This is a genomic window from Pseudomonas cannabina, from assembly GCF_900100365.1.
Taxonomy (GTDB): domain Bacteria; phylum Pseudomonadota; class Gammaproteobacteria; order Pseudomonadales; family Pseudomonadaceae; genus Aquipseudomonas; species Aquipseudomonas cannabina.
On the sequence record NZ_FNKU01000004.1, the window covers coordinates 1 to 46,393 of the forward strand.

General features: G+C 55.1%; 50 protein-coding genes, 8 pseudogenes and 1 other annotated feature. Of the genes and pseudogenes, 12 read left to right on the forward strand and 46 right to left on the reverse strand.

Translation table 11 applies throughout. The annotated features are described in order from the left end of the window. Positions 1–15: 15 nt before the first annotated feature. From lhgO to BLT55_RS29235, 4 genes and pseudogenes are all read right to left on the reverse strand, one after another. Positions 16–1,186, reverse strand: a pseudogene (gene lhgO / locus BLT55_RS29220) (L-2-hydroxyglutarate oxidase). A 75-nt stretch (positions 1,187–1,261) separates the two neighbouring features. Beyond that, a complete protein-coding gene (locus BLT55_RS29225) occupies positions 1,262–1,963 on the reverse strand; it encodes a FadR/GntR family transcriptional regulator (protein ID WP_032704446.1) in 702 nt (233 codons plus the stop codon). A 487-nt stretch (positions 1,964–2,450) separates the two neighbouring features. Next, positions 2,451–2,741, reverse strand: coding sequence for a hypothetical protein (locus BLT55_RS29230; protein WP_003344250.1), 291 nt, complete (start codon positions 2,739–2,741; stop codon positions 2,451–2,453). Positions 2,742–2,821: 80 nt separating this feature from the next. Beyond that, positions 2,822–3,472, reverse strand: a complete 651-nt coding sequence (locus tag BLT55_RS29235) for a ParA family protein (RefSeq protein WP_003344252.1) — start codon at positions 3,470–3,472, stop codon at positions 2,822–2,824. Positions 3,473–4,054: 582 nt separating this feature from the next. Here BLT55_RS29235 and BLT55_RS29240 point away from each other — a divergent pair. The 6 genes and pseudogenes from BLT55_RS29240 to BLT55_RS34605 form a co-directional block, all read left to right on the forward strand. Beyond that, entirely contained in the window at positions 4,055–4,312 is a 258-nt protein-coding gene (locus BLT55_RS29240; protein ID WP_003381346.1) for a FitA-like ribbon-helix-helix domain-containing protein, read from the forward strand. After that, positions 4,309–4,728, forward strand: coding sequence for a type II toxin-antitoxin system VapC family toxin (locus tag BLT55_RS29245; RefSeq protein WP_005769733.1), 420 nt, complete (start codon positions 4,309–4,311; stop codon positions 4,726–4,728). Before BLT55_RS29240 ends, BLT55_RS29245 begins: the two co-directional genes overlap by 4 nt. 40 nt (positions 4,729–4,768) lie before the next feature. After that, positions 4,769–5,401 (forward strand): recombinase family protein, encoded by a 633-nt coding sequence (locus BLT55_RS29250; protein WP_044394008.1) that lies wholly within the window; start codon positions 4,769–4,771, stop codon positions 5,399–5,401. 390 nt (positions 5,402–5,791) lie between these two features. Beyond that, positions 5,792–6,769 carry an IS5 family transposase gene (locus tag BLT55_RS29255; protein WP_007247761.1) on the forward strand — a complete coding sequence of 326 codons (978 nt, stop codon included), beginning with the start codon at positions 5,792–5,794 and terminating at the stop codon, positions 6,767–6,769. A 326-nt stretch (positions 6,770–7,095) separates the two neighbouring features. Further along, complete coding sequence (locus tag BLT55_RS29260) at positions 7,096–8,031, forward strand: AvrD family protein (protein ID WP_055000308.1); 936 nt, start codon at positions 7,096–7,098, stop codon at positions 8,029–8,031. A gap of 237 nt (positions 8,032–8,268) precedes the next feature. Beyond that, positions 8,269–8,382 (forward strand): annotated as a pseudogene (locus BLT55_RS34605) (histidine phosphatase family protein); the annotation flags it as partial. On the opposite strand, the pseudogene BLT55_RS31295 reads toward BLT55_RS34605, so the two are convergent. Then, a pseudogene (locus tag BLT55_RS31295) lies at positions 8,381–8,916 on the reverse strand (transposase); the annotation flags it as partial. The pseudogenes BLT55_RS34605 and BLT55_RS31295 sit on opposite strands and share 2 nt — an antisense overlap. Further along, positions 8,522–8,638: a sequence feature (AL1L pseudoknot), on the reverse strand. Its footprint overlaps the pseudogene before it by 117 nt. Positions 8,917–9,548: 632 nt before the next feature. On the opposite strand from BLT55_RS31295, the gene BLT55_RS33140 reads away from it, so the two are divergent. Both BLT55_RS33140 and BLT55_RS29285 read left to right on the forward strand, forming a co-directional pair. Further along, positions 9,549–9,830 carry a hypothetical protein gene (locus tag BLT55_RS33140; RefSeq protein WP_057424767.1) on the forward strand — a complete coding sequence of 94 codons (282 nt, stop codon included), beginning with the start codon at positions 9,549–9,551 and terminating at the stop codon, positions 9,828–9,830. Next, entirely contained in the window at positions 9,811–11,040 is a 1,230-nt protein-coding gene (locus tag BLT55_RS29285; RefSeq protein ID WP_074801844.1) for an IS91 family transposase, read from the forward strand. Before BLT55_RS33140 ends, BLT55_RS29285 begins: the two co-directional genes overlap by 20 nt. Positions 11,041–11,319: 279 nt before the next feature. Here the strand turns inward: BLT55_RS29285 and BLT55_RS29290 are convergent. From BLT55_RS29290 to BLT55_RS34270, 7 genes and pseudogenes are all read right to left on the reverse strand, one after another. After that, a pseudogene (locus BLT55_RS29290) lies at positions 11,320–12,632 on the reverse strand (replication initiation protein). Between the two features lie 398 nt (positions 12,633–13,030). Beyond that, positions 13,031–13,258 carry a hypothetical protein gene (locus BLT55_RS29295; RefSeq protein WP_004667228.1) on the reverse strand — a complete coding sequence of 76 codons (228 nt, stop codon included), beginning with the start codon at positions 13,256–13,258 and terminating at the stop codon, positions 13,031–13,033. Positions 13,259–13,315: 57 nt separating this feature from the next. Next, positions 13,316–13,765 (reverse strand): GntR family transcriptional regulator, encoded by a 450-nt coding sequence (locus tag BLT55_RS29300; RefSeq protein WP_074801847.1) that lies wholly within the window; start codon positions 13,763–13,765, stop codon positions 13,316–13,318. Positions 13,766–13,896: 131 nt separating this feature from the next. Further along, positions 13,897–14,034 carry a hypothetical protein gene (locus BLT55_RS33655; RefSeq protein ID WP_167359990.1) on the reverse strand — a complete coding sequence of 46 codons (138 nt, stop codon included), beginning with the start codon at positions 14,032–14,034 and terminating at the stop codon, positions 13,897–13,899. 76 nt (positions 14,035–14,110) lie between these two features. Beyond that, on the reverse strand, positions 14,111–14,305 hold the full coding sequence (locus BLT55_RS29305) for a hypothetical protein (RefSeq protein WP_139206529.1): 195 nt from the start codon (positions 14,303–14,305) through the stop codon (positions 14,111–14,113). Between the two features lie 109 nt (positions 14,306–14,414). Beyond that, a complete protein-coding gene (locus BLT55_RS34265) occupies positions 14,415–16,484 on the reverse strand; it encodes an LPD7 domain-containing protein (protein WP_341845503.1) in 2,070 nt (689 codons plus the stop codon). A 287-nt stretch (positions 16,485–16,771) separates the two neighbouring features. Next, positions 16,772–17,191, reverse strand: coding sequence for a hypothetical protein (locus tag BLT55_RS34270; RefSeq protein WP_054097448.1), 420 nt, complete (start codon positions 17,189–17,191; stop codon positions 16,772–16,774). 322 nt (positions 17,192–17,513) lie between these two features. Here BLT55_RS34270 and BLT55_RS35060 point away from each other — a divergent pair, with 322 nt between their 5' ends. Then, entirely contained in the window at positions 17,514–17,786 is a 273-nt protein-coding gene (locus BLT55_RS35060; protein ID WP_397389534.1) for a hypothetical protein, read from the forward strand. 24 nt (positions 17,787–17,810) lie between these two features. Continuing rightward, the gene (locus BLT55_RS35065) at positions 17,811–18,125 is read left to right on the forward strand and encodes a hypothetical protein (RefSeq protein WP_397389535.1); all 315 of its coding nucleotides are present in this window, start codon (positions 17,811–17,813) and stop codon (positions 18,123–18,125) included. Positions 18,126–18,177: 52 nt separating this feature from the next. Here the strand turns inward: BLT55_RS35065 and BLT55_RS29315 are convergent, their stop codons facing one another. Beyond that, a complete protein-coding gene (locus BLT55_RS29315) occupies positions 18,178–18,903 on the reverse strand; it encodes a plasmid mobilization protein (protein WP_074801853.1) in 726 nt (241 codons plus the stop codon). A gap of 395 nt (positions 18,904–19,298) precedes the next feature. On the opposite strand from BLT55_RS29315, the gene BLT55_RS29320 reads away from it, so the two are divergent. Then, positions 19,299–19,706, forward strand: coding sequence for a hypothetical protein (locus tag BLT55_RS29320; protein WP_055001171.1), 408 nt, complete (start codon positions 19,299–19,301; stop codon positions 19,704–19,706). A gap of 17 nt (positions 19,707–19,723) precedes the next feature. Here the strand turns inward: BLT55_RS29320 and BLT55_RS29325 are convergent, their stop codons facing one another. From BLT55_RS29325 to BLT55_RS29470, 30 genes and pseudogenes are all read right to left on the reverse strand, one after another. After that, positions 19,724–20,362: a hypothetical protein gene (locus tag BLT55_RS29325; protein WP_074801856.1), complete on the reverse strand. Its 639-nt coding sequence runs from the start codon at positions 20,360–20,362 to the stop codon at positions 19,724–19,726. Further along, positions 20,355–21,224, reverse strand: a complete 870-nt coding sequence (locus tag BLT55_RS29330; protein ID WP_004662055.1) for a nucleotide-binding protein — start codon at positions 21,222–21,224, stop codon at positions 20,355–20,357. The genes BLT55_RS29325 and BLT55_RS29330 overlap by 8 nt, the downstream gene beginning before the upstream one ends. 193 nt (positions 21,225–21,417) lie before the next feature. After that, positions 21,418–22,023, reverse strand: coding sequence for a single-stranded DNA-binding protein (locus tag BLT55_RS29335; protein WP_004667938.1), 606 nt, complete (start codon positions 22,021–22,023; stop codon positions 21,418–21,420). 27 nt (positions 22,024–22,050) lie between these two features. Then, a complete protein-coding gene (locus BLT55_RS29340) occupies positions 22,051–22,335 on the reverse strand; it encodes a hypothetical protein (RefSeq protein ID WP_054078325.1) in 285 nt (94 codons plus the stop codon). Between the two features lie 26 nt (positions 22,336–22,361). Next, positions 22,362–24,527 carry a type IA DNA topoisomerase gene (locus BLT55_RS29345; protein ID WP_054999202.1) on the reverse strand — a complete coding sequence of 722 codons (2,166 nt, stop codon included), beginning with the start codon at positions 24,525–24,527 and terminating at the stop codon, positions 22,362–22,364. 36 nt (positions 24,528–24,563) lie between these two features. Further along, entirely contained in the window at positions 24,564–24,926 is a 363-nt protein-coding gene (locus BLT55_RS29350) for a TrbM/KikA/MpfK family conjugal transfer protein (protein ID WP_054999201.1), read from the reverse strand. 40 nt (positions 24,927–24,966) lie between these two features. Beyond that, positions 24,967–26,649 carry a type IV secretory system conjugative DNA transfer family protein gene (locus BLT55_RS29355; RefSeq protein WP_054999200.1) on the reverse strand — a complete coding sequence of 561 codons (1,683 nt, stop codon included), beginning with the start codon at positions 26,647–26,649 and terminating at the stop codon, positions 24,967–24,969. Beyond that, positions 26,649–26,882: a hypothetical protein gene (locus BLT55_RS29360; protein ID WP_054999199.1), complete on the reverse strand. Its 234-nt coding sequence runs from the start codon at positions 26,880–26,882 to the stop codon at positions 26,649–26,651. Before BLT55_RS29360 ends, BLT55_RS29355 begins: the two co-directional genes overlap by 1 nt. Before the next feature lie 115 nt (positions 26,883–26,997). Next, positions 26,998–27,291 carry a hypothetical protein gene (locus BLT55_RS29365; RefSeq protein WP_060406909.1) on the reverse strand — a complete coding sequence of 98 codons (294 nt, stop codon included), beginning with the start codon at positions 27,289–27,291 and terminating at the stop codon, positions 26,998–27,000. 127 nt (positions 27,292–27,418) lie between these two features. Beyond that, complete coding sequence (locus BLT55_RS29370) at positions 27,419–28,435, reverse strand: hypothetical protein (protein WP_074801859.1); 1,017 nt, start codon at positions 28,433–28,435, stop codon at positions 27,419–27,421. A 62-nt stretch (positions 28,436–28,497) separates the two neighbouring features. Next, positions 28,498–28,671: pseudogene (locus BLT55_RS29375) on the reverse strand (type IV secretory system conjugative DNA transfer family protein); the annotation flags it as partial. Further along, complete coding sequence (locus BLT55_RS29380) at positions 28,671–28,904, reverse strand: hypothetical protein (RefSeq protein WP_055001579.1); 234 nt, start codon at positions 28,902–28,904, stop codon at positions 28,671–28,673. The gene BLT55_RS29380 and the pseudogene BLT55_RS29375, both read right to left, overlap by 1 nt. A 112-nt stretch (positions 28,905–29,016) precedes the next feature. Continuing rightward, positions 29,017–31,431: an ATP-binding protein gene (locus tag BLT55_RS29385; protein WP_074801862.1), complete on the reverse strand. Its 2,415-nt coding sequence runs from the start codon at positions 31,429–31,431 to the stop codon at positions 29,017–29,019. A gap of 124 nt (positions 31,432–31,555) precedes the next feature. Further along, the gene (locus BLT55_RS29390) at positions 31,556–31,822 is read right to left on the reverse strand and encodes a hypothetical protein (RefSeq protein ID WP_055001028.1); all 267 of its coding nucleotides are present in this window, start codon (positions 31,820–31,822) and stop codon (positions 31,556–31,558) included. Between the two features lie 46 nt (positions 31,823–31,868). Continuing rightward, complete coding sequence (locus BLT55_RS29395; protein ID WP_004667995.1) at positions 31,869–32,234, reverse strand: hypothetical protein; 366 nt, start codon at positions 32,232–32,234, stop codon at positions 31,869–31,871. After that, complete coding sequence (locus BLT55_RS29400) at positions 32,219–32,479, reverse strand: hypothetical protein (protein ID WP_244159033.1); 261 nt, start codon at positions 32,477–32,479, stop codon at positions 32,219–32,221. The genes BLT55_RS29395 and BLT55_RS29400 overlap by 16 nt, the downstream gene beginning before the upstream one ends. 139 nt (positions 32,480–32,618) lie before the next feature. Continuing rightward, positions 32,619–33,674, reverse strand: coding sequence for a P-type DNA transfer ATPase VirB11 (gene virB11, locus BLT55_RS29405; protein ID WP_054999220.1), 1,056 nt, complete (start codon positions 33,672–33,674; stop codon positions 32,619–32,621). Between the two features lie 9 nt (positions 33,675–33,683). Beyond that, positions 33,684–35,032: pseudogene (locus BLT55_RS29410) on the reverse strand (TrbI/VirB10 family protein). Beyond that, positions 35,019–35,828 (reverse strand): TrbG/VirB9 family P-type conjugative transfer protein, encoded by an 810-nt coding sequence (locus BLT55_RS29415; RefSeq protein WP_054999218.1) that lies wholly within the window; start codon positions 35,826–35,828, stop codon positions 35,019–35,021. Before BLT55_RS29415 ends, BLT55_RS29410 begins: the two are co-directional and overlap by 14 nt. After that, entirely contained in the window at positions 35,818–36,606 is a 789-nt protein-coding gene (locus BLT55_RS29420; RefSeq protein ID WP_074801868.1) for a VirB8 family type IV secretion system protein, read from the reverse strand. The genes BLT55_RS29415 and BLT55_RS29420 overlap by 11 nt, the downstream gene beginning before the upstream one ends. Positions 36,607–36,642: 36 nt before the next feature. After that, on the reverse strand, positions 36,643–36,957 hold the full coding sequence (locus BLT55_RS29425) for a conjugal transfer protein (protein ID WP_074801871.1): 315 nt from the start codon (positions 36,955–36,957) through the stop codon (positions 36,643–36,645). A gap of 73 nt (positions 36,958–37,030) precedes the next feature. Beyond that, positions 37,031–37,963, reverse strand: a complete 933-nt coding sequence (locus BLT55_RS29430; RefSeq protein ID WP_055001142.1) for a TrbL/VirB6 family protein — start codon at positions 37,961–37,963, stop codon at positions 37,031–37,033. Between the two features lie 10 nt (positions 37,964–37,973). Then, on the reverse strand, positions 37,974–38,327 hold the full coding sequence (locus BLT55_RS29435) for a hypothetical protein (protein ID WP_055001143.1): 354 nt from the start codon (positions 38,325–38,327) through the stop codon (positions 37,974–37,976). 32 nt (positions 38,328–38,359) lie between these two features. Further along, positions 38,360–39,046 carry a P-type DNA transfer protein VirB5 gene (virB5, locus tag BLT55_RS29440; RefSeq protein WP_055001144.1) on the reverse strand — a complete coding sequence of 229 codons (687 nt, stop codon included), beginning with the start codon at positions 39,044–39,046 and terminating at the stop codon, positions 38,360–38,362. Continuing rightward, positions 39,043–41,541, reverse strand: coding sequence for a VirB4 family type IV secretion system protein (locus BLT55_RS29445; RefSeq protein ID WP_223862799.1), 2,499 nt, complete (start codon positions 41,539–41,541; stop codon positions 39,043–39,045). Before BLT55_RS29445 ends, virB5 begins: the two co-directional genes overlap by 4 nt. Then, positions 41,444–41,932: a VirB3 family type IV secretion system protein gene (locus BLT55_RS29450; protein WP_055001844.1), complete on the reverse strand. Its 489-nt coding sequence runs from the start codon at positions 41,930–41,932 to the stop codon at positions 41,444–41,446. Before BLT55_RS29450 ends, BLT55_RS29445 begins: the two co-directional genes overlap by 98 nt. A gap of 12 nt (positions 41,933–41,944) precedes the next feature. Then, positions 41,945–42,280 carry a hypothetical protein gene (locus BLT55_RS29455; RefSeq protein ID WP_055001846.1) on the reverse strand — a complete coding sequence of 112 codons (336 nt, stop codon included), beginning with the start codon at positions 42,278–42,280 and terminating at the stop codon, positions 41,945–41,947. Continuing rightward, complete coding sequence (locus BLT55_RS29460; protein WP_055001843.1) at positions 42,280–42,987, reverse strand: lytic transglycosylase domain-containing protein; 708 nt, start codon at positions 42,985–42,987, stop codon at positions 42,280–42,282. Before BLT55_RS29460 ends, BLT55_RS29455 begins: the two co-directional genes overlap by 1 nt. Positions 42,988–42,999: 12 nt before the next feature. Next, positions 43,000–43,242, reverse strand: coding sequence for a hypothetical protein (locus BLT55_RS29465; RefSeq protein ID WP_055001842.1), 243 nt, complete (start codon positions 43,240–43,242; stop codon positions 43,000–43,002). Between the two features lie 88 nt (positions 43,243–43,330). Next, complete coding sequence (locus tag BLT55_RS29470; protein WP_055001841.1) at positions 43,331–43,864, reverse strand: transcription termination/antitermination NusG family protein; 534 nt, start codon at positions 43,862–43,864, stop codon at positions 43,331–43,333. Between the two features lie 254 nt (positions 43,865–44,118). On the opposite strand from BLT55_RS29470, the gene BLT55_RS29475 reads away from it, so the two are divergent. Further along, positions 44,119–44,448, forward strand: a complete 330-nt coding sequence (locus BLT55_RS29475) for a helix-turn-helix domain-containing protein (protein WP_055001845.1) — start codon at positions 44,119–44,121, stop codon at positions 44,446–44,448. A gap of 2 nt (positions 44,449–44,450) precedes the next feature. Here BLT55_RS29475 and BLT55_RS33160 read toward each other — a convergent pair whose 3' ends face one another. From BLT55_RS33160 to BLT55_RS29490, 3 genes and pseudogenes are all read right to left on the reverse strand, one after another. Beyond that, the gene (locus BLT55_RS33160) at positions 44,451–44,858 is read right to left on the reverse strand and encodes a hypothetical protein (protein WP_074801880.1); all 408 of its coding nucleotides are present in this window, start codon (positions 44,856–44,858) and stop codon (positions 44,451–44,453) included. 57 nt (positions 44,859–44,915) lie between these two features. Next, positions 44,916–45,745, reverse strand: a pseudogene (locus BLT55_RS29485) (MFS transporter); the annotation flags it as partial. A gap of 103 nt (positions 45,746–45,848) precedes the next feature. After that, positions 45,849–46,368, reverse strand: a pseudogene (locus tag BLT55_RS29490) (MFS transporter); the annotation flags it as partial. Positions 46,369–46,393 lie beyond the last annotated feature (25 nt).

The following is a 46,393-nucleotide window of genomic DNA, read 5'->3' on the forward strand; positions in this document are numbered from 1 at the left end:
TACGAGCAGCCCTAATTAAACTACAGAGCCTTCTAGTTTTGCCACTATCATTTCGGCTATTGGAATAGCCGAAGTAGCTGCAGGTGATGGCGCATTACACACGTGCAGCATTCTGGATGTTTGTACAAACAGAAAATCTTGTACAAATCCTCCTTTGTTTGTGACGGCCTGTGCGCGTATGCCTGCGTCCGAAGATTTTAAGTCTTCAAGGTTGAGAGAGGGATAATACTGTCGGCATTGCTCTAGGTAGCTTTTCTTGCAGGCCGAGTTTCTAATTTCGCTGACACCCGAGCGTAAGTTTTTTCCCAGAAGCTTCCAAAAACCTGGATACAAACTATATTCCAAAACATCGCGCGCATTAAATGCAAGTTTTTTGTAGCCTTCGCGCGAAAGCCCAAGCACAGCATTGGGCCCAACCGTAACCCCTCCATCAATCATGCGAGTTAAATGGATCCCGAGAAATGGAAGCCCTGCTTCTGGTACTGGGTAAATCAGGTGATTGATGCTATTATTTTTTTCTGGCGGTAAACGAAAGTATTCACCACGAAAAGGTATGATCTGAAAATCGACATTCAGCCCAGCCATTGCAGCTAGACGATCAGACTGTAAACCCGCGCAAACTACAATTTTTTTAGACTTCCAGGATAACGCTTCTGATGACACCGATACGTGGCTCTCATGCTCCTGAATTGCAGCTATCGTTTGACCTAAGGAGGCGCTGATTTATTCGATTTTTCGTCCCTGCAACGCTCTGGAGGCCTTGATTTATCTGGGGGCAACAGCTGGGTTTTAGAATAAATCAGCGTCTCCTTAGCGCCTGAGCGTCAAGTCGTTCAACGTTGAGCCCATTCTTTCTGGCTCGCTCCTCAAGATTGCTGAGCAAGGCAAGCTGCCGAGGATTAGATGCAACAAGCATTTTCCCGCAAACTTCAAATGGGATCTTGTGTTCGGTACAGAATGCTTTGCTCAGTTCTGCCCCGCGCTTGCACAGTCGGGCCTTCAAACTGCCAGGCTCGTAATAGACCCCAGCATGGATGACCCCGCTGTTGTGGCCAGTTTGGTGCTTTGCTATCGCGGCCTCTTTTTCCACGAGCACCAACGACGCGCCTGGATGAGCCTTAAGCAGTTGCATGGCTGTGGCCAGCCCCACAATCCCACCCCCAATCACACAAAAATCGTAAATCATGAAAGTCCTTTTTATATCTGGTTGTCTGACAACCAAAATGAACGGCGACAGGTACCGGTGTCCTCACGGATACCGCTACTCCATCACATCTATATTGAGGCGTAGAGCGGCAGAATTCAGATGCAAGCGTGCGCAGTTAGCGGCTTCAACCGGGTTGCCACTTTTGATCGCATCGTAAATTTCACGGTGCTCGCGGTTGGCACCGCTTGGACCTACCGCAAGCTTTGACGAGTTTTCCCACGCCATGAAACGAGCCCGGATGAGCTGGCTTTCTAGAAAGTCATGGAATGCAGCCAGGTATTCGTTTTTGCAGGCAGCTACGATGGCCCTATGAAATTCCACATCCGCCTTTGAAGATGCTTCAAAATTGCCGGCATTACCTTCCATCAGTGAGATGGCGTCAGACAGCCGCTCCAAATCTTTCGTCGTGTGCCGTTGCGCAGCCAGTGACGCCGCTTGTATTTCAATGCACGAGCGCAATTCAAACAGCTTAGCGAGATCCGCTGTATGGCTCTCGCTGCTTGGCAGCCTAAAAACCGTTCCAGAGGGATTTTGAGAAACAAAAGAGCCGTTGCCCCGACGAATAACTAGCACGCCATCGGCTTTCAGCTGTGAAATGGCCTCGCGCACGACCGAGCGGCTGACGCCGAACTGATCAGCCAGCTCATGTTCTGTTGGCATCTTCGAGTCGGCTGGGAGCCCCCCACTCGCTATTTCTTTGCGTATCGTTGACACGACACCTTCAACAAGGGATTGAGGTCGTGAGAAGCTGAGCATAATGTTTTTGTCCTGTTGTCTGACAATAAGGCTAAGAAATATAGGATCCAAATTCCACTTTTCCCGACGAATGGCTGTGGGTGAGATTATGTTGATTCTCGCTTAGCGCGCACCGGCAGCAAGCGCGGAGCTGGGCAGCCCACAGCCACAGCATTGAATTGATGCTGTTGCGTCTTCATTTTCATGGACACTAAAAAGATGCCGCAGCCCAGAACGGGCTGGGCTGGGCGTGGACGATACAGGGATATTTTCACTAACTGTCTATGCAGTTCACCGACTCAGGCGCGCTATCAAAATCGCTTCGCTAACCAATGGGCGGCATTGCTTGAGAAACTCGATCAACTGCCGGGCTGGAATGTTGCATAGCTCGACTACGGGCGTGCGGCGAATAATGTTATATTCTTGACCTGACATTTCGTACACCTTTTGCGGGGTTTCGGTTTGTCACGAGTGCCAAGGTGGTAGAAGCCCTTGGCACTCGACTTTCTTACTCGCTGGATTGCCAGCCCTTCTTTTTCATGTAGTCCTTCATTGCCTCCTTGAACGCACCTACCTGCGATATATCATTGCTCGCGCAGAATGTGCGGAACTCACGCCTGAATGCTTGATCGAGCTTAAAGCCTAAGTCCACCAGTTTGTCGTCTGCCGCTACCTTAGTATTGTTGCCAACTGCTGCCGTGTCGGCGGCTGATTTTGGTGGCTCACCCAAATCGCGACGTGGTGGTTTGGGCACCTTGACGACAGGGGCTTCGCCGGGCTTGGAAGTCTTGGTAGACATAGCGTTGAGTCCTAAATTAGCGGTGACCTCATAATAACACATCATTAGCTAATTCGCGCTTTAGCTAATTAGCTTTTATGCTATTTAGTGAGTCGGCTGAAGTGATCGACAGCTGATTGGATGACTTCCATTGCCTTGGCGCGTGGGCTCCGAAATGAGGTTTCGGTTACAGAGCGGCCCTTGTTCATTGCGTCTGCATAGCAATCTTGGTGCTGGATTGAACCAGCGAGTGTGGCGAAGCGCGTTTTTCCCAGGTACTCGCGTGCGGCATCAGTTGCCGCATCGCGTTTTGTAGCCTTGCATAGGGCAAACACTATGCGGTCTACCGGCACGCCGTGCAGATCGGCCAAGGTGTTGGCAAGCGCAATTTGTGGGTCGAGGTCGTCTAAAGTTAGGCCCGTTGGCAGTATCAGCAAGTTGCTGGCCTTGGCGATCTTCACAGTTTCTTCGGTGGCGTTCGCCGGGCCGTCGAAAATGTATAGATCGGCATCTCCGGCGCGACTGACTGCGGTGGCCACATTGCCAAAGAGCTGTACCGGAATAGCGGGTTCGATGTTAGCCAGCAGACGGCGCTGCTGCCAGTTGGTAGCTGTAGCTTGTTTTGTGTCGAGGTCGATAATCTTAGTTTCCCAACCTGCTGCCGTGTAGGTGGTAGCAAGTGCGCGCGCGATTGTAGATTTCCAAGCGCCGCCTTTTTGAGAGATGCAGCCGATAGCAAGAGGGGGTAGCATTTGCGGGGCTTCCTTTTTATCGAATTAGCTAATTAGCTAAGATTAAGCAAAGTATAGCCATGATCTGGATGAGTGCAAGCAGATTATTGATTTAGCTAAATAGCTAAATAGCTAAATAGCTAAAGGCATTAACCCACTTAGCTATGCCGATAACAGCAATTGGCCATTCATCTTATGGTCGGTTGGTTGCTCCATTGCAGCCTCGGCCGCCAGCGCTACGTAACGCTCCTACGGCTCTTAATGTTGTGGCCTTGGACTGGCGCAAGGCCATGCCCGGCTCGACCAAGTAGACGCCTTTCTCAGAGTCGCGATTGTGCTAATTAGCTAATTAGCACAATCGCGAAATGACCTATTCCTGTGCTTAGCGCCGAAAGGACACAAAGGTGTAGCGGTGCAAAATGATACGGCTCAAATGGGTAGCTCTTTTCTACATGGCTCTTTAGGATTGCTTTCTGGAGAAATGAGCCACCCCTGATAGACTCTGTCCCTTTGGGTATACCTAAATGGACCAATCAAGCATTCTTGATTTATGGTATCAAAAGCATATAGTGATACCACTGATGAAAAACTGGTAACTACCAAGTGGCAAACGTGAACGTAAGAAATCTACCCGATGAAGTGCATCGGGCAATCCGCATCCAAGCTGCCCTGCACGGGCGCAGCACCGAGGCCGAAATACGCGACATCTTGGAGCGGGCGGCGAGACCCGAGGGACGTGTGAAACTTGGCTCGTTCTTGGCGTCTATTGCCCGCGAGGTTGGTGGTCTGACCGATAAAGAACACACCTTGTTTGAGAACACGCGCATCACGTCTCCGGCCCGTGCGGTGAGCTTTGAATGATCCTGCTCGATACGAACGTAATTTCAGAACCGCAGCGCCGAGAGCCCAATGCCCACGTCCTTGACTGGATCGACGCACAAGCGCTGGAAACGCTTTATCTGTCCACCATCACGGTAGCCGAGTTGCGTGCTGGTATCGCGCTGATGCCTGTCGGAAAACGCCAGGATAGCTTGCGTGAAAACCTGGAAAAGCACCTGCTGCCGATGTTCGCCAATAGGGTGCTGTCGTTCGATATGACTTGTACGAAGGCTTATGCCGAGCTGCTGGCCAAGTCCCGCGCAGCCGGGTTGGCGGTCGAAACGGCAGATGCCTTCATTGCAGCCATCGCCCTCGCCAACGGCTTCACCGTCGCCACCCGTGACACTGGCCCTTTTGAGGCTGCCGGGTTGAACGTCATTAACCCCTGGGAAGCGTAAACGTAGTGTTGAATCAGGAACGTATCTAAAGGATTACAGTATGACGACTCTCAACGTTGCGCGGGTGTACCTGCGTGTCAGTTCCGAAGACCAGGACTTGCAGCGCCAAGAAGCGATTATTGGCAATGCTCGAGAGTCAGGCTACTACGTAGCTGCGGTCTATCGCGAGAAGGCCTCGGGCGCTCGATCCGACCGTCCCGAGCTGTTGCGCATGATTGAGGACCTGCAACCGGGTGAAGTCGTCATTGCGGAAAAGATCGACCGAATCAGCCGTCTTCCTCTGGTCGAAGCAGAAAAACTTGTGGACGCGATCAGGGCTAAGGGCGCACGCCTGGCAGTGCCTGGAATCGTCGATCTATCGCAATTGACCGAGGCGTCCCGTGGTGTCGCCAAGGTGGTGTTGCAAGGCGTACAAGACATGCTGTTGCGTGTGGCCTTGCAAATAGCGCGTGACGACTTCGAGGACCGGCGAGAGCGACAGCGCCAAGGCATCGACTTGGCCAAGGGCGCCGGTCGATACGCTGGGCGTAAACCGGATACCAAAATGCATGAACGGGTCATCGCTCTTAAAAGCGGTGGATGTAGCATTGCGGAAACTGCAAGGCTGGCCGGGGTCAGTGTCAGCCAGGTAAAGCGTGTCTGGGCACAGAACCAGGCTAAAGTTAAGGTCTGAATGTAGCAAGAAACCTCGTTTTCACGCACGGTCTCCCGGGCGTCGCGCGTTTGATGTTTCGTTGCTCCCTGACGTGCCCCAACCGATCGCCGTTTAAGGAAGGTCTGAAAAAGCCTTTTCTTCAAAAGTCGAAGCCAGTAAATACAGGCGCTCCAGCCCGGTTCCTCTCCAAAAAAATGGGCTTTTTCAGAGGATACTTAAGGAGCCGCTGATTTATTCGATTTTTCGTCCCTGCAAGGCTCTGGAGGCCTTGATTTATCTGGGGGCAACAGCTGGGTTTTAGAATAAATCAGCGTCTCCCTAGGGAGGCGCTGCAAAAATAGCCAACTGTCCCCACCCTTGGCACACTAAGTTCCTTCAACAGCCTCCCTCTCCGTGAGCGTTACGCGCGTGCAGAAGACCTTCTCCGAACTCGAATATACCGGCAAGAAAAAGCAGACTCGCCGAGATCGCTTCCTGGCTGACCTTGAACAGTTGGTGCCCTGGGCCCTGCTGGAGGCGCAAGTGGCGCCGTTTTATAGCAACACCGCAGGCAAGCGCGGACGCCCTGCGATAGGGGTGTCGCGCATGTTGCGCATGTACGTCGTGCAGCAGTGTTTCGGTTTCTCCGATGAAGGTTGCGAAGATGCCGTCTACGACAGCCAGGCCATCCGCGGTTTTATGGGTATCGACCTGGGTCGCGAGTCTGCACCGGATGCCACCACCTTGCTGCGTTTTCGCCGCTTGCTGGAAGTCCATCAGCTAACCCGGCTGCTGTTTGAAACGATTAACCAGCATCTGGCCAGCCGGGGGCTGCTGCTCAAGGAAGGCACTATCGTCGACGCTACTCTGATCGCCGCGCCGCCCTCGGTCAAGAACCGAGAAGGCAAGCGTGATCCTGAGATGCATCAGGCCAGGAAAGGCAATCAATGGCACTTTGGGATGAAGGCCCACATTGGTGTAGACGCCACGTCGGGGCTGGTGCACAGCGTAGTAGGGACGGCCGCTAACGTGGCGGATGTCACCCAGGTTGGCCAGTTGCTTCACGGTGACGAAACCTATGTTTCGGGTGACGCTGGATACACCGGTGCGGCCAAGCGACCGGAGCATGCTGAACGGGACGTTATCTGGTCGATTGCAGAACGGCCAAGCAGTTACAAGCAGCACGGCGAAGGCAGCGTGCTGTATCGGGTCAAGCGCAAAATTGAATATGCCAAGGCGCAACTGCGTGCCAAGGTCGAGCACCCCTTCCAGGTAATCAAGGTGCGCTTCAATCATCGCAAGGTTCGCTACCGTGGGCTGGAAAAGAATACAGCGCAGTTGTTCAGTTTGTTTGGGTTGGCCAATCTGATGCTGGCCAAGCGGTATTTACAACAGACGGCAGGATAAATCCGTCTGAAAGGCGGGACTGGCCCGCCTTTCAGCAAAATGAGGGCAGAAATCTGCTCGAGAAACGTAAAATAAGGTCGGCAGGTTGAAAAAAACCGGCTTGGAAATGGGGACGGTGCGAACGGGTTAATTGTTCAGCGTCTCCTTAAGAACGCTTTGGCCAGCTGCGCCAAATAAAGCTTTGGCGTTGACCTACGTTTGCATGGAACCAAATCCGTCCCAAAGGCCACACAGAGCCACCATTTTTATAAAAATTGGTAGCTGTATAGCTTCCGCAGTCGAAAAACTTCAAAAGCAGCAAAGAATGGTTTATAAGGAATGTATCCATGCAAGACCTTAGTTTTAGCAATATAGAAAATCATTTGGGACCCGCTAAAGATCGTTTCTTTGGCGATGGTTTCAAACATGTGGAGTATAGTGCTAGACATGTTAACCTCACCGAAAGTGCAGTGGACGCAAATATAACTATTAGCTACCCAGCCAATTGGTCAAAAAAGAACGGTAGTAGTGAACTAGTACCGCACTTAAGCACCATTGACGCGTTGACAATTTCAACTAATTTAATCCAGGATATTCTACTGAATAGCTTCAAAAGCATTGATCACTGCTGGGTGAAAAGAATATCTATCAAGGCCGGAAATAAACCTGAAGAAGATCTACGTAATATCAATGCGAAAATAACTAAAGAAAGCCAAGGATTGGACTCCCAAGGCGATGCGTATTTAATTTTCGGTGGCAACGTTGGCACGATGAAAGTTCAGTTGGAGGTCATCATGGCAGCCGCTCACGAAATCGAAACCGTTAAGGATAGTGCCGAAAAAAGTTGTTATTCTCTACATTTTAAAAATCGCACTCAACTCATCGACGATATTATTTTTTACTCGCCACTCAACGCCATATCAACACTTTTTGTCGCTTATGATAAAGAGCGCCATTTTTCACCTAGCGGAATCGAGGCTAATTACCCTAACATTATGAACCCCGTAGATGCACTTGTCAGTCACGCACAAATAGCGCAAGCACTTCTTTATAAACTCGATGGTTTGACTCGTGGTGAATCAAACACCTTATTGATGAGGAGCTTTAATATTATCGCCGAGAATCCCGCAAAGCGCATAGCGGCGACTCGATTACTAGTAACCGAACTAAAGCGTGCTAATATTGTTTCAGTAAAGGATAAAAGCTGGCGAGTAGCGGAAGTGGCTGGATATATGAATGGTATCACCCTTTCTGGTTCAGTTGCGCATCTATTACCCCTTTAGTATATTTCGGAAAAACAGCTGCTGATTCCCGAAAAAATTAAACTTTATCAGTAGCTTATTCTATACATCATAGGTAGATTATTTCGCGAATAGTACACAGGGGTGCAACATGAACATTCGTATTGCCGCCTTGGGAAACGCTCTGTCGTCTTTTGAGGTCACAAATGAAGGCTTTGATAACTGCGCGTCATATAGAAGTTCTGTGCATCTAATAATAATGCTAAGTGACGACGCTCGATGATCATTGTCATTATCCGACATGGTGAAACGCCACAAAATTTGCTTGGCGTTTTTCAGGGACAGTCTGATCCTGAGCTGGATAACGTAGGGATAGATCGGTTCAAGGAAACCAGACCTTGCGCATGCCATATACATGGAAGTGCTCATCCCAGACTCGCTGGATGTGCTCACCCAGTTCCTGGTCACGCTGCGCACGCGCTGACTGCTGGCTGGGGTCAGCCTGCTGAGCAGCGTACCGGTAGTACGTCGACGGGGCGATTGGCAACACCTTGCAAATCGGCACGACCCCGTAAGACTGGCGGTTTTCATCAATAAACGTCTTCATCGTTTGAATGGGCGGTCGAGCTCCGCCTGGGCAAAATAGGCTGAGGCCTTACGCAATATCTCGTTAGCTTGACGCAACTGACGGTTCTCACGCTCCAACAGCTTGACTCGCTCACGTTCGACTGTGCTCAGCCCATCACGCTGGCCGCTGTTGCGCTCAGATTGGCGAACCCACAGCCGTAATGTCTCGGGCGTGCAGCCGATCTTGGGGGCAATGGCACTGAGGGTGGCCCACTGCGACTCGTACTCAGGAAGGTGTTCGAAAACCATCCTGATGGCCCGCTCACGGACCTCTGGGGAGTACTTCGGTAGTTTTTTCATCGCTCCATCCTCTCAAAGGTTGGAGTCTCCGAGAAACCCGGGGCGGTTCAATACCTTGGGCCAGCAACTCTCCACCCTTATGGGCAAGGAGTAATACAAGCCATGGGAGTACAGCAGACGGATGGCTGCGGTTCAGCTGCGATCGTGTCTCCTTGGTTTTGAGAGCCAGCCATATTATTAGCGCCATCGTCGGCATGAACAAGGGGTGCTTGCAGAGAAATGACAGTAAGACCGGCTAAGGCCGCAAACTTGATTTTAGAGAAAGTGCAATTAAGTTTCATAGTATCCATCTTGTCTGATCAGAAAGTTTGAAAAAATTGGAAATCTTCCATTAGGGAAGGTCTGAAAAAGCCTTTTCTTCAAAAGTCGAAGCCAGTAAATACAGGCGCTCCAGCCCGGTTCCTCTCCAAAAAAATGGGATTTTTCAGAGTATACATTAGTGGTAAGTTAAGTACAACAGTTCCGTGCATAGGAGAATCCCGGCCAGGCACACCAACCCCTCAACTCGGCGTCAGGCCGCTCACCAGCACCCTGTCAGAGAACTGGGCAGCCTGCGGCTGCAAATTGTGGGATTTTGAAATCGGTTATCATAGCCGAAATCGAGTCGATCCCTCCTCAGCACAGGCTTACACATGGCGTCAGAGACCAAAAAACGTAAACGGGCGAGCCGGGCAAAAGCCAAGGCAAAGCAGACCCGTCTCCAACGCGCCGGGCATACCACCTTCGTTCCCGATACCGACTTTTTCTTCGATATCGATCCTTTGGGTGATGTCGATCTTTGTAGTTGCTGCCAGACAACGTATCTGAACGACATGTTTCCCGACGCTTCTTGCGTAAGCGTTTCGATGAGAGAAGGGCCAGGCGGATTCGCCATCACCGCCGTCATTCACCACGATGAGGAGCCGCCCTGCTGACGTGGCCTCTGCACCGCCTGCTTACAAACCTCGACCGCTCAAAAACCTCTTCACGGCCAACGGCTGCTGGGCAGATTTGCTGGAGGCCGGCGGTCTGCGCCAAATCGAAGTGGAGTCGATCAGCAAAATGCTCGCCTGCGGCACCTCGATACTGGGCGTCAAACACTACACCTGCGGCAACGACAGCTGCCCGCACGTCAAATACCTGTGCAACACCTGCCATTGCCGGGCCTGTCCTTCCTGCGGCAAAAAGGCCACCGACCAGTGGATCGCCGTGCAAAACAACCGTCTGCCCGACTGCCCCTGGCAGCATCTGGTGTTCACGCTGCCCGACACGCTGTGGTCCCTGTTCTTCTACAACCGCTGGCTGCTTGATGCGCTGTTTCGTCTGGCGGCCGATAACCTGATCTACACCGCCAAGCGGCGCGGTTTGCGCGTCGGGATTTTCGGGGCGCTGCACACCTATGGACGGCGGCTCAACTGGCATCCCCACGTCCACCTGTCGGTGACCGCGGGCGGCCTGGATGAGCAGGGCGTCTGGAAAAATCTGTCGTTCCACAAAGAGGCCCTGCGGCGGCGCTGGATGTGGTTGGTGCGCGATTACCTGCTGGGACAGCCGCTTTCGCAATTGACGATGCCGCCGCAGCTGGCCCACATCCACTGTGAAAGCGACTGGCACCGTCTGATACTGACCGCTGGCGGCCAGCACTGGCACATCCACTTGTCGAAGAAGACGGAAAACGGGCGAAAGACCGTCAATTACCTGGGCCGCTACCTGAAAAAACCGCCCATCTCGGGCAGTCGTCTGGCGCATTACACCTCCGGAGCCACGTTGAGCTTTACCTACCTGGATCACCGCACGCAGACCTATCAGCAGGAAACGCTGAGCCAGGCCGACATGCTGCGCCGGGTGGTGCAGCACATCCCGGAAAAGCATTTCCGGATGATCCGGTATTTTGGTTTTCTGGCCAATCGGGTGTGTGGGAAATACCTGCCGAAGGTGTATGAAGCATTGAAGATGGCGACGCCAGGACCGACACCGAAGCTGTATTTTGTGCAGATGGCCAAAGCCTTTCTAAACGTCGATCCGTTCCGTTGCGTGCTGTGTGGCGCGCGGATGGTATACACGGCGGCAATCAGCGGGCTGACGGTACAGGGACTGGTCCTCAACGCTCAGGCGATCGCGCAGATGAGGTACGTGAAGCCCTGACAGGGGGAAGGTGCGTCCGCACCTAGGCTTCGCGGTGAAATAACCTGCATTAACGCTGATTTATAGGGATTTTCACTGCATAAGTAACGCATCAGCGTCTTCCTACACATCGCTATGAAGGCATGACGCCTCCTTCCAAGCGTCAGCTTGATGCATAGGCATTTTGAAATTCCTATGCATGTACAGTTAACGACTAAGCGCCTCAACACGTCAACTCAAGCCGACCAGCAGCACGCAAAGCCACCGCTGCACGCACTGAATTCATACGCGCACTCCCCATCATGAACCATCCTCATGTTCTGTTTTTAAGGGCTCTCCGGGTTGCGGCCCCTGCGGGACCGCAGATATCTGATGTACACCGGATTGCACACCCAAGACGCGATCATTTGCAGGCTGCCCAACTGGGCCCGGAACGGGTGGGGTAGTGGGTGAACGATCTTGCCGAGGTGGTACGGACACAGCCTTACGGCTGGCCCTGAGAACGCTCACAGTGGCCGGTTGGGCGACTTCAGTGAGGATGTGCGTGTAGCTGGCCACCGTTCTCACCGAAACTCCGGCGAGCGTTGCAATCGCAGAACGCACCAGTGCCTTGCCCTGGTCTTGAAGCTGCCTGCACGCTGCTCGGATCTTCGATTCTGTGGCTTTGTGCCGCAGCTCATTGGTGCGCCTGGCCGCCAGGCTCTGCCGTTCGGTGAGCGACAAGCTGCCATCGAGCTGCATGGCCCCCGGTGGCAACGGCGATCACCGGTGTAGCGATCCCACGTCCAGCGGCCTACGGATTTGACCGTGGCGCGTATCGACGACAGCGGCAGGTTTTCCGAAAACCCCTGCTTTAGAAAGCTGTTGTGGTTGTACGCATACGCATCGAGCGAGCGCATGAAAGACTCAAACGAACCCAGCTCGCGCTCGCGATTGACGATGCTGTACGCAAAATAACGCAGCTGCTCAAACAGGATGCAGTGGCGCGAATGGCTGACCTGGTCAAGCTTGGGGCCTGTGGCCCAAGGCTTGACGGTCAACTCCACAGCGCTTGCCAGTTCGCCCAGTTCGTACACGTGGTTGTGAAATTCGGTCGTCTCCCACCAAGGGTGACCGGGTGTTTTGGCCACAGGGCCACCGTGGTAGTCCACATCGGCATCAAGGCGAGCGGCAAACGCGGCATAGATCGCCTTCATGTACTGAATCGGCTTGGCCCGTGCGTTCTCGGTGGTGCACACGGACGGGACGGCATAAAACAACTGGGAATGGCCGCTTTTGCGGTTGCGCACCATCAGGTTCGGCGCGGGCAACCCGGCATCGTCCCAGGCCAAGGCGTTGGCATGGTCCAGGTCGAATACCAGCCACGACACCATGCCGGGGCGATTGACCTGCATATAGGGATAACGCAGCGCGTATTCACGAGGACGGACGCGAGTCGCGGTTTTGTCGTCGCTGCACCGCGCCAGATACGGCGCTTCCAGCAATAACCGGTTGAGCGCAGTGCCGTCTTCAAAGAAGCGGGCCGGAGGCAGGTGGGTGCTGATGGCCATCGGATCGGCGTTGGCCGTGTGCGAGGATGCGAGAGAAAGGCTGAGCGCGTGGTCGAGGTTCATGCTTCACCGCCCTGGCCAGAAAGTTGGCCAACGGCGTGAAAGGGTGTGACGCAAGGGGTCAACTGGGGGGGCAGGGTGCGGTCATCGAGGACGCACAGCCGCTGAAGAATCTTTTCCATAAGTCCACCGTTCAGCGGTGAACTGAAGGCTTCACTTTTGACGGCTTGCACAAAGCCGCAGTGAACGCCATAATCAGCTCACGTTATGTGTGTTGAACAGGTATTCCGCTCTTCAAACGGCCTGTTCAAGATTTTCCAAAAAGCCCCGCCGGCAAGCGGGGCTTTTTGGTTTCTGCGATTCGTGAATCTACATCGTCGCTTTCCTGCAAATAAAACTGTGCCGGATAGTAACATGGGGCCCTCGCTTTTCGCCCTACAAAATCCGCTGCTTTCAACGAGCTAGGACGCTTTCCTGGCCACCACCGGTCTTTCATCGCTCGATTTGTTCAGCAGCCGTGGGTAAAGCCCGCGCCGGAACCGCTGAAAATCAGCCGCGTCAAGCCAGTCGGCACTGGCCTCCCATGCGTCCCCAGACACACCGTCGAGCCGATCCTGGCTGATCAGCAGAGACCCTTCGTCATTGCGGCCATTGTCGTTGCGAATGAATTCACAAAGGTGGTTTGTCATTGTTGTCATTCCTTGTTCGCGTTTCAGTGCCAATACCTGGATGCAGAACTGCCAGACCTACAGCGCCTCACTGGAGCATCCGCTCGGGGTTGGACGCAGTCGGCCCAGGACGCGCAGGATTTCGTTTTCAAAGGCGACTTTTGCTTCGAGGTCGCCCAGCTGCGTATGCCGTTCTGCCACGCACCTCAGCAAGCCAGGCAGGTGACCGTGCCGGGGCAACTCCTGGCCGTTCGTGACCCGATAGCCTTTGTGATACGCCGTCGCGATGTAGCCCTGCGTCTCCAGCGAACGCAGGGCTTCACGCACCGGCATCCGGCTGACCTGGAAGGCATCGGCAATGGCTTGCTGCGTGAGCCGTTCACCCGGTTCAAGTCGTCCGTTCATGATGGCTGCGCGCAGCGCTTCTTCAATGGTCTCGCGGGGCAGCGCTATCGGCTGTGCCAGACCGTGGGCCAGGTGCTCAAGCACCTGCTGAGCGTGCAGTTTTTGCGTTCTGTGGTTAATCATGTCCTTCACCTCTTTAACGGATGCAAACTGCCCCCTGCGCCGTAGCGCTGGGCTCAGCGCTGCACATGATTGAGGGGGTTGTGATGCGTATCAGGAACCGCTTGAGAGCCCCGAAGAGCTGGGCGGGTCGATCAGTCGATCATCAGGCTGGCTTTCTTGCCAGTGGCCGCATATTCCTGCCAATGCGCGATAGCCTGTGCCTGCTTATGGCGTGGGTAGCGAGTGCGAACATAGCCCTGTGCCGTGTGAAGAATGACTAGATATTCCATCGACATGCCCCTTGGACTTTGCGTCTTGATGGGGCAATTGTGAAGTATATTTCGCAAAAGATAAAGAAATATATTTCTATTTTAGGATTGCCGGGAGCGCCATCACGGCATCGTCGTAGTACCTGGGCCGGTCTCCATCCGCAATGATCTGATGCACTCGGCGTTTGCTCATGGCCCAGCGTACGGCCAGCAGCTCAGGCTCCCAGCCTCTACGTTTGATTTCAGCCTTGAAGGCTTCTGGTGCCATCGGCACAAGCTCTTTGACTTCCAATTGGATTATCCGGATGAGAAATATGCTTCTATAGTAGTGGCTCACTGTAGGTGCGTCGAATGGTTTCTGGGAACCACCTCCAGGCAAGGAGGTGGTGTAACCGGACGGCTCAGTCCACGCTCATGCCGTCATCTTCATCCGGCGATGACAGCTCCGGTGTGCCGGCTGCTGCGGCCTGCCCCTTGGGCGTGGTCTCTGCCACTTCCCGCTCAGGCGCGGTCGGCTGCGCTGACCATTCGCGGCGGTTGACCGTTTTGTCCGTGACAGTGCCGTCCTCTTCGATGACCTGCACCACGACAGGCTGAGTGCCCAGGTCTTGCAACCGTACCTGGTCGCCTTGCTTCAGATTCGAATCCTTCATGGCATCTTCCAGCCCTACGCCCCACACCGTGCGGGGTCTACCCCCCTCGGGCTTGAGCGTCACGAAGTAGCTCATCTGGTTGTCGTCCTTGTGCTGATAGGGTGCTTCCCCGTGCTCGATCAGCGTGCCCTCGATGACTTTGCCCCTGACCGGGGCTGTCTGGCCCGTTGCTGGTTGAGGTGCAGGGAACAAACGGTCTTCCACCTCATTGACTATTTGCGCAGCCATCGCCGTGAGGTGGTCTAGGTCATCGATCAACTTAGGCGAGTTTTCGACTTGCTTGTAAGCGGCCACGATGCTGGCTTTGAACGCTTCACGATAGCTGTCGTTTTCCATGTAGGCCGTCAGCATGGCAGCGGCTTCTGGGGTCTTGTCATCCGTCGCAATAATCCAGATGGCGTGGTCCTCACCTCGCAAGCCCATGACCGTATCTGACGCTCTGACATCCGCTTCGGACATCGGGAAATCCCGACGCCATTGCGCTTCACGCCTGACCAGCTCGCTGGGGCTCTGCAGGTCCGGGTCGTTGGCCTGAGCAGGCTTCGCGGCTTCTGGACTCGCAGGCGCTGGGCTGGTGGACGCGGTCGGACTCACCGGCTCGGGCGCAGCGTCTGAAGGCGTTGGCACGTTGGCCTGCGCTTCAGACGTTGACGTTGCTGCGGAATCCGCAGCCGGTTGCGCACGCTGCGCCTGCCACTGTGCAAACGCCTGGTCGCCCTTGGGCACGCCACGTTCTGGAATGCCCAGGGTGATCGCCACCGTCTCCACAAATGCAACGCGCTCTGGTTCCGGCACGGTGTCCAGCTGGGTGGCCAGCGCCTGGCTAACCTGCTCAGCCGTTTTGCCTTCGCCATACAGTGCTTCGATGGACACCGTAACGCCCATCCGATCCGCCTGGTCCCGCACGTCCCGTGTGGCGTCATCAACGTGCCGAGGCAAGTCGGTGGCAGGACCAATGCTCTGGCCACCACGCTCAATGTCCAGCTCTGCACGACGAGCCGCAAGGCTTTGGTTCATGGCCTTGTCAGTGAAATGAACGTCCAGACCGTTCTTGGCCACGGCCTCGATCACCAGCTTTTTGAATTCGGCGGTGCCGGTGATGGTCAGTGTGCTGCCGAACCGCTCCCGGGCAAGCTGGAGGGCCACCGACACCCCGGATTCGGTAATGCCCGTGCGGCGCATGGAGATAGTTTTGCCCGTGTCCACAAACAAAGTCTTGTCGGTCTGCTTGTCCAGGTAATGCACGTTCTGGCTGAACTTGGCTTTGCGTGTGTAAAGATCCTTGGCGCTGAGGTCGCGGGCCCGCTGACTGGCGGCGGCGGGATCAACCTGTTTGGCAAAGCGATCCATGACACGCTTCACACGGTCACGCACGCCTTCTGGGCCAGGCCCTCTTGCACCGCTGATGCTGAAGCCTGGGTCTTCCTTTTCATCGTCTAAAAGATTGCGTATGGCTGCACTGCCCATGAGATTTACCTCGATGTTGGGTTTCGGGTTACGGAACTGTTCACGTGCTTTGAGCCGTTCGAAGGTCAGCACGGAAACCAGCTGCGCCTTGTCCTGGCGGGTTAAGCGTTGATCGGAGAACACGGCGCGCCTGAGCGCGTAATACTGCTGATCGATCCGGCGTATGGCCCGGCGATGAGCCGGGGCAATCTGGTTGTGCTGCGCTTCCCGCGTGAAATACGCGGCCACCGTCGAGGCCTGCCTGTTAACGGTCAGGGCCTTGATCGAGGCGCGCTTGAACACCAGCGCCTTGTCTGCGGGCCGCTTGAGCGGATCGAACAGCATCCGGGCGCGCTGCTCGATGTCAGCCACCGTGGCGACCCGGTGGGGGTTCTTGGCGTAGGGCGGGACGACAGAACCAGGCCGCCATTGGCGGGGAGGGCGAGGCTTGCCGGAAGTCCTTGGCCTACGCCCGGCAGTGGATCGTCCAGGCGTTGCTGTCGCAGTCGCTGCCTTGGGCATCGACGTGACGGAAGGTGCTCTGTAGAACACCAGCGCGTTGTCAGAAGGCTTCTTGAGCGGATCAAACAGGCGTCGGCCTCGCTCCTCGATGTCAGCGATGGTGGCGACACGGTGAGGGTTCTTGGCATACGGCGGGATTATTCGTCCAGCTCGTACTCGGGCGTTTCGGGGCTTTCCAGCTCCGGCCCGGCGTCGGCCTGTAGCGCCTGCTGGCGTTGCTGTTCCCGTTGCTTCCTGAGAAACGGCGGCAGGCCCGCTTCCTCCTCTTCCTCGCTCAGCTGTGGACCCGTTCCGTCTTCCTCGTCCTCCTCCTGGTACAGGTGGTCGCAATCCAGAATCTCCTCCTGGTTGCGACTGTCCCAGGTGAACGTGTGCATCACTGGGCAGTAACAGCGCACCGTCACGGCTTCGGGCCGATCCGGCTTGCCGGTGATCTGCCACATTGCTGACGGACAGGTCTTGCAGGCCATCGGCAGGTGCGGCAGTGCGTCGCCCCGCAGTTTCAGCAGGACTTCGCTGGTGATCTCTCTGTCGTTGCCCGGTGTGTACTGAGTCATGGGATTCTCCATAAGTTTGATAAAACCTGGCTTCGCGTTCGGCCAGTAGCCGAACACGATCTTCAGGGGAGGCTTCGGAATAGGCTTTGCGAAACTTGGGGGTGGCCTTGTTGACGTACTTGATTTCCCTCGCGCGCTGCGGCCAGGCGAGCAAGCGCTCCTGAATCACACTGGCTTCAAGCGGTGGTTTCTTCAGTTCACGCCTGACAATGAAGTCATCCTGAAAGATGGTGTCTTTCAGATTCGTGCCCTTTGCGTCACCCGGCAATTTGACCGAAATATATTCAGTGTCCTTACCTTCGTTACGGATGCGTGTCTCACCGTGTTCAGCTACCAAGGCATAAAAGTCAGCCCGTGTAGTCACACCCCGTTCAATTATCTGCTTGACCAAATCCTGTTTGAACTGGCGGTTCTTGCCGTAAAAGTCATCGCCTTTATAGCGAGACAGGACACTGGCCGCGTCGGCGATGTCCGCACGGACATTCTCACGCGGCGAAGACAGGCCATACTTCTGGTTGATGTGTTCCTGAAAAGCTTCAAAGTACTTTTCATGATTCTTGTACACATCAACCGGATTGGCCTCATTGCCGCTTAGCAGGTTGATGCGCGGGATAATGATGTGGATGTGTGGCTTGCGGTCAATGACCTCACCGGTTTTCCTGTCAGTCACCGTTTTCATTTTGGGCAAATGCGCTTCGGCATACAGATTGAACTCTTCTGGCTTATACGCATGCATGAAAAAGTTCTTGAAGTCGGTCGTGATAGATTTAAGCAACTCAGGCGAAACGGTGTCTTCTTTGAAACTGAGTGTAAAAGTAAGATACCGGTCCTGACCGTAATCTGGGATACTTTCGTAGATGGCCCTGGTCAGACTGAGCTGCCCCTCAATGATCAAGCGATGGTCCAGTTCATCACGGGTGAACTCCCGACCTGACTTATTGCCTTTTTCTAAGTACTCCTGCGCCCCGGTGTTATAGCCACTGACTCTAATCAGCATATTCTATACCTGCTAATAAAATCGTTTCGATGACCACAAGCGATTCATACCATTTGTCTCTCACACTGTCGGCAATAAGGCCCCTATCACTGGCTGATTTAGCGATATAAGCCAACTGAGAAATGTTGTTACCGGCTTTGTTGACGATGAATACTATTCTTTTCCTAAACCCGGTAAACTCTCTAAACACCGGTTTTTGATTTAAAATAAGCTCTCTAAAAAAGGCTGATGCAGAACAGCCCGCCCGTTTGATCATGTCATTAAACTGGGCCATTTCGTCTTGGGTGAGTCGAAACCGGATGATATGAACTTTTTTGCCAGATACGTTAGGTGAGCCACGGTTGCCGTTATGGACTGGCCTTGACGGCTTTGGTGGGTCAGTCTCGGGCAATACCGTGAGCAATAGTTGTTGAATAGCGTTCAGCTTATTAAGCCAGTGGAGATACTGCTTTTGATAAAGCGTGCCGTTGTAAGGTGCCGAGTTTGCGGAGTAGGCAACTTTGTTTAGAGCATGTCCGGACTTTTCGAATACCTGCTGCATCCGCTTCTTGTCGATTGCGGACTGCTCAAAGGTTGGCGAGCGGCTCATCACCAGGTCGCGAAAGAATCGGGCGGGCTTTAGACCGGATTGCGCGATGGGCTCGGCAAACCGGGCGAACTGTTCATCCGTGAAACGGCATGACACGGGGCATGATTTGGTCACTTTTTTGGCCACAAAATCACCTCCTGAGGGCACCTGGATGACGACAACCAACAACGACAAAGACAACGCTTTCCCGCTCTGCGGGGTTCCAAAGGGGTATCCCCTTTGGCACGTCGATTGGATACGAAAAAGGCGAAGCTCTTTTTTGTAGACAATCGGTAACGTGCCTGTTTTGCGAATTCGGATTTCGAGTACGGTTCCAGAAGACAAGTGCACACTGCATTTGCACTGCACTCGCACTGCAAAATAACTGCACCTACACTGCATCCCACTACACTTTCACTGCATTATCACTGCGCGCGCACTGCACCTCACTGCATTTGCACTGCACCTACACTGCACCTACACTGCATTGCACTGCACTTTCACTGCATCCCCACTGCAAACCCTGATGAAAAGGAACATTTATGGCCAAATCAACCATTGCTGACACCCTAAACAGAATGGCCAACGCACAGAACGGTCGCAGTGTGGCCAGCCGCCTTCGTGACATTTTCCCTGACATCGAAAGAGCGCTTGAGGCAGGGGTGAGCCGCACAGCCATTCTGAAAGCGCTAGAAGATGATGGATTGGCAATCACCATGAAAACATTCGAAAGCGCTCTGTACAGAATCCGCCGTAGCACTAAGATAAGTGAGGCAAATACAGGCATCGCTGGAAGTTCAGAATCACATAGTGCGAGTCAGAAACTAACAACATCTCAACAGCCTGAAGGTAAGCCTCACCCTTTCGCAGGGCTCGGCGGTAACGGCAGAGACAGCAATGCAGTGCACCACTCTGTTCCTGACAAAGACCGAATATACGGACGAAAATAGTCAGAAAAGGGGTTAACTCACCCCTTTTTACTCATCAGCTCTAACACCTGTTTTTTAACGTTATTGGGCAAACTATCAATCGCCTGACTCTGTTTTTTTGACTCTCCATACCAATAGTTGGCGCTTTCCTGACTGTCCTGCGCAAAATTGTACAACATCACCCCCCCAATAGAAGCCGTCATCACAATTAAAGCAAGGGCAACAGAAAGACAAACATTCGTAATTAACAGCTTGGTATCTCGCAAACTCGCTGACAGTTCGTTTATTTTGCCTTCCGCCTTTGCAGCCACTGATTGCAGCGCCTGAGTAGACCCCGTCAATACAGCAGAGGTATCAGCAACCACAATTTCCTTGAAACGTTGATGCGCATTTTCAATTTCAAGTTTGGTTAAAGCACTCAACATGCCTTTGGTCTCGTCTCGTAAAGACCCTACAGTCCTTTCCGAATCTTCAACAGCGAGCACAATTTTCTCAATGACCGTATTCATCGCGCGTGGAACATCACGAACCACCTCTTCCAGTGAATCACTCACACTGTCGAGCATCATCTTATTGGCAAGCACTACGGAAAAGATGGGATCTTGTTCGGACAGGCGAATCCCATGTTCGGAGAATACTTCATTACGAATTTTCTGATTCAGCTCTTTATCATTCATTCGAGTTTCCATCCTCACGGGAAAAAACCACATCCAATTGACGATAAACATCATTAAACACATTGAATATTCTTGACTTAGGCATCAAGCCAAAGTCAGTGGAGACTTTAACTTCACGGTAAGTCATGTGCCGCTCAGTCATCAGTCGAATATCAGTAATAAAGTCATCACCATTTCTTTGAACGATTGTGACAACCCCTTGAATGATCGGCAAGGCCTCTTGAAACCATTCATTCTGCTCCAGGGTTTTGCCATCAAAAGTAGGCTTACCCCAAAACTCGTTTACCCAAACAACAATTTTTGCATTGGATTGGGTGCTTCGCACCAGGTCAATCAAGGAAATTAGTCCGGCTGCCGTGTCGTCTTTCGATTGGCCACCGGTGACGACACAGTGTATGAATACCTGTTTACCGTATTCCTGCATTGTTTCAAGAACACAATTGGATTTTATGAACTGCGCGAACGGTAAAAACGTCGAGGCTCCGTTATCGACAACCGACACCCTGTCGCTCAGCAGAATGGACTCAAAGAGCGGATCAAAAAGGCGCTGCATCACGATCCCGTCTTCAGCAATTTTGATCAGTTGAACGTTTAACGCAGCAATTTGGTAAAAGGTGCTGTTTACCGGGTCAGTATCCCCGCACGCTGGCTCATGGCCGCGTTCAATCATGTACTGCGCGAGAATGGATGACGCGAAGGACTTACCCACGCCGCCTTTCCCTTGAAGAATCCAGTGGGTAGTATTTTCCATCGGCATAAGGTTGTTCATAGTGTTTCCTATGGTCGAGTTGAGGCGATCAATCGCCTGAATAGAATGGTTTGTGGCGTAGAGTTTCAACACCAAGGGCGCTGCCCTTGTCATCCCGCAACGGCCGCGTTGACCTCGGGAGCGCGGGGTGGTGAAGCTACCCCACACTCCCAAGGTGAGCCTTTTCTGGACGGGGTAGCGTCAAGTGTGCGCTGCGCCCGTACTTCCGTTCGCCGCGACGATAGAGCGCGTCACGACGAGCCGGGAGCGCGGCACCTGACGTGGGCAAGATCGCTGTGTGGGTGGGTCAGACAAGCATCCAGTTGAACCGGTAGGGGTCCATGAAGGGGATATCGTCATCTCCGGCTCCAAAATCCCCGGCGGGTTGCGGCGCAGGCGCTTTGGCCTGAGTTTGCTTGCCTGATGCACGTGGCGGTTTTGGTGCCGCTTTGCCCTTGCCGGACGGTTTTTCCGATGCCGCCTGCTGGGGTGCTTGCTGCCGTGGGGTTTCGTGGTGGTCGCTGCCACTGCTGTCGTGGCCGTTCTGCCCTTGTTGAGCGTCGCCCTGTGGACGGCCACCGAGCAGCTGCATGGTGCCCTGCATGTCCACGACGATTTCCGTGGTGTAGCGTTTAATACCGTCTTTCTCCCATTCGCGGGTTTGCAGCTTGCCCTCGATGTAGACCTGCGACCCCTTGCGCAGGTATTCACCAGCGATTTCAGCCACCTTGCCAAACAGCGACACGCGGTGCCATTCGGTCTTTTCGACCTTCTGCCCGCTCTGCTTGTCAGCCCACTGCTCGCTGGTGGCCAGGCTCAGGTTGGTTACCGCCGTGCCGTTGGGCAGGTAACGACAGTCAGGGTCTTGTCCGCAGGTGCCTACCAGGATCACTTTATTGATGCCACGCGCCATGATTGCGCTCCTTCTGCAATGAGTTCGTTAAGGGGTGTCTTCGTTCGGGTCAAACACGAATATCGTGCTCAGAAGCTCACGGCCACGGGTTGTGGTCTCCTCGGCAGGGCCCAGCATCAATGCCGTTGAACCGTCTGCCGACAACTCAAACTCGGCAAAACAGGTGTCGCAATCCACTGGACGCCAGGTCATGTCCCACGCTCTGACGTTGACGATATCGACGGTTGCGGGTGTTTCGCAGTTGGGGCAGTGCGCCGTCATCGTTTCGCCGTCTGGCCACTGCGCTGCCTTGGGCTGTTGTTCCTCTGGCATAGCCAAAGCCTCCTTAGGAGAGAGGGTTACGCGCGCGTGGGTTTGCGACTGAACACGAATTCCAGCTTGGCTTCGTGATTGAGCTTCAGGGCCGCTTCAAAGGACTTGCCGGTTTTCTTGCTGTGAAAACCCTTCAGCACGCCGGTCTTGCCATTCGTCAGCAGCGCCTCGATCTGGCCGGGCGACAGCATCTTGCCGCTGACTTCCGGATGGAACTTGAAAGCGCAGGCGCGACAGCCGATCACTCGCGGGGTGACGGCCAGTTCACCGCCGCACATGGGGCACTGAGCGTTCAGGCTGTCCAATATCGGCTTACCATCACCTTGCACGTTGCCCAGATCGACGTTATGCACCTGGTGGGCAATGAAGTCCTCCAGTTCGTCCAGGAACGCGTCTACGGTCAGTTCACCGGCCTCGATCATCTGTTGCTGTTCATGCCAGAGCGCGGTCATGTCCGGCGTGGTGGCAATCGCTGGCAATGCGGCGATGAACTCCAGCCCCAACTGGGTGGGGATCAGTTTTTTCTTCTCTACCGCGTAAAAACCACGTTCCTGAAGCTTGGCCAGCATCGCGGCGCGGGTCGCCGGGGTGCCGATGCCGCCGTTCTCGCCTTTCTTGCCCTGGTCGCGGTCGATCAGCAGCTGCTTGATGCGTGGGTCTTGCACGTACTTGGCGACCCTCTGCAGGTCCTTGAGCAACGTGGCCTCGGTGTACAGCGGCAAGGGTTTGGTCTTTTCCTTGGCGACCGTAATGCCGTCGCATACCCCGGCGTCACCGACTTTCAGATCCGCCAGCGCATCGAAGGGACTCGCAACCTCGGCAGCGTCCGATGCGTCTTCGTCTTGCTCGTTCTCTTCAGTGACCTGCGCCGTCCAGCCGGGCTGCGTCACTTTGGTGGAGCGCGCAACGAAGGTGTGGCCGTTCACGCCAAACTTCACCTCGGCACTGAGGTAACGCTTCTCGGGCAAAAACTGCGCGACATAGCGTTTGACGATGGCCAAGTACACGGCGCGTTCATCGTCACTCAGCTGGGCAATGTCGATCTTCACTGCCGTGGGGATGATCGCGGTGTGGGCCGAGACCTTGCTGTCGTCGAAAGCCCGGCTTTTACGTTCCGAATTCACCTCGCTGAACATCCCGGCCAGGTCGGGCAGAGCTTCGCTCAGCAGGCTTAAGGTCTGCGGAGCCTCGGCAAACTGCTCATCGGACAGGTAACTGCAATCAGACCGGTTGTAGGTAATGGCCTTGTACTTCTCGCGCAGTGCCTGGGTCAGGGCCAGGGTTTTCTCGGCATCGATGCTGTGGGTCTTGCTCATGTACACCTGAAGGTCGAGCAACGCGAACGGCAAAGGTGCCGCCGTTTGCTTCTCTTCCACACGCGCCTCGATCACGTCTGCGGGCTTCATTCGGCACGCATCAGCCACTTGAGTGGCATACGCCTCGTCGATGATGCGGTTCTTGTCATCGAGCGGGGCATCCGCGGCCACCACGAGGCGGCCCTGCGCACGACTGCTACCAAAGCCCAGGCTTGCCGCAACCGTGTAGTAAAACGCGCTGGCGTGGCTTTTGTTGGCCAGATAGCGGTTCACGATCAGCCCCAGGATCGGGGTCTGCACGCGGCCTACTGACAACACGCCTTTGACGCCCTTGGCCCTACCGGCCAGGGTGCAGGCGCGGGTCATGTTGAAGCCGTACAGCTGGTCACCGATGCTGCGGGCCAGAGCTTTCTGAAACAGGCCGTAAAACTCGCTGTTGTCGCGCAGGCCTTCCAGCGCTTTGCGGGCAGCATTGGCGTTCATGTCGTTGATCAGGATGCGTTTGACCGGCGCGGTGTTGCCGAAATGCACCAGGACCTCGTCGACCAGCAGCTGGCCTTCGTCGTCCGGATCACCGGCGTGGACGATTTCCGAAGCGCGACCGATCAGCTGCTGGACAATGCTCAGCTGGTCCTTGGTGCGTGCGATGGGCTGGTATTTGGCCGGGCGCAGTTTCAGGGGCAGGTCGGCCTGAACCCAGTTTTTATAATCGGGGTTGTGCACCTCGGGCGGGGCCAGTTCGAGCAGGTGGCCCACGCACCAGGTGACGATATCGTTGCTGCCGCACTCGAAATAGCCGTCCTTGCGTATGACGGTGCCCAGCGCTTCGGCAATGACCTGGCCCAGGGCAGGCTTTTCCGCAATGAATACTCGCATGGTGTTCTCCTTGTCAGGCTTGTCAGGATCTGGGGCTTAGCCCCGGACCTTGCCGAACTTGTCGTTGATTTTTTGGGTGTAGCTCTGATCAGCACCGGGGCAGCTGTTGAGGTAGTCCTGGCGCGCCGTGGCGGTCTGGCTCCATTTGATGTTCCCGTGCTTCTTGACCAGGATGCTGAAGTAGTCCTGCTCGGCGCTGCGGCACTCGCTGCCACCGCTGTTGCCGGTGAACTTGCCGTAGAGGCACAGCACGGACTTGCACGGGTCACCGGCGAAGGCCGAGCCACTGCCCATCAGGCACACTGCGAACAGTGCGCAGAGCAGCGTTTTGCCGCGACCGGGCACGGCGTTGCCAGCGACATGACCCTGGCGGTCAGCCGTTTTGCTGAAGGTATTCATGTGTTGCTCCTGCAAGCGTTTGGATGTGCCAGTGGGGGGACTACATCGTTTCGGGGGTATCGTCAGCCTGCGCAGGCTCGGGATCCGGCTCGACCTCAACTGGCGGTGCCTTGTCCGTTGCGGCCTTAGCCACTTCGATTGCCTGAGCGTTGGTGTCTCTGGGATTCCAGCGCTGCCGTTGTTCGGCCTGCATGGGCTTGGTGTCTGCCACTGCCACCTTGGCTTCGACGGTGCGCACCGGTACGGTTAACGCGTCGATTTTGGAAGCATCGCCACTCGGCACATCGGGCGTCGGCATACCCGCTCGCTCTTTGAACACGGGTTCTTCGTACCAGAAGATTTTCCGGGCTCGGATGTTGGCAGCGGGCGTCGTCTTTGTGGCTTCCACAAAAATCAGCTCTTCGCCGTAAGGCAGGGCGCTGACCTCCTGCGGCAACAGCAACGGTCGGGGCTGTTCGCTGTAACTGTCTGTTTGACCTCGAGCACCGATTTCATGCTTCTGTCTGTTCAACGACTGGTTATGGACGCGCACCGTTGTGTTACCCAGGCGCGTGCTGTACTCCTTGGCCAGCTCGACATTGCCGGTGCCGTAGACGATTTCGATGTGAAAGGCCTGCATGATGCCGTTGCCAGCCTCCCGGCCATACGTGCGCTCGCTGCGTAGCTGGTCCTTGCCCTGAAAAATGATGATGTAGCGAAGGCCTGCACCGCGTGTCAGCGCCGGGGCCATTTCCATGATCTCGATACGGCCCATGACCGCGATTTCGTCGATCACGAACAACACCTGATACTTGAGTATCAACGTGCCGTCTGCGCAATGACCACCCTGCTCGGGCATCACATCGGTGTTCTGCTGAATGGCCTGAGTGAAGAACAGGTTCATCAGCGGGCCGTATTTCTTGATGGCGTTACCGGTCACGCAAAAGTAGATGCTGATCTTCTCCTTACGCAGCTTGGTGAAGTCAATGTCGGTGTCTGAGACTGCCCAGGCCACCGTTTTCTCGGCATACATGGACAAGGCACCGCGCAGGATATCGACGGTGGTGGACCATCCGCTGCTCTTGTTCTTCGAGGCCTCGAACACGCCATTGAGCTCTCGAAGGGTTTCCACTGACAGCGCGTTGGGGCCAGTGCTGTGTTGCTCGATGGCTTGCTGCGCCCACACACCGAGCCCGGTGCCCAGTGACGCCACCTCATAGGCCTGGGGCAAGGTCAGCTTCATACCATTGAGCTTCATGCCTTCCATTTCCATCAGGTACAGCAAGATGGCCGCAAACACGTTGGCAGCCTTGTTGTACCACTCCTGGTTCTTGGGGTTGTCCGAGACGAACAGCACACCCGCCAGCGTGCGTATCTGCCCCAAGCGGTACAGCGGGTCGCGGCTGAGTGCACTCAGCGGGTTCCAGCGGTGCGTCTCCAGAAGCTCCGGCGAAAAGCGGTAGACCTTGTGTCCGGCTGCGGCCCGAAAACCTGCCGTGTCCCTCCAGTTTTCAAATTTGGGGTCGTTCACCACCACCGAATCGGGGTAGCTCAATAGATTGGGGGTAACGACTCCCACCGTTTTGCCGGTGCCAGGGGGCGCGGCCAGCATGACGAATGTCTGGCCATAGCTGGCTAAAAAGGTGTCCTTGGTGGGGTGCTTGCCAATGAGGATCGCGGGATGCTCCTCGATCCGTTCTTGGGGATTGTCCGGGCTGATGGGTTTGGATTTAGCTCTGGCCATCAGCGGCTCCCGGCTTGACGCTGAAGCGCCTGTTCGTTGTTGCTTTGCTGCTGAAGATCAGCCTGGAGTTTTTGCAGCTCGATGGACTGCTGCTGGTTGGCCTGGATCTGCTTGAGCGAGGCGCTGATGACTTCGAGCTGGTTCGTCTGTTGATCTAGCTGTGACTGAGTCGCGCAGCCAGTCAGGGACAGCATGAATACTGCGGACAGGGTCAGTGCGGTACGTACATTCATCGTCATATTTCCTTTGAGTAGGCACAGCCAAACGCCAGGCGGCTGGTAGCTGACTGTGTGGCGTTGCATGGGGAGGGTCTGAAAATGCGGGTGTATCAGGGGGCGATGTGGCTATTTATTTGCGCAGTCCCCGCAATAATCCGAGTAGCAATTGATCGGCATCCATACCGTGGTTTTCCTTAGCGAACTTACGGCGTGGATCATCTGCTTGGTCCGCAGCCAGTTGCTCCAGATTGGCCTGGTCTTCGCTGCGCATCTCCTGCGCGTCGCCGCCGGTTGTCAGCAAATACTCCAGCGCTGCGGCTGGAATATCTTCAGGCTCTGCGAACCGGCATTCCCATTCGCTGCGTATCTCCTGTTCATCGCTTCCGGTGGCGTCACTTTTTGCTAACACTTTTTCGGTGGTCATCTTAATATTTCCTCTTAGGGAGACGCTGATTTATTCTAAAACCCAGCTGTTGCCCCCTTATAAATCAAGGCCTCCAGAGCGTTGCAGGGACGAACAATCGAATAAATCAGCGCCTCCTTAGGGTTTGTTAAAAGGTTTCATAGCGATCTACCCTCAAGCCAGGACTGAACTTGACCAATGCGTCGAGGCGTAAAGCAACTGCCGCCGCCATGGCTAGCGCCTCAGACATATCGGGTACCCAGGGGGTGATGTCGTTCAATTCATAAGGTTGACCCGCCATGAAGGTAAGTGAAAAACTTCCCTCTGCGCCGTCCAAATCAAAGGCCAGATACTCGCCTCCCTTGAACCGGTACGGATGAAGGCAAGCGGTGATCTGTCCCTTGATCGCCAGCCGCGCTTGATTTGAAATGTCTTCGATCCACATTTCAACATGCTCTAGATATGAGTTATTGCCATTCATATCCAAGCGGCTCACCTCCATGCTATCTGCACAACAGGATTGCTCGATGTGTATGGCTTCCCCAATGTGGTCGCCAAAAGCGAGTTCCAGCCACGAATCATTGGCGCTTTCCAGCGTTACGATATCGTGGTCCCTTTTTAAGGCATTGATGATCCATCGCGTCCAGGGTTGACACACCTCGCTCACAGGCTGCGCTGCTTTGAGATGGGCCAGCGCTTCATACGCTTCATCCATCAACGGTCGATAACCTGGCAGGGCATCGAAGCGATAGCCTAAAGGAGCGCCTTCGAACTCAGCGAAACAGGTCAGACTTAACCCTAGCCCGCTTAACGGTCCAGAATACGGTTCATTCGTCTCAAAGCCCCCCTCTACCATCCAATCACCCAACGCATCATCATGTTCGGGCGCTGCCACTGGGACGATCTGACACGCCAAGCGCTGCTTTAATGCGTAGACCTCGCTGTGTAAGAAATCTCGAATTTCGTTTTCGGTTCTTCTGAAAAATTCCTTTTCGCCTGCCTGCATCGCATCCTCTGCCGATAAGCAGGCTAGTCCCCCTTCTTTGCCGCAAACATAAAAAAACCAGAGTCCAGACGCCGAAAATTCTCCATCTTGAGCAGTGTCGAATTCGTCGGAGGTTCCAACAAAAATTGCTGGGTTAGTCGTGTGCTTGATGATTGTCATAATCGTATTCTCTTGTTTCCTCTAAGCATGCTTAATCACATACGCTGTATGGAATCCTTGATGGGATCGTGGACGACAACCGAATCGGGATAACGGAGCAAATTAGGAATCACCACCCCTACGGGCTTGCCGGAACCTGGCGGAGCAGCCACCAGAAACGAATCCTCCGCGGGGTGCTCCTCGATCCGTGCTTGGGGATTGTCCGGGCTGATGGGTTTCGATTTAGCCTTGCCCATCAGCGGCCCCCTGCTTGACGCTGAAGCGTCTGTTCGTTGTTGCTTTGCTGCTGAAGATCAGCCTGGAGTTTTTGCAGCTCGATGGACTGCTGCTGGTTGGCCTGTATCTGCTTGAGCGAGGCGCTGATGACTTCGAGCTGGTTCGTCTGTCGATCAAGCTGTGACTGAGTCGCGCAGCCGGTCAGTGACAGCATGAACACAGCGGACAGGGTCAGTGTGATTCGAACGTTCATCGTGATATTTCCTTTGAGTAGGCACAGCCAAACGCCAGGCGGCTGGTAGCTGACTGTGTGGCGTTGCATTGGGGATGGTCTGAAAATGCAGGTGTATCAGGCGGCGAGGCGGCTACTTATTTGCACAGCACTCGCTTGAGTTATCGAGTAGCTGTTGATCGGCATGTCGCCACTTCAAATAGTCCTCGACACGCCAGAAACCGGCAGCGGCAGCATTGCGTTCAAGCACCCACCAGGTTTCGCCAGGCTCGACCATGACGTGGTATTCCTTAGCTAACTTACGGCGTGGATCGTCCTGTTCAGCAGCCAATTGCTCCTGATTGAACTGGTCGCTGCGGGCCTGCTCTTCGGCCAGCTCCTCTTCGGTGAAATAGTCATAGGGATCATCATCGAAGTCCGGCTGTCCGAACTGGCATTCCCATTCGCTGCGTATCTCCTGTTCATCGCTTCCAGTGGCCAGCAAATGACCGAGGTAGTCCAGGGCACCGGCTGGAATGTCCGCTAACGGCATGTCCAGAATCCGGGCAACTTCGGGTTTCGCCTTCTCTGTGGCCTCATCAAGCGCCTGACTGATCCGCTCATATTCAGCCTCATCGGCTTCCCGTTTAGCGCGCAACCGCTCGCTGTTCGCCACCTGATCGGCCTTGGCCTGCTCGATGACCCTGTTCCAGTCGGGCGGCAGTGGGCAGACGCCCTTATCAATTAACCCGGCATTGATCCTGCTGAGCAAGGCCATGTCCTGCTCCGGCACCGGCGTGCTCACGATCGGATCCGCCGAATCGTCCTCGATGGCGTCCGATAAGCCGCGCTTCATACGTCCAGTGCCTACACGCCTCACCAGGTGAAGCTCTCCCCAAGCGCTGCCGGTCGCTTTCTTGCCTTCCATTTCCATGCTCGTGGTGTATTTCATCAACCACTTGTGCATGAACCGCTGACGCTCGGGTGCCATGCGCAGGGAAATGTCATGGAAACGCTGATAGAACGCTTCGTCATGCCCGCACGCCAGGCTGTCGCCCTGGTGCGCCACCTCGTGCTCGACCAGCCCGAAGATATAGGCCGCCGTTTTCATGGGCTCAGATTTAAGGCGTTGGACGATAGTGCGGTTGATGGCCAGGTATGTTTTACCATCCGTCCACGCTTCACTGGTGTTCGATTCACCAAGCAACACCGCCAGGAGGTCTTTGCTATGCCGAACGGTGCCATCCTTCCAGCGTTCAGCCCCCACACACGCACCGGCATAGTGTTGCAGGCACCAGCGCAACGCTATCCAGGCCCGGCGCGTTTCTTTGTCCAGCGCCTTTTTCTCATCGACAATCGATGTTCGCTCGACATAAGCCTTCTTGACCGTCGCGAAAGCGGCGCACTGGGGCACCTTCAGGTCTCGGTACCAGTGACTGACGGCAGGTCTGGCATTGGCAATCACCCGTTCCAGCACATCTTCAAAATCTTCAACGCTATGGCAACCGAAGCGGTCGAGCGTTTGCGGATGCAGTACCTGGATGATGCGCTGCCCGGCAATGCCTTCGCCCTTGGGTATGTCACTGCCCTTTAAAACAACGGTGTAGGTGCCTTTGTGTTCACGAAACGCCTTGCCAATAAAATCCATCAGGGTGATATGCCGTTTGCCTGGCAGAACCGTCATGACTTCTTCATGGCAGAATATTTTGGCCACATCAGCTGCACCGCTGAGCAACGACAGTGCTGATCGCGCTCGACGTGCTTCTGTCTTGCGGCGTCCACCCAATTCCCCCGAGACCTTATCAGCCAGCGGACCGAACACCTTGGCGATGGCTTTCCAGACCGGGCAGGTCTTGCGCAGTATCTCACTACGAGAGACGTTGAGGGCAATCGCCCGCTTGGTCACGATCAGGCCTCCAGCCCCCCAGAGGTGCGAGGAATCGTGACGGACCAGCACGCCCTGGTTGTAGATCGAAACCGCGCCTTCTTCCTTGGCCCGGTAATAGGCGTATTCGTCTTCAAAGTCCCACTTTTCCGTTGCAGGATCGCGGGTAATGAGACGGCCATTAAGTTCAACGCTGATGCGGGTGTAGCGCACCAGGTCACGAATCTCCTGGACGGCAGACATCAACTCCAAATCGTTGAGCGGTTCGTACCAGATGCCCTCGATGGAGCAACCCGGTGCGCCGTGTTCAAGATCGTCCAGCTCGTAGTTGTAGCCCATCGAGCGGGTGTCAACGGTCATCTGCCAATCGTTGGAAGCCCAACGTGTTTTGGCGTGCGCCATGATCTGACCCCGGCCCAGGCGAAACCGGCCATAGGTGGCATCGCCTTCCTGGTGCGGTGTGCCAAAGCGTCCGAAGTAGCGCAGCACGTCATTGCGGCTGGCAAATCCGCGACCGTCATCAGCGCAGTGAAAGCCCTCTTTGGTCATGGTCAGGCGCAATGCGGTGGCATCGGCATCTACAGAGTTCATCACCAGCTCGATGATGGCCTTGCCGATCGATCCGGCCTGACTATGGATGATGTGTTGAATGATTTCAGGGTCCAGCTCAAAAGGTAGCAGCACGGTACACCTCATATAGGTAAGGCCAGGCACAGCCAAACGCCAGGCGGCTGGTAGCTGACTGTGTGGCGTTGCATGGGGATGTTTGAAAATGCGGATGTATCAGGGGGTGACGCGAGCGTAATGCCTACTTGCGGGTCTTACTGGTGCCCTGTGATGGCTTCACCAGTCCGCACACACGGGCATAGCCTGACTCACTATTGGCGAGCGTGCTCCAGCTCCCCTTGTGGCCGGTGTTCAGCCTCTCGATAAACGCTTTTACCTCATCGTCGGTTTGCGCAGCCGCGAACTCGATGGTAGTGGTGAAGTTAGCCAAGATGGCTTCTGCTGATGCCTTCGAGAGCGCCAGTACGTCTTTTGCGTCACTTTTTGCGAGCACTTTTTCGGTGGTCATCGTAATGCCTCGTCTGTTGTCTGAATACATGTAGTGAGCGTAAAGCCTACTTGCGGGCCTTACTGGTGTTCTTGTACTCGCCCTGGTACTCGAACTGGCGCAGCTCGCGGTCGTTGGCAAAGCGGGCATCACCGTGCAACGAAGTTTTGGGCTTCAAGCGCACGAAAACGGCCATCAACGTAACGCCGACCGGCAGGAACGTCAGGGCTGCCGTCACACACCATGACCACGGCACGTACAGCATGCGCCGGTCGTTCCAGGGCAGTTTGCGGGCCTCCCATAGCGTGTCCCAAGACAGGCCCGCGAAGTGCCCTTGGGTCAGCTGCAAAAACATAGCTCCCCCTGCGTACAGGCCTGCCACGAAGAACACCAGCATCAATGCGATGACCAGTAATGTCAGTCTCCACCACATAAACGTCTCCTATCACCCTGCCGGGCGAGCGTGTGCTCGGCCTTCTGAACGTGAGCACGTGCAGCCTCGAAGGCTGCAAACGTCCTCGGATAAGGCTGGATCGCTTCGATCATCTTGAACACTTGCCCCAATGCATCACGGTTGTGCCGCTCGCGTTCTACAAGGGCTTTCTCCAGGCCGTGTGCAGGATTGCGCGTAATGCTGTTGTGCAGCGTGACGTAATCCATCTGGATGGCTTCGGCCACTGCGTAGAACTGTGAGTAATTGAGCAGCAGAACGTATGGCTGCGTGGGTGGCTTAGGCCTTTCTGCTAGGCGCTTACCGCTACCGCGTGTTGCAAACTTCCGAGTAAAAATCCGTTTCAACCACATGACACACTCCTATTTAGCGTCGTTGACGCTGACCATTGAGCAAGGCCAGCTTGTGTTCAGGTTCGTAATGCACTTCCAGGATGTCCGTCTTTTCCATGTACACCACCACATCGAATGAGGTGCGGACCAGGCGCTCGATGTAAGCGTAGTCCAAGCCCTTGCCGACTTCCGACTGCTTTACCAGGCCGCACACACGGGCATAGCCTGCTTCACTGTCGTTGGCGTGCGCCGTGGTCACGGTGCCCTTGGTGCCGGTGTTCAGAATCTCGATGAAGTGCCACACCTCGTCTCCAGTCAGCTCGGCCAGGAACAAGTGGTCGGGCTTCATTCGTAGCGCGCTGGCCACCAGCGCTTTGGGCGTCACCACATCGCTATAAAGCAGATGCACATGGTTGGGATGAAACGGCAGGGAGTCTTCCAGTGATTCCTGGATCGTGACCATGCGCCGGTGAGCCGGAAAGAGGTCGATCAGCGTCTTGCCGTAGGTGGTCTTACCCGACCCTGGCCCGCCGAACACGATGATGTTCTGGAGATGGGCGACGGCAGTTTCCATGAACGAGTCCCAGTCGCCGGCAGCGTGAACGTCCTTCATGTCGCACTGCCAGGGCTTGAGGGTCACCACCGGTGAAGCGATGGCCTTGGCCCGGTCATAGCGGCCACTGTTGACGTAATCCTTATGGGTGAAGCGCAGCAAGGAGGGTTTGCGAAACGTCATCGACAGGGTGCCTTCCTCGCACGCCGGTGCCATGACGATCTGGCCCCGCTCCCCGCCAGGCAATTTAACGGTGTGAATCGGTGAATGAGGGGCCAGCACGCGGGATCTCAGCGCACAGAGTGCATTGGCCAGCCGCCAACACAGGCTGTAGGTGAGCCAGGGCGCGTCCTCGCGCACCCAGCCGTCTGGACCGTCTACCCAGATTTCAAAGGGCCGGTTAATGGCCACGTCCTGGGTGCCAGGGCGATTCAGGCGCTCGGTGACGCCTGCCTGGGCGAGAAAGTCCAGGACCAGCGTGTCTTCGGTCAGCCCTTGTTCCTCAGGGTCTTGCGAGTGATCTTGTTCTTGCGTCATGAATACTCCTTAGCGGTTCTCGAAAACCGATGAAAAGTCGATGTCGCGGGCCACGATGACGGTGATGACCGTGCCCGGCAGCAGGTGCGCGGTGTCCGGGATGTTGATGGTGCTGTCCAGCGCCTTGTTGGCCATGCTCTCCACGTTCTGCTCGCTGTTGTTCACCGTGTAACCACCAGACCCTGAGCTTTTCTGCGTGGTGTTGGACGCGGCCTGAAGCGCGTCCTGGATGAACGACAACATCACTGCACCGCCAAAGCGCTGCATGTAGTGGCGATTGATCCAGGCTTCGGTCCCGCTGGCTCCCATGGGGCCTGCACCGAGGCTGTCAATCTTGGCCCGCACACCCGATTGGGTTTCGATTTCGGTCCAGGTGGTGAACACGCTGGTTTCGCCTGGCCCAACCTCAACCGTCTGTTCACCGGTGAGCTTGTCACCCGCCGCCGCAATCACCGTGGAGCCATCGGCGGAATACAGCGGATCGGTCAGACGACAATCCACCAGCCCTGGGTGGGTGCTGATGATTTCGTTGTACAGCGCGCAGCGCGTGTAGGTGTTGTGGCTGACCAGGTACTTGCGGTTCGGTGCCAGGTACGCCTTGGCCGGGGCAAAGGTGGTGCCGCCCAGGTCACTCAGACTGCTGCGTTTTCTGGAGGGCGATTCCCCCCCAAACCGCCGCTCGATCCGCCCTGAACGTCAGCCAGCAATGAAGGCGGCAGGGAAGACTGATCGTTGGTCGGCTGTTGCGGCTGAGTATTCGCAGCGCCGGTGCCCAACGCATCTTCCGAGGTGACGAACATCGCAGCCCCCAGTTTGCGTTGCCGAGGGGTCTCCACGACCGGTGTGTTCTGCCCGGGCGGTGGTGGCACACTGGCGGCATGTCCCTGATCGATCGATCCGCGATTGGCATCCCTTTTATCCTTTTCCTCCTTCGCCAATCGGTCTCTTTCAGCGCGGGCTCTCCTGTCCTCTTCGGCTTTGTCAGCGGCCAGTTTGGCTTCCCGTGCCTTTTTCATGCTGTCGTCGCTAACCTGATTGACGTCCAGGGTCGCGTCCTTCTTGACGTGGGTTTCATCGACCTCGGAGCCGGTGGTTTTCATCTGGGAAATGGTGAAGTACCAGAGCCCTACGCCAGCCAGCAGCCCCACCAACCCCAGCGCGGCCAGGCTCAGGTAAAGCGTCTTCCTGTTTTGGGTATCGCCTGTGCGTTTGGTCCGCACGTCAAAGGCCCCACGGGCCTGGGTGCTGGCAGGCTCGGAGGCCGTTGCCTGTTCCGGGGTCGCTGCGGGTTCGGGTGGCCCGATGCTGTCCGGCCCTGGGGTGTTCGCCGGGGCTTGGTCGTTGTCATTGTTCTGCATGCTTGAGCTCCCGAATCTCGCCGGTGGTGGTCCCGTTGAAGTTGTACCCCGTGTTCACCTGAACGGTAGGCCGGGCCTCTACAACCAAGCCGTTTAGGCGGAACCGAAACAGCCGGCTGACCCCATGCACCACGACCACGTTCTGTTCGTTGTGCGCGTCGGCCAGGGTTTCAGTACCATCGGGCAATACCTGGTACAGCACCGGGCGCGGCCCGTTGCCGGTGAAACGGAAGCAGGTCAGCATGCCGTTGTCCCAACCCTCATAGGGCGCTATGGACCTGCTCTCTGCACTGGAGCGCTTCTGATAGGGGCCGTTTTGCACCGGGCCGTCGCAGGGGTTGCCGGGGTCACGGCGTACAGCGCCAGTTTTTTTCGGCGGCTCGGGGTAGGTGAAGCGCAGCGCGTAGGTCATGTCCGCAGCCCGAGTCACCAGTTTCAGTTCCAGCAGGTAGGTGTGCCGGTTGGTGTTGATCACCAGGTTGGTGTTGGGCTCCTGGTCGGTAATGGGCTTGATGGCCACCAGGTTACCGGCCTTGTTCGGGCCGATGGACCAGGCCTTGGGATCACCTGACACCATCAAGCCCGAGGCCTCATTGATCGTCTCATTGGCCGGAAGCTGAACCAGCGAGGTACGACCCACCGAGGCCTGGATGCGGTACACGTTGTCCGGGCTGTAAACAGCGGTCTGCACGCGCCGGTCCAGCGTCGAGCCGGTGCCCATGCTCTCGGCAAAGACCGGCAGGCCGGACGTCACAAGCAACAAGGCGGTGAGGCCTGAAACGGCTTTATTTACCATTGGATACCCCCACTTCCTGGGTCATCGTATAGGCCTTGACCCCGAAGCCACGGGGGTTAAGCCATTGGTCACCGGCTTTTTTGGCCGGGTTCTTGTAGTCGTAGGTCACCGTCGCCACCCAGGTCACCGGGGCCAACTGGGGATCGGGGACGCCGTTGCGGTCCAGCACGGTTTTGGTGAGTCGCACCTGGGCGGTGCCTTCCCGATCTTTGCGTTCCAGGAAGTTGATATTGTTGATATCCGTGCGTATTTGCCGGTTGGTCCCCAGCACTTCCAGATAGCCCTTGGAGGACAACTGGAAATTGCGGTATTCGGTAAATGTTTCACCGTAGGACATCAGCTCCACCATGCCGAACTCTGCGTCGTGGCTTGAGAAGTTGTAGCTCTCGCGAAACCGTACATAAGTCGAGAGCCAGAACTCGTCATCGATCTGCTCCGGTGGCTTGCCTTTGTCGTCGGCCCACACCACGTCCGTGTAGCCGGAGTTGTTGTCTACCCGTACCAGGCCAAGTTGCACGGTCTTGAGCGGGGTCAGGCCCATCACGGCGGCGATCGACATAAAGGTCAGCACACCAAAGAAGCCCGCCAGGCGACGGGCGTTTTTGGTCTTGGCCTTCTCGTCGGCGGCGATGTTCTTCTCGAAATACCGCGCTGCGTGGATGAATGCCTGTTCAGCCAGGCTGATGTCTTGTGCGGTGGCCGCGTCGATGCTGGTACGGGCGGTCAGTTGCCGCTCCTGATCGATCACGTCCTGTTTGGATTTTCGAAACTTTTTCATAGATCACCTAAACGGGACAAACACGCGCTGCGCGGATCAGTTCGCGGAGCATTTGGAGTCGTTGGGCGGGACCTCGGCGGGCTTTGCCGGGGAGGCGCTTGCGGCAGTTGCCGGGCGCTTTTGACTGGTGGTCTTGAGCGGCTGGGCCTGGGGCGCGGGGCTTGCCGCTGGCCGTACCTGGCCAAGCACGGGGCGCGTAGCCGGTATCACGGCGGCTGGTACAGGTGCAGGCTTGTGGGTGAAGGGCATGTCTTCCCACTGCCCTTCCGGTTCGGAAAGCTTGGGTGCAGAGCCACACCCTGACAGCAAGGCAGCCGAAAGCAGCCCGCTCAAAGCAAGTTTGACATTCATAGTGGAGTACCTGAGAGAAGCGAGGGTGTTGCGAGTAGGGAGAGGATGTAGCCGGTAACGATAAATCGGGGTGTTATTTGATGTTGTTGCGTCCCCTCCGCAGTTTGGAAATGCCGGCGGCGGCACCACGAGTCATGCCTCTTGCAGCACCAAATCCTGTAATTTTACTGATCATTCCGCCACCGGAAGGGCCACCGCCCATGATGGAGGCTGCTTGCTGAGGCAGTTCGATGACCAGCGCTGTGAACGTGCAGAAGACAATCAGGATGGTGAGATTCCCCTCCAGGGTGGTCGTCAACGTTCCATCTTTAATCATCATGGTGTTGATAAAGCCGATTTCGATTGCCAGCACAACCGATATCAGGACCTGGGCCAACATGAAGCCTGCGATGGCTGAAACCCACCCCCAGAAATACTGCCGGGTCTGATCAAACAGCAGAAAGGCAATAAACAAAGGCCCTACGGCCACGACAGCCGTTGTCGACACCTTCAGTACAAAGAGCGTAGCCACGGCAGCCAGCAAGAACGGGATACCGCCCAGCACGTAAAACACCACCCCCTGAATGCCCAACCAGATTTTAGCAAAACTGGTTGTTACGATATTGAATTCCATAGCCCCTATCAGGGCGCTCAGGTTCGACGCATAAGTAACAATCAAACTGTCGATCTGGTTGGTTTGCGTGCCCTCCTGGCCGGACAAGATTCCCCCCATCCAGTTGGGAAAGCCGGTGATAAAGGGCACAATCGTTTGTACGTACCAATGCACACTGAACGCACACGCGGTAATGGCAGCCATTTTCATAATTTCTTTGGCCACATCCTCGAAGGCAACGTTCATCCCCCGGTACAGCCATTGCATGTTGCGAAGCGTGAAGTGGATCAACCACATCGTCCCGAAGAGCGCTCCCAGCCCCAGCATCACCTTGGCCATCCCGGTGACCAAGGCGCTTTGCAGAGCAGCATCAACGAAATTGAACAACGTCTGGGCTATCTTTGTTACGTCCATGCCGCCTCCGTTATTTTGCTCGGGTATAGGTGATGTAATCGAAATAGATGACGTTGCCTTCCAAACGCATGGTTACAAGACCATTAGCCATGCTTAAGACACTATCCGACTCCGCCTTGGCTTCAAATCGCTGCATGCTTTTTTCCCTTTTGCCATGCCCCAAAATATCATCTGTGGTTTCAAGGTTTACGTGAAACATTTCTCCGTCTTTGGAGATATCCATGACAAAGGTTGGCTTGCCCATTCTTTTCATGTTTTCTCCAGTCCATCGCCCAACAAATCCATCCCCTTTGCTATCGAAGCAACCCGACAGCGCCAGTGCAAACAACACCAAGCAAGAAAAAGCAGTCATTCTTTTAAACATAGGTCATCTTCCCTTTTGAATTTATTGGTGAATCAATCGTAGCTGGGCCGCACGCTCGTTTTACCGTTCATGTAGTCACTGAACGCCTGGGCCCGTTTTTCGTTTTCCATTTTCTCTTGCTGCTGCTGGAGCATCTGCATGTTGGCCAGCCGCATCTGCTGGTTTTGCAGCTCGATCAGCTCCTGCTGGTAGCGCAGCTGTAAATCCTCCTTCTGCTGTGGGGTCGTCACCTCGTTCAGCCGTGCCCGCAGGAACTCGGCGTTCTTGACCCGTTCGGTGCTGGCGTTGTAATTGCGCTCCAGCGCATCGACCACCGACATCATCTGGTCGAATTTGGCCTGCACGCTGGCATTATCCGAGGTTAAGCCGTAGCGGTCACGCAAACTGGCGATGTCCCGTGCCGTGCCGTAGACATCGGCCCAGTCCCCCATGGGCATCACCTTGTTCAAGGCGGGATCGTTCAGGAACCCACCCAGCATGTCGTTGCCGGTGATGATGCTCTTGTAGTGGTTGTACTGCTGCGCTGTCTCGCGGATGGCGTCCTTGGCCGTGGTCAGTGCATCCATGGCCTGCTTAGCCTGGGCCAACGCATTCGCCCTCAGCGTGAGCAGGGTAGACGGGTCCAGGACCGGAACGCCTGGTACTGCTGCGTAGGTCGCAGGCAGGGCTGCCGTCCCTATGACCGCGCTCAGCGTGTAAACCAGCATCTGCTTTTTCATGACGCATTCTCCATTTCGTTGTGTTCCTGAAGTGCTTTCCAGGCCTTCTGGAAGGCCGGCATCCAGCGCTGTGCATCCCGCGTGTTCATGGACTGGCGCAGGTTGTCGGCGTAGTCGAACGCAGGCAGCCATACAGCGGGATCGTCGGTGTTCAGCCATTGGCGAACGGCCTCGGCCACCAGAAAAGCGTCTACCCAGACCTTGGGATCGGTCGTGCCCAGGTGTTGCCGGATACGCTCGGCGACCGCCAGGTTCATTTTCGTGGCCGACAGCAACGGCAACCAGTACTTGAGTGGGCCGCCCAATTCCATCTTCAGCTTCACCGTCTGGTGCCCCTGCTGCACCACCATTTCCCGGCTGAGTTTCCCCATGTCACGCACCGCTTCGAACAGCTTGCCCGTGACGCCAAACTTGGCGTAACTCTTAGCCTGGGCGTTTTTGTTGGGCAGCCAGATGGGCGTAATCACCTGCTGAATGACCGCCGGAGCATACTTCGTCGCCAGCGCTTGCTCGGGGTACTGGGTGTCCATGATCAGGATTTCCCCGCGCATACGACCGCTCTGCAAGACCTCCTGGATGGCGTCTGCCGTGCTTTTGAATGACAGCGGTGCCCAATACTCGGCCACTACGTTCAACAGCAGATTGCCGGGGCGGGCTTCGTGCATTTCGCGTTTCATGTAGAACAGCGTGTTCAGAAACGCCTCCATGACCTCGGGGTGTTTCTCGGCATAATTGTTTTTGAGCAGCTGCGTGCAATCGAAAGCCAGACGCCGGTAGGTCTGCGCATCGAACTGGTTGACCGGCGAGTCCAGTACCCAGGCGTATTGCCCTACACGGCCCTCACCGGCCAGGCGACACCATTTCGATAGCCGGGTCCGCAAGCAGTTTTCGCCTTGCTCGGGGATGTTTCGCAGCAGCAATGACATGCTGCGATTGCGCACGTTGGTGTGCGCCATGACCGCCTCGATAGAGTCCTTGATCCTTTTCTGGTCAGCGTCATTGCTCTTGTCAGGTCCACCGGCGCAGCACAGCACCAGGTCAAACAGCATTTGCCGCAATGCAGGACTGTCGTGAAACTGGAACGGGTTGACGCCGGTGAAGTGCCCCAGCTGCACGGTGTAATACTCGGCCCCCAGTGCACACAGCAGGTGTTTCAGCGACTCGTTGTAGTCGATACCGAAAATCAGCGGATCGAAGCGGCTGAGAAAGGTCAGCAGGGTGGCCTCCGCAGTGGTTTTACCGACCCCCGTCTGGCCCGTGAAGACCGCATGCCCTGGCAGCATTTCACCGAGGTTGTTCTGACCGGGCGGGCTGTCGTGCACGTTGAGGACATACAACGCCTTGTTGGCCGTCAGCACCGGCATGACGCCTGTCCCGTCACCAATGGGGTTGCCCTTGACCTTGCCCGTGGGGGTGGAGTGCAGCGAAAAGCTGCACGCCAGGTTCTCGGTCGATTTCATCATGGGGTACATGGCCTCGGTCACACCGGGGAACTGCGTGTACCAGGTGTCGATGTTGCTCATGGTCGAACGCACAAAGGTCGCGTCACGCACCGTAAACACCGACGCCATTTTCGTGCCGTTCTCGATGGCCTGGTCCGGGGTCTTGCCGAAGACGATCAGGGAGGCGTGATAGCGACCAAACGCCTTGTCGCCCAGGGTGATGGCCTCGATGGCATTTTCAAGCTCCTCGGTCTGCCTGGAATCGCGCTCGACCGAGCCCAGGTCCGCCACGTGCTTTTTGAATTTGTCCTTGGCCTTGTTGCGGTCCTCGAACAGAAACGTTTGCACCAGGGTGAACTCGAACTGCTGCTCGATGGCCTCGTCCCACATACCGGGGTAGGTCCCGCCACTGGGGTAGTCGCGCAGGTCAAAGGTCGTCGCAAAGCGCTGGCCACCCCGGTTGGGACGGTTCTCGACAAAATCATAGTTTTCGAAGTTGGTGACGCTATCAATGATCGCGTCACCCAAGCGGGTGTCGCTGACCAGCACGTCTTTTTCGTGCCCGTTGATCAACAGGCTGAAGTAGCGCCCGATCTGTGAGAACAATGCACCGTGTTCGTTTTCCTCAAGGCCCATGATGACCGGGTCATATTCGGCCAGCAACGTAGAGGAAAGTGACAACAGGTCGCTCATACGCTCGATCCCTTCATCAACCTCGCGGTACTTGAGGATCAGGGCAATGCTGTATCCAACCTGGAAGAAGGTGCCGTTGCGAAACGGTGCGGTGTAAGCGTCCACAAAGTCCTGAAGGGCGGGCAGCGGCAAGGTGTATTGCGTGTCCAGCTCGATGCCCGTCTTGGTGATGTAGGTTTGCAGCATCAGGTGCTTGCCTTCCTTTTTGCCCAAGGCCAGGAAGTAGCGGTTGAGGTTGTGAAACAGTTGGATCAGTTCTTCATCACTGCGGGTTTCGCTGGAAACCCCCTTCAACTGAATCAGACTCACCAGGCGATTGCCGGGCAGTGTCACCATGTGTTCGTGGACCGGATAGCGCATCAATGGCGCTTTCTTTTCCGGGGGCATAACGCTTTTGTGAAAATCGTGCGCCATAGAATTCATTCCATTGCGGGTTAAAGGGGGTCAGCAACAACGGTTTGCCGTACTTGAGGCTCAGCCAGAGACGTCGCCGCGCAAAGCGGATACGTCGCAGGTACTGCGGATCGATCAGGCCCACGACCCTCAAGGCGATGAGGGCAATCAGGAACGGGGAGACAACGACCAGGCCCCACACCCAGGACAGCAGGAAGGTTGCGGCCACACCGAAGACCAGGCCGCCCATCAGCAACCCCACCATGGGCATGATGGGAATGTTCCAGAACATCGCAGGCCGACTCATGGCGTTGTAGCTTTCGAAGGTCAGTTTCTTGAGTACTTCGTTACTGGCCATAAGCGCTCCTGGTCAACCCGGCACGCCGGTGCCGAACACCTGCCAGGCCGCCGTGCCCAAGGCCACTGAGCCACCGACAACCAGCAGCACACCCACCTGTTGCAAGTAGTCCATGAAAGTGTGCGAGCGGTCGCCCGTGGAGCGAGCAATCAGCCATTGGGCACCTGACCAGATCAGGCAAACCAGGCCCAGGGTTCCCGCCAGGGTGTAGAGGCCCAGGCGGATATTGCTGCCCCACTGGTTCAACGTGCTGAGCCAGTCAGCGGAAGCGATGCCGGGCAGACAAGCCAAGGCCACCAGCAGAATGCCCAGCTCGCCTTTGTTGGGCACAAGGGTACGTTTGATCATCATTGATCCTCTTGAGGGTGATTTGAAGGTTGTTCAGGGGGTGAAGCCGGAACAGCAGGTGCAGCGGATGGAGCAGAAACAGGCGGTGGGGCAGGCGGCAGATAGCGCGGGTACTGGCGCAGCACGTCCCAGCTTTCGTAGGTCGGCTCAACGGTGGACCCCGGGGCCTGAGCGCGCTGGAGCTGACTTGGCTCAGCTGAACCGCCTTCCAGAGCCGGGACGGTCACGGTGGTACCGCCTGCATTAGCCAATACACGCTGCACATGGCTGCTACCGCTAAAAGCGGCCTCGGCCTTGAATCCGCGTTTAAGGTTGCCGCTGTAGTAGCAGGAAATGGTTTTGCGCAAAGCTCCCTGCGTATCCGGATCGGCTTTACTGGCCTTTACATAGCAGGCCTGTAGCTCTCGCTCTGCCATGCGCAGGTTGGTGCAGGGCTCAAATACAGGTTCGGGTCGGCTGACATCGAAATGCTGCCGGTTGATTTGGCCCAGGCCGATGCTGAAGTCAGCCCCCTCCGCGACCAGCTTTTTCACCGCCAAAACGGCTTCATCCAGGCTTTGCGGTTGACGCGGCAACACTTTGCCGACCACGCCAATGGCATAGGGATTGAAGGAGGATTCTGTCTTGACGATGGGGGTAAGCGTGGCTGGGTGTATCGAGGGAGCGCATTGCATGGCCAGGGCCAGAAAGGCACTGGTGGTGAGCATTGCAGGTTCCTTCTAGTCAGTAACAGTAAGAGGCGTGCCAGGTGCCGATTTTTTGGAATCTTCAATCAACTGCTCAACGGCCATTTCAAGAAAATTATCGATCAGATAGCGAGCGAGCTTTGAGGGTGAAATCTGCCTGGGGCTTTTGGTTTCATAGCTCACCCGTATCGCAGCTTTGTTCAGCGCCTCCACCCTGACCGCTCGGATATAAACGCTTACTGTCTTGGTGGTTGCTTCATCTTCGGATGACGCCATGGGAACTCCTGAAGGTTGTGAGAACGCAAAAAAACACCGCCTGGCTAGACCAGGCGGTGAAAAGGGAAATCGTGGAAAGTGGTAAAGCCTAGGCGGCATTTACCATCGAGTAGCAAAGGGTGCCGGATCGTCTAACAAGGCGCTCCAACGCTGCGTCCTGGGCCAGGAGCGCAAAGAACGCTGCTCGGCGCGCAGCTTCAGATTTCATGTCGATGATCAGACGCAGCGTCTTTTCCAGCTCAGTCGGCAAATTACGAAACTCGATGCAATCAAGCGCACGGTTGGAACGAACCAAAGCCGCTGCCTTTAATGCCTCTACTGTGCTGTCCTGCATGACACACGCTTGACCACCAAACTCACAAGTTTGACCGCCGAACTGAACGAACCCATGAGCACCATTCAATGCTGTGATGGTGGTGGTATGCGTCACTTGGGGATCGAAGCGCAGCAGCAGATACCCCGGAAACAAGCGCACCTCTTTCTCTATCGATGAGGGACGATCCGTGCGTTTGCGAGAGGTCTTTCTGGTGGGGGAGTACACCTCCACACCCAATCGCTCGATCGACGTGATAAGTGACTGGTAAACGGAGGAATTGTGCATCAAAACACGCCAATTTTTCATAATCGGATCCTTTTGATCAGGCGCTCTTTCGAATTCCCAAACCGCTGAGCGCAGGGGCGAGTGGTGTGCTGATGAAAACCAGCTCCATCTGTGACTGGGCCATGGGATGGCCAGCAGGTGATGGATTTGTAGATAACAAAATAGAGCAAACACAAAAAAAATCAACCAGAAATGAATAAAAATATCTATTTCTGGTGTTTTTTTTTAGAGCGTCAGTGCTGATGCTCTCTGGCTCCAAAAAGGGATCAGAAATCATGCGCGATTTTGTCGCCGCTCGCCTGAAGCTGCTACGCACAGGTAAGGGGCTGAAGCAGTCTGAAGTGGCAGAACTCATAGACTGCGAGCCTAATACCATTAGCCGGTATGAAAGAGCTGAAACTATGCCTAACATCGAAGATCTGCTTAGGTTGGCAGACCTATTCGGAGTATCTCCGATGGAGATACTTCCACCACAAGACTCTACAGCTCAACGTATCCATATGCTCCGACAAAACCTAACTGAAAAAGCTCTTCAACTAGAGACTATTGAAGACTTGGAACAGCTAATAAAACTTGCAGATGGCCTGCGTGATAAAAAGAAGTAAAATCAAACATGTTCATACCGATTTAAAATATTTTTATACTTACATAAAATTTCTTCAATACGTAGCACCCTATAAAAGTGGGTCAATATCGAAAAGGCATCTAAAGGAATCAATCTAGTGTGAGCCCGAACAACGCTAAATTGCTTCTCGAACTCCAAAAGATCTAAAAGCTCCTTAAATTCTTCTTGCATACCAAGGCGATCTTCTTTTGAAGAAGATCGCCTTTGCAAGTAATAGCACACACCAACCCAACAGGATTGAGTAGCGTCTAATAAAGCGTATACATCACTTGCAACTTGGTCTATTGAAAAGATACCGCCAGACAAGAAAGATGTATAACTTTCTTCTAAACGCATCACATCAACCAATTCTTTTAACTCAACTCTCACTTCATCTTTTTCAATTTCCATTATTTTCTCCATACCCTGTACACGCAGTATCTATGAAAAAAGAGACAGACCTATTCATCAGTTCTTGAAACTAGAACTCTTACCACCTTGATCAAATGCGCAAGCCACGACCAACAAAACCGCTGATAAATCAATATTAGTACAACGCCATGTGTTGAGTGCTTTGGAGAATTTGAAACCAGCGATAACGCTCCAAGTGGTGCTAGGCCACCTGCGATGGCAGTTCCAATCTCTCGACCAGTACCAACGCCTGACGATCTTGTGTTTGTAGGAAACTGGCGACTCAAGAAAGAGCCTTGAGGAGCGAACATCATCGGTGCAAGTACACCGGTTGCGAAGCCTATAGCAATAAATATCCACAAACTCTGCCCTGTCTCCAGGAGTTGCATGAAGGTGTACGCAAATATCGCTGATAACGTTCCTCCAGCCATCAATACTTTCTTGCTGCTCCAGCGATCACACAAAGCACCAAAACAGGGAACCGAAAAAATTGCTATTAGACTGGCAATGGTTACAGAAAGTGAAGTGGTATTTGCAGATACCCCTTTATACAACGTGAGATATGCAAGTGAAAAGGTTTTGAATATATAGCTTAGGGCGTTATACCCAATTGCAACAAGAAGAACTACTACTAGACCTTTGAAGTCTTTCTTAAGCAAAGTCAGCAAAGGCGCTTTTTCTATACCAGTGTTCGACGTGACCTTGGATTTGTTGTCGTCACTGATCTCCTGGAAGGCAATCGTTTCTGGAATGCTTCTGCGCACCCACAACCCCACCATCACAAGAACGATACTGGCAACAAATGGGATTCTCCACCCTCCGGCAAGCAAGAATGCTTCACCCTGCATCGTCAGAAGATAGACCGTCAGCGACGATAGAAGCAGACCTAGGGAGACGCTGATTTATTCTAAAACCCAGCTGTTGCCCCCAGATAAATCAAGGCCTCCAGAGCGTTGCAGGGACGAAAAATCGAATAAATCAGCGCCTCCCTAGGTTCAACCCTAGAGCGGGCCATGCGCCCTGGCTGCCGCGCTTGTTCTCGTCAGCATGCTCATACGCTGTGACAGCGGCTGCAGCGAGTTCCGCACCAGCGCCTAGACCTTGCAAGATTCGAATCAACACCAACGTTACTGGTGCCCAAATGCCCAACGTGGCATAACCAGGGATGAGTCCAATAATTGTTGTGCAAACCCCCATTAGGCAAAAGGTCACCATCAACATACGTTTGCGGCCAAACTTATCTCCGAGGTGTCCGAAAAGAACACCTCCAAACGGTCTAGCTATGAATCCGATTGCGAAAGTCGAGAAAGACAGTAAAGTTGCATTTTGCGCATCAGTCAGAAGGATTAAAGAAAACTTTAGAAAAAACTGTGGCAGCCATTAATGCATACAGATAAAAATCATACCACTCCAGCATTGATCCAATGATGGTTGCAGCGGCAACCTTCCGCAAACGATTTTTGCGCTCGACTGTAGTTTCATCTGGCATTAATTTAGTTTTTTCACTCATGGTCGTACCCATACTATTATATTTA

Coding starts and splice junctions, on each gene's coding strand:
- BLT55_RS29350 (WP_054999201.1), bottom strand. CDS start 24,926: ATGAATACCTTCAGCAAAACGGCTGACCGCCAGGGTCATGTCGCTGGC.
- virB11 (WP_054999220.1), bottom strand. CDS start 33,674: ATGACGCAAGAACAAGATCACTCGCAAGACCCTGAGGAACAAGGGCTG.
- BLT55_RS29475 (WP_055001845.1), top strand. CDS start 44,119: ATGCGCGATTTTGTCGCCGCTCGCCTGAAGCTGCTACGCACAGGTAAG.
- BLT55_RS29245 (WP_005769733.1), top strand. CDS start 4,309: ATGATCCTGCTCGATACGAACGTAATTTCAGAACCGCAGCGCCGAGAG.
- BLT55_RS29320 (WP_055001171.1), top strand. CDS start 19,299: ATGGCCAAATCAACCATTGCTGACACCCTAAACAGAATGGCCAACGCA.
- BLT55_RS29355 (WP_054999200.1), bottom strand. CDS start 26,649: ATGGCCAGAGCTAAATCCAAACCCATCAGCCCGGACAATCCCCAAGAA.
- BLT55_RS29300 (WP_074801847.1), bottom strand. CDS start 13,765: ATGATTAACCACAGAACGCAAAAACTGCACGCTCAGCAGGTGCTTGAG.
- BLT55_RS29360 (WP_054999199.1), bottom strand. CDS start 26,882: ATGAATGTACGTACCGCACTGACCCTGTCCGCAGTATTCATGCTGTCC.
- BLT55_RS29455 (WP_055001846.1), bottom strand. CDS start 42,280: ATGATCAAACGTACCCTTGTGCCCAACAAAGGCGAGCTGGGCATTCTG.
- BLT55_RS29390 (WP_055001028.1), bottom strand. CDS start 31,822: ATGACCACCGAAAAAGTGCTCGCAAAAAGTGACGCAAAAGACGTACTG.
- BLT55_RS29295 (WP_004667228.1), bottom strand. CDS start 13,258: ATGACAAACCACCTTTGTGAATTCATTCGCAACGACAATGGCCGCAAT.
- BLT55_RS29395 (WP_004667995.1), bottom strand. CDS start 32,234: ATGTGGTGGAGACTGACATTACTGGTCATCGCATTGATGCTGGTGTTC.
- BLT55_RS29425 (WP_074801871.1), bottom strand. CDS start 36,957: ATGAATGTCAAACTTGCTTTGAGCGGGCTGCTTTCGGCTGCCTTGCTG.
- BLT55_RS29285 (WP_074801844.1), top strand. CDS start 9,811: ATGAGGAGCCGCCCTGCTGACGTGGCCTCTGCACCGCCTGCTTACAAA.
- BLT55_RS29445 (WP_223862799.1), bottom strand. CDS start 41,541: ATGCGCTATCCGGTCCACGAACACATGGTGACACTGCCCGGCAATCGC.
- BLT55_RS33160 (WP_074801880.1), bottom strand. CDS start 44,858: ATGGAAATTGAAAAAGATGAAGTGAGAGTTGAGTTAAAAGAATTGGTT.
- BLT55_RS29465 (WP_055001842.1), bottom strand. CDS start 43,242: ATGGCGTCATCCGAAGATGAAGCAACCACCAAGACAGTAAGCGTTTAT.
- BLT55_RS29225 (WP_032704446.1), bottom strand. CDS start 1,963: ATGCTCAGCTTCTCACGACCTCAATCCCTTGTTGAAGGTGTCGTGTCA.
- BLT55_RS29365 (WP_060406909.1), bottom strand. CDS start 27,291: ATGACCACCGAAAAAGTGTTAGCAAAAAGTGACGCCACCGGAAGCGAT.
- BLT55_RS29345 (WP_054999202.1), bottom strand. CDS start 24,527: ATGCGAGTATTCATTGCGGAAAAGCCTGCCCTGGGCCAGGTCATTGCC.
- BLT55_RS29415 (WP_054999218.1), bottom strand. CDS start 35,828: ATGGTAAATAAAGCCGTTTCAGGCCTCACCGCCTTGTTGCTTGTGACG.
- BLT55_RS29435 (WP_055001143.1), bottom strand. CDS start 38,327: ATGTTTAAAAGAATGACTGCTTTTTCTTGCTTGGTGTTGTTTGCACTG.
- BLT55_RS29380 (WP_055001579.1), bottom strand. CDS start 28,904: ATGAACGTTCGAATCACACTGACCCTGTCCGCTGTGTTCATGCTGTCA.
- BLT55_RS29335 (WP_004667938.1), bottom strand. CDS start 22,023: ATGGCGCGTGGCATCAATAAAGTGATCCTGGTAGGCACCTGCGGACAA.
- BLT55_RS34270 (WP_054097448.1), bottom strand. CDS start 17,191: ATGACTCAGTACACACCGGGCAACGACAGAGAGATCACCAGCGAAGTC.
- BLT55_RS29260 (WP_055000308.1), top strand. CDS start 7,096: ATGCAAGACCTTAGTTTTAGCAATATAGAAAATCATTTGGGACCCGCT.
- BLT55_RS29230 (WP_003344250.1), bottom strand. CDS start 2,741: ATGTCTACCAAGACTTCCAAGCCCGGCGAAGCCCCTGTCGTCAAGGTG.
- BLT55_RS29420 (WP_074801868.1), bottom strand. CDS start 36,606: ATGAAAAAGTTTCGAAAATCCAAACAGGACGTGATCGATCAGGAGCGG.
- BLT55_RS29370 (WP_074801859.1), bottom strand. CDS start 28,435: ATGACAATCATCAAGCACACGACTAACCCAGCAATTTTTGTTGGAACC.
- BLT55_RS29330 (WP_004662055.1), bottom strand. CDS start 21,224: ATGACAAGGGCAGCGCCCTTGGTGTTGAAACTCTACGCCACAAACCAT.
- BLT55_RS29250 (WP_044394008.1), top strand. CDS start 4,769: ATGACGACTCTCAACGTTGCGCGGGTGTACCTGCGTGTCAGTTCCGAA.
- BLT55_RS29430 (WP_055001142.1), bottom strand. CDS start 37,963: ATGGACGTAACAAAGATAGCCCAGACGTTGTTCAATTTCGTTGATGCT.
- BLT55_RS29235 (WP_003344252.1), bottom strand. CDS start 3,472: ATGCTACCCCCTCTTGCTATCGGCTGCATCTCTCAAAAAGGCGGCGCT.
- BLT55_RS33140 (WP_057424767.1), top strand. CDS start 9,549: ATGGCGTCAGAGACCAAAAAACGTAAACGGGCGAGCCGGGCAAAAGCC.
- BLT55_RS29470 (WP_055001841.1), bottom strand. CDS start 43,864: ATGAAAAATTGGCGTGTTTTGATGCACAATTCCTCCGTTTACCAGTCA.
- BLT55_RS29450 (WP_055001844.1), bottom strand. CDS start 41,932: ATGGCCAGTAACGAAGTACTCAAGAAACTGACCTTCGAAAGCTACAAC.
- virB5 (WP_055001144.1), bottom strand. CDS start 39,046: ATGAAAAAGCAGATGCTGGTTTACACGCTGAGCGCGGTCATAGGGACG.
- BLT55_RS29325 (WP_074801856.1), bottom strand. CDS start 20,362: ATGAATGATAAAGAGCTGAATCAGAAAATTCGTAATGAAGTATTCTCC.
- BLT55_RS33655 (WP_167359990.1), bottom strand. CDS start 14,034: ATGGAATATCTAGTCATTCTTCACACGGCACAGGGCTATGTTCGCACT.
- BLT55_RS29340 (WP_054078325.1), bottom strand. CDS start 22,335: ATGCCAGAGGAACAACAGCCCAAGGCAGCGCAGTGGCCAGACGGCGAA.
- BLT55_RS29460 (WP_055001843.1), bottom strand. CDS start 42,987: ATGCTCACCACCAGTGCCTTTCTGGCCCTGGCCATGCAATGCGCTCCC.